The 57,671-nt window shown below is 43.2% G+C and carries 49 protein-coding genes, 1 rRNA gene and 1 pseudogene (1 of these 51 running past the window's edge); 30 read left to right on the top strand and 21 right to left on the bottom strand.

Features of this window, described 5'->3' with window-relative positions; genetic code table 11:
• Positions 1–84 (bottom strand): 16S ribosomal RNA (locus L2748_RS05230); the annotation flags it as partial.
• 1,105 nt (positions 85–1,189) lie between these two features.
• The gene (locus tag L2748_RS05235; RefSeq protein ID WP_220778338.1) at positions 1,190–2,386 is read right to left on the bottom strand and encodes a DUF5666 domain-containing protein; all 1,197 of its coding nucleotides are present in this window, start codon (positions 2,384–2,386) and stop codon (positions 1,190–1,192) included.
• A 93-nt stretch (positions 2,387–2,479) separates the two neighbouring features.
• On the opposite strand from L2748_RS05235, the gene L2748_RS05240 reads away from it, so the two are divergent.
• Positions 2,480–3,148 carry a response regulator transcription factor gene (locus L2748_RS05240; protein ID WP_220778339.1) on the top strand — a complete coding sequence of 223 codons (669 nt, stop codon included), beginning with the start codon at positions 2,480–2,482 and terminating at the stop codon, positions 3,146–3,148.
• Positions 3,120–4,376, top strand: a complete 1,257-nt coding sequence (locus tag L2748_RS05245; protein ID WP_220778341.1) for a sensor histidine kinase — start codon at positions 3,120–3,122, stop codon at positions 4,374–4,376. The genes L2748_RS05240 and L2748_RS05245 overlap by 29 nt, the downstream gene beginning before the upstream one ends.
• A 122-nt stretch (positions 4,377–4,498) precedes the next feature.
• Here the strand turns inward: L2748_RS05245 and L2748_RS05250 are convergent, their stop codons facing one another.
• Positions 4,499–6,052 (bottom strand): methyl-accepting chemotaxis protein, encoded by a 1,554-nt coding sequence (locus tag L2748_RS05250; RefSeq protein ID WP_220778348.1) that lies wholly within the window; start codon positions 6,050–6,052, stop codon positions 4,499–4,501.
• A gap of 501 nt (positions 6,053–6,553) precedes the next feature.
• On the opposite strand from L2748_RS05250, the gene L2748_RS05255 reads away from it, so the two are divergent.
• From L2748_RS05255 to L2748_RS05270, 4 genes are all read left to right on the top strand, one after another.
• On the top strand, positions 6,554–8,071 hold the full coding sequence (locus L2748_RS05255; protein WP_220778350.1) for a YifB family Mg chelatase-like AAA ATPase: 1,518 nt from the start codon (positions 6,554–6,556) through the stop codon (positions 8,069–8,071).
• A 302-nt stretch (positions 8,072–8,373) separates the two neighbouring features.
• On the top strand, positions 8,374–9,897 hold the full coding sequence (locus L2748_RS05260) for an EAL domain-containing protein (RefSeq protein WP_246616044.1): 1,524 nt from the start codon (positions 8,374–8,376) through the stop codon (positions 9,895–9,897).
• A 297-nt stretch (positions 9,898–10,194) separates the two neighbouring features.
• Positions 10,195–11,097, top strand: coding sequence for an acyltransferase (locus L2748_RS05265; RefSeq protein WP_220778352.1), 903 nt, complete (start codon positions 10,195–10,197; stop codon positions 11,095–11,097).
• A 6-nt stretch (positions 11,098–11,103) separates the two neighbouring features.
• The gene (locus tag L2748_RS05270) at positions 11,104–12,054 is read left to right on the top strand and encodes an acyltransferase (protein ID WP_220778354.1); all 951 of its coding nucleotides are present in this window, start codon (positions 11,104–11,106) and stop codon (positions 12,052–12,054) included.
• A gap of 53 nt (positions 12,055–12,107) precedes the next feature.
• Here the strand turns inward: L2748_RS05270 and L2748_RS05275 are convergent, their stop codons facing one another.
• On the bottom strand, positions 12,108–13,199 hold the full coding sequence (locus L2748_RS05275) for a branched-chain amino acid aminotransferase (protein WP_220778355.1): 1,092 nt from the start codon (positions 13,197–13,199) through the stop codon (positions 12,108–12,110).
• Between the two features lie 88 nt (positions 13,200–13,287).
• Entirely contained in the window at positions 13,288–14,079 is a 792-nt protein-coding gene (locus L2748_RS05280) for a TetR/AcrR family transcriptional regulator (RefSeq protein ID WP_220778357.1), read from the bottom strand.
• A 190-nt stretch (positions 14,080–14,269) separates the two neighbouring features.
• On the opposite strand from L2748_RS05280, the gene L2748_RS05285 reads away from it, so the two are divergent.
• Positions 14,270–15,766: a flavocytochrome c gene (locus L2748_RS05285; protein ID WP_220778359.1), complete on the top strand. Its 1,497-nt coding sequence runs from the start codon at positions 14,270–14,272 to the stop codon at positions 15,764–15,766.
• Between the two features lie 10 nt (positions 15,767–15,776).
• Positions 15,777–16,130, top strand: coding sequence for a cytochrome c3 family protein (locus L2748_RS05290; RefSeq protein ID WP_220778361.1), 354 nt, complete (start codon positions 15,777–15,779; stop codon positions 16,128–16,130).
• A gap of 87 nt (positions 16,131–16,217) precedes the next feature.
• Here the strand turns inward: L2748_RS05290 and L2748_RS05295 are convergent, their stop codons facing one another.
• Positions 16,218–17,009, bottom strand: a complete 792-nt coding sequence (locus L2748_RS05295) for a TetR/AcrR family transcriptional regulator (RefSeq protein ID WP_220778363.1) — start codon at positions 17,007–17,009, stop codon at positions 16,218–16,220.
• Between the two features lie 342 nt (positions 17,010–17,351).
• On the opposite strand from L2748_RS05295, the gene L2748_RS05300 reads away from it, so the two are divergent.
• The 5 genes from L2748_RS05300 (at position 17,352) to L2748_RS05320 (ending at position 22,951) form a co-directional block, all read left to right on the top strand.
• Positions 17,352–18,863, top strand: a complete 1,512-nt coding sequence (locus tag L2748_RS05300; protein WP_220778365.1) for a flavocytochrome c — start codon at positions 17,352–17,354, stop codon at positions 18,861–18,863.
• A gap of 11 nt (positions 18,864–18,874) precedes the next feature.
• On the top strand, positions 18,875–19,243 hold the full coding sequence (locus tag L2748_RS05305; RefSeq protein ID WP_220778366.1) for a cytochrome c3 family protein: 369 nt from the start codon (positions 18,875–18,877) through the stop codon (positions 19,241–19,243).
• A 44-nt stretch (positions 19,244–19,287) separates the two neighbouring features.
• Entirely contained in the window at positions 19,288–20,415 is a 1,128-nt protein-coding gene (locus tag L2748_RS05310; protein WP_220778514.1) for an OprO/OprP family phosphate-selective porin, read from the top strand.
• A 268-nt stretch (positions 20,416–20,683) separates the two neighbouring features.
• Entirely contained in the window at positions 20,684–21,757 is a 1,074-nt protein-coding gene (locus L2748_RS05315) for a hypothetical protein (RefSeq protein ID WP_276521530.1), read from the top strand.
• 450 nt (positions 21,758–22,207) lie between these two features.
• Entirely contained in the window at positions 22,208–22,951 is a 744-nt protein-coding gene (locus L2748_RS05320; RefSeq protein ID WP_220778368.1) for a cupin domain-containing protein, read from the top strand.
• Between the two features lie 80 nt (positions 22,952–23,031).
• Here the strand turns inward: L2748_RS05320 and L2748_RS05325 are convergent, their stop codons facing one another.
• The 5 genes from L2748_RS05325 to L2748_RS05345 all read right to left on the bottom strand — a co-directional run bounded on the left by L2748_RS05325 (position 23,032) and on the right by L2748_RS05345 (position 29,012).
• Positions 23,032–24,237: a BamA/TamA family outer membrane protein gene (locus L2748_RS05325; protein ID WP_246616045.1), complete on the bottom strand. Its 1,206-nt coding sequence runs from the start codon at positions 24,235–24,237 to the stop codon at positions 23,032–23,034.
• 3 nt (positions 24,238–24,240) lie between these two features.
• Positions 24,241–25,509 (bottom strand): DUF4056 domain-containing protein, encoded by a 1,269-nt coding sequence (locus tag L2748_RS05330; RefSeq protein WP_246616046.1) that lies wholly within the window; start codon positions 25,507–25,509, stop codon positions 24,241–24,243.
• An 11-nt stretch (positions 25,510–25,520) separates the two neighbouring features.
• Positions 25,521–26,429: an alpha/beta fold hydrolase gene (locus L2748_RS05335; RefSeq protein WP_220778376.1), complete on the bottom strand. Its 909-nt coding sequence runs from the start codon at positions 26,427–26,429 to the stop codon at positions 25,521–25,523.
• A gap of 78 nt (positions 26,430–26,507) precedes the next feature.
• Positions 26,508–27,404, bottom strand: coding sequence for a virulence protein (locus L2748_RS05340; RefSeq protein WP_220778377.1), 897 nt, complete (start codon positions 27,402–27,404; stop codon positions 26,508–26,510).
• 258 nt (positions 27,405–27,662) lie between these two features.
• A complete protein-coding gene (locus L2748_RS05345; protein ID WP_220778379.1) occupies positions 27,663–29,012 on the bottom strand; it encodes a lipase family protein in 1,350 nt (449 codons plus the stop codon).
• Between the two features lie 242 nt (positions 29,013–29,254).
• Between L2748_RS05345 and L2748_RS05350 the strand changes: the two genes are divergently transcribed.
• Complete coding sequence (locus L2748_RS05350; protein WP_220778381.1) at positions 29,255–29,863, top strand: outer membrane beta-barrel protein; 609 nt, start codon at positions 29,255–29,257, stop codon at positions 29,861–29,863.
• 76 nt (positions 29,864–29,939) lie between these two features.
• Here L2748_RS05350 and L2748_RS05355 read toward each other — a convergent pair whose 3' ends face one another.
• Positions 29,940–31,436: a Na+/H+ antiporter NhaC family protein gene (locus L2748_RS05355; RefSeq protein WP_220778383.1), complete on the bottom strand. Its 1,497-nt coding sequence runs from the start codon at positions 31,434–31,436 to the stop codon at positions 29,940–29,942.
• A gap of 180 nt (positions 31,437–31,616) precedes the next feature.
• On the opposite strand from L2748_RS05355, the gene L2748_RS05360 reads away from it, so the two are divergent.
• Positions 31,617–31,820, top strand: a complete 204-nt coding sequence (locus L2748_RS05360; RefSeq protein ID WP_220778386.1) for a cell division protein ZapB — start codon at positions 31,617–31,619, stop codon at positions 31,818–31,820.
• 15 nt (positions 31,821–31,835) lie between these two features.
• On the opposite strand, the gene L2748_RS05365 is transcribed toward L2748_RS05360, so the two are convergent.
• The 9 genes from L2748_RS05365 to L2748_RS05405 all read right to left on the bottom strand — a co-directional run bounded on the left by L2748_RS05365 (position 31,836) and on the right by L2748_RS05405 (position 42,505).
• Positions 31,836–32,048 carry a DUF1107 domain-containing protein gene (locus L2748_RS05365; RefSeq protein WP_220778387.1) on the bottom strand — a complete coding sequence of 71 codons (213 nt, stop codon included), beginning with the start codon at positions 32,046–32,048 and terminating at the stop codon, positions 31,836–31,838.
• A 394-nt stretch (positions 32,049–32,442) separates the two neighbouring features.
• Positions 32,443–33,054, bottom strand: coding sequence for a thiol:disulfide interchange protein DsbA/DsbL (locus tag L2748_RS05370; RefSeq protein ID WP_220778389.1), 612 nt, complete (start codon positions 33,052–33,054; stop codon positions 32,443–32,445).
• Positions 33,055–33,184: 130 nt separating this feature from the next.
• Positions 33,185–34,210, bottom strand: a complete 1,026-nt coding sequence (locus L2748_RS05375) for a serine/threonine protein kinase (RefSeq protein WP_220778391.1) — start codon at positions 34,208–34,210, stop codon at positions 33,185–33,187.
• Positions 34,211–34,279: 69 nt separating this feature from the next.
• Positions 34,280–34,576 (bottom strand): DUF3630 family protein, encoded by a 297-nt coding sequence (locus L2748_RS05380; protein ID WP_220778392.1) that lies wholly within the window; start codon positions 34,574–34,576, stop codon positions 34,280–34,282.
• Between the two features lie 49 nt (positions 34,577–34,625).
• Positions 34,626–36,077: a protein adenylyltransferase SelO gene (locus tag L2748_RS05385; protein WP_220778393.1), complete on the bottom strand. Its 1,452-nt coding sequence runs from the start codon at positions 36,075–36,077 to the stop codon at positions 34,626–34,628.
• A 143-nt stretch (positions 36,078–36,220) separates the two neighbouring features.
• The gene (locus L2748_RS05390; RefSeq protein WP_220778394.1) at positions 36,221–36,514 is read right to left on the bottom strand and encodes a hypothetical protein; all 294 of its coding nucleotides are present in this window, start codon (positions 36,512–36,514) and stop codon (positions 36,221–36,223) included.
• A gap of 131 nt (positions 36,515–36,645) precedes the next feature.
• On the bottom strand, positions 36,646–37,593 hold the full coding sequence (locus tag L2748_RS05395) for a hypothetical protein (protein WP_220778395.1): 948 nt from the start codon (positions 37,591–37,593) through the stop codon (positions 36,646–36,648).
• A gap of 188 nt (positions 37,594–37,781) precedes the next feature.
• On the bottom strand, positions 37,782–39,800 hold the full coding sequence (locus L2748_RS05400; RefSeq protein ID WP_220778396.1) for an EAL domain-containing protein: 2,019 nt from the start codon (positions 39,798–39,800) through the stop codon (positions 37,782–37,784).
• A 116-nt stretch (positions 39,801–39,916) separates the two neighbouring features.
• Positions 39,917–42,505, bottom strand: a complete 2,589-nt coding sequence (locus L2748_RS05405) for a TonB-dependent receptor (RefSeq protein WP_246616047.1) — start codon at positions 42,503–42,505, stop codon at positions 39,917–39,919.
• A 615-nt stretch (positions 42,506–43,120) separates the two neighbouring features.
• Here L2748_RS05405 and L2748_RS05410 point away from each other — a divergent pair.
• From L2748_RS05410 to L2748_RS05480, 15 genes and pseudogenes are all read left to right on the top strand, one after another.
• Positions 43,121–43,516, top strand: a complete 396-nt coding sequence (locus L2748_RS05410; protein ID WP_220778399.1) for a nitrous oxide-stimulated promoter family protein — start codon at positions 43,121–43,123, stop codon at positions 43,514–43,516.
• 178 nt (positions 43,517–43,694) lie between these two features.
• On the top strand, positions 43,695–44,894 hold the full coding sequence (locus tag L2748_RS05415; RefSeq protein ID WP_220778401.1) for a SpoIIE family protein phosphatase: 1,200 nt from the start codon (positions 43,695–43,697) through the stop codon (positions 44,892–44,894).
• Between the two features lie 81 nt (positions 44,895–44,975).
• Positions 44,976–45,239 (top strand): annotated as a pseudogene (locus L2748_RS05420) (STAS domain-containing protein); the annotation flags it as partial.
• 14 nt (positions 45,240–45,253) lie between these two features.
• Positions 45,254–46,450 (top strand): nucleotidyltransferase family protein, encoded by a 1,197-nt coding sequence (locus tag L2748_RS05425; protein ID WP_220778403.1) that lies wholly within the window; start codon positions 45,254–45,256, stop codon positions 46,448–46,450.
• Between the two features lie 10 nt (positions 46,451–46,460).
• Positions 46,461–46,886: an ATP-binding protein gene (locus tag L2748_RS05430; protein ID WP_220778405.1), complete on the top strand. Its 426-nt coding sequence runs from the start codon at positions 46,461–46,463 to the stop codon at positions 46,884–46,886.
• A 49-nt stretch (positions 46,887–46,935) separates the two neighbouring features.
• Positions 46,936–47,430, top strand: coding sequence for a glycosyltransferase family protein (locus tag L2748_RS05435; protein ID WP_246616048.1), 495 nt, complete (start codon positions 46,936–46,938; stop codon positions 47,428–47,430).
• Between the two features lie 18 nt (positions 47,431–47,448).
• Positions 47,449–48,792 carry a glycosyltransferase gene (locus L2748_RS05440; protein ID WP_246616055.1) on the top strand — a complete coding sequence of 448 codons (1,344 nt, stop codon included), beginning with the start codon at positions 47,449–47,451 and terminating at the stop codon, positions 48,790–48,792.
• Positions 48,779–50,104 carry a DUF3131 domain-containing protein gene (locus L2748_RS05445; RefSeq protein ID WP_220778409.1) on the top strand — a complete coding sequence of 442 codons (1,326 nt, stop codon included), beginning with the start codon at positions 48,779–48,781 and terminating at the stop codon, positions 50,102–50,104. The genes L2748_RS05440 and L2748_RS05445 overlap by 14 nt, the downstream gene beginning before the upstream one ends.
• A 10-nt stretch (positions 50,105–50,114) precedes the next feature.
• Entirely contained in the window at positions 50,115–51,509 is a 1,395-nt protein-coding gene (locus tag L2748_RS05450) for a DUF3131 domain-containing protein (RefSeq protein ID WP_220778410.1), read from the top strand.
• An 8-nt stretch (positions 51,510–51,517) separates the two neighbouring features.
• Positions 51,518–52,810, top strand: coding sequence for a DUF3131 domain-containing protein (locus L2748_RS05455; RefSeq protein ID WP_246616049.1), 1,293 nt, complete (start codon positions 51,518–51,520; stop codon positions 52,808–52,810).
• Between the two features lie 86 nt (positions 52,811–52,896).
• Entirely contained in the window at positions 52,897–53,820 is a 924-nt protein-coding gene (locus L2748_RS05460) for a hypothetical protein (RefSeq protein ID WP_220778411.1), read from the top strand.
• Positions 53,821–53,980: 160 nt separating this feature from the next.
• A complete protein-coding gene (locus L2748_RS05465) occupies positions 53,981–55,255 on the top strand; it encodes a glycosyltransferase family protein (RefSeq protein WP_246616050.1) in 1,275 nt (424 codons plus the stop codon).
• Between the two features lie 34 nt (positions 55,256–55,289).
• Entirely contained in the window at positions 55,290–55,616 is a 327-nt protein-coding gene (locus tag L2748_RS05470) for an Hpt domain-containing protein (protein ID WP_220778413.1), read from the top strand.
• Positions 55,617–55,626: 10 nt separating this feature from the next.
• Positions 55,627–57,111 (top strand): DUF3131 domain-containing protein, encoded by a 1,485-nt coding sequence (locus tag L2748_RS05475; protein ID WP_220778414.1) that lies wholly within the window; start codon positions 55,627–55,629, stop codon positions 57,109–57,111.
• A gap of 17 nt (positions 57,112–57,128) precedes the next feature.
• On the top strand, positions 57,129–57,671 hold the 5' portion of the coding sequence (locus L2748_RS05480; RefSeq protein ID WP_246616051.1) for a hypothetical protein. 456 nt of this gene lie beyond the right edge of the window; only the first 543 of its 999 coding nucleotides appear in the window; it begins with the start codon at positions 57,129–57,131; the stop codon falls past the right edge of the window.

Here is a 57,671-nt window from a genome sequence, read left to right on the forward strand (position 1 = left end):
AGCTCCCTTGTGTTACCGCTCGACTTGCATGTGTTAGGCCTGCCGCCAGCGTTCAATCTGAGCCATGATCAAACTCTTCAATTAAAGTTTTGTTTGCTTCTTCCACCTTACAAGTAAGGCTAAATCAGCGGCTCAACGAATTCTGTATTACATATTGCTATGAACACTCATTCATTAAGTAATTTTTTGATTGCCTCGTGAGAGGCAATTTCGAATAACTTAATCTCTGTGAGTGTCCACACAGATTTGCTTGTCATATTGTTAAAGAGCGTGAAGCCGTCTTTCAGACTTCGCCTTAGACGCTTAGGTCGTTTGGCTGAGGAGGCGTATTCTACACTTCCCAGTGTCGGCGTCAAGCGCTTATTTTAAGAAGTTTTTCAAGCGATGATTCTTTATACACTCTCGTGTTAATAACCATCTAATTGAGCTTCTAAAGCGATTGTCACCTGAGGCTAACTTCCGTAGAAGTTAATCTCTCTAACGCTGCTGCAAGTCACGTTCTATCTAGCGTTTACGACTATTTCTAATCTCAAGCGTTAGTCTAGTTGGCCTGCTGTGCCGTGTCAGTGGATGCGCATTATAGGGATATCTCAGAGTAGCGCAAGCGCTTTTTGAAAGAAAAATACATTTAATTTTTATACCTTTACAAGCTACAGCTAACGTACAGGTTATCCACAGACTTATTCATTTCAGTGCTAATATTAGCCAATTCAGAAGCAATTGAGCCCACTATAGAAGCACCATTAATTGCTAAATAGAAATAATGTCGGCTGTAATTCAGTTTTGAGGATAATCAATGCTCACTATGCCTATATAAAGAGTGTATCTAAAAAGCTCCATATAAAGCACAAACTTGCCTGAACCTTACATAGGCATTTATAAAAGCCACTTATATATGTGAAGCTATCGTGCAGTACTCTCTTTATATTAAGCGTAAATTGAATGTTCTAGAGAATATCTTAAGTGAAGATTATAAGGTGTCACTACCACTCTCTATAAAACGCCTGTGATTTCCCCATATTCACTACATCAAAGTAGTCACTATTATAGAGGTATAATGAGTTGTAAACGGCAGATACAAAAATGCCTTCTATATTAGAAGGCATTTTAATTGGTTAACCCGGTATCAACTCTGAGCTAACCTACAGGACTCTTTACACTTCAAACACAAGCCGAAGTAACTAAAAGATTAGTCGTTGTCTGCTTCAATTTCACGTGCGATGTTCTGACCGTTAATCACAACACCTTCAACTTCGATACGTTGTTGGTCAATAGTGTCAAACTGAAGACGGTCTTCAAACTGAGTTTTTGCATCAACATATATAGTGATTGCTTTACCTGCAGTAGTAATGACAAAGCTCTTATCAGTAGCATTCACAGAAGTAGCAAAACCTTCGACTTCAAACTCTTTCCAGCTGCCAACGTTATCATTGTCGTTGTCATCACCAGTTGAGTTGTCATCGTCGAATTCGACTTCTGTAGCAACTTGTTGTGCACCTTGCTTCACAGAAGTCACTTCAACTAAAGCGCCTTGTTTCAGATCTGTCTTAAAACCATCTTCAAACTTAGTTTGAGCATTGACAACAAAGCGGCCTTGGTAGTTAAGTTCGAATGCTGTTTGCTGAGCGTCAACCCAAGTCACGATGCCTTCAACTTCAGTATCGTTAGCTAGATCGCTATAGTCTTCAACTTCTACACTTGTCGCTTCAAGTGTATTTACATTCATACTGCCTTCTACTTCAACCCACTGGCCATTAGCAAGAACGGCATTGTCTTCTACATGCGCTGCTGAATAATCAACAATTAGTGCTGCACCGACTTTAAAGCTCAATGCATTGTTATCTAAGTTAGATAAGCGACCTTCTACTTCGTAGTGGTTGATTAGATCATCGTTTTCAAATTTAACAACAGACAATACTTTATAACCAGCGTCAGCCGTTGGTAATGAAGACACCATTACCCAGTCACCCAACTCAATTTCGTTAGATAGCTTGTAAGTTAGCGAAATGCCGTTAACCTCAAATGTACCTGCTACACGATCAATAGCCGTTACAGTACCAGTAATCGTTGGCTCAAGTTGAACTTGAACGCCAGCTGCTTTTTGCGCGCCGCCGATCTGTACCATCATATTCGATTGCAGATCGCTGATATTTAGTTGTGTGTTACCGTAAACAACGCCAGCAACATCATAGCTATAGCCATTTACAACGATTTTGCTTTTAACTGTGTCAACAGAATCAATGGTGCCTTTCACTGCTGCAGGTGCCGTAACTGCGCCACCGTTACCATTGTCGCCACCACTACCGTTGTCAGAAGAACTATCGCTTCCACCGCCACAAGCAGTTAAAATCAGAGCAAGTGTTGAAACTAAAGCTATTTTTTTCATCTAAATACCCTTACTTTGTAAGATGATTATCAAATTTGGGCGTATGTTAAATCTACGACCGTGAAGCGATCGTGAAGAAAGATAAAATAATCTATGAAAGTTTTAATTGTTGATGACAGCCACAACCTAGCGGAAACAATTGCTGACTATTTAGAACTTGAAGGTATGGTCATTGACTGCGCCTATCACGGTGAAGCGGCAATCAATCTTTTATCTGAAAATAGTTACGATGTAATTATTATGGATATCATGATGCCTAAGCTGGATGGCATCAGTGCGGTACGTAAACTGCGACAAGATCTATACTGCAATACACCTATACTGTTCTTAACAGCTAAAGATAGCCTTGAAGACAAGGTCGCTGCTTTTAAGGCCGGTGGAGATGACTACTTACTCAAGCCATTCGCAATGGAGGAGCTAAGCCTCAGATTACATGCATTAAGTAATCGCGGCCCAAGACAGGATGTTGGCGTGCTCACTTTTGCCGACATTAATATAAATACTCAAACCGATATCGTGACTCGTGCAGAACAACCTATCAAACTTAGTCGCATTCAACTCAAGATTTTAAAAGTCTTAATCAAGCGGGCTCCTAGCATAGTTAGCAGGCAAGATGTCACCGATGCAGTTTGGGGAGATGAGTCACCACCGAGTGATGCATTACGTAGCCATATATATGGATTACGCACTGCGCTTAATAAAGGCTTCGAGCAATCACGATTAGAGACAATTCATGGACAAGGTTACCGACTCAAAGCATAAGCACTTTCCAAGCATCTACCGCAAAATCCGTTGGAGTTTCGGGTTGATGACGTTTGCTATGTTCAGCCTATTCTGGTCTTTGATTTACATAGCAGAAAACCAAATTGAAAAAATCAGCCTTAAACATTGGCTCGATACAGAAGTATATCGTTATAACCAAGACTATAAAGTTTATGGCGATACAACAGTATTGCCTAATACCAATGAGTTTAAAACTTATTGGAGTGAACAAAACATTCCACCTTGGCTCAACGCTTATACCTCTCCAGGCGTATATGAAGAGCTAAGAGGTGAAGAAGACAAACACTTTATTGTAAGCGCTCACCCCTCAGGCAAAGGCTTAATGTATGTTTTGTTCCAAGACGATGCCGATGACTACCTTGATGAATATGAAGAGCATTTACACGACTACATTTTGATTTTAGGACTGTTAATTGGTCTACTGATGACTATATACAGCCTGTATTTTATTCGTGCGCTCTCTAAACCCTTAACGATTATTGAACAAAAAATTGCTCAGATGTCGCCAGATGATCCGCCCTTTGATGTCGAGACTCAGTTTGTCGAAACCCGAAATATTGAGCAGACTTTGCTTGATAGTAAAAATGACATTAATGGTTTTTTTCAACGTGAAAAGGAGTTTAGTCACTTTGCCTCCCATGAACTAAGAACCCCGATCACTGTGATAAGGGGGTCTGCCGAGTTATTGGCAAAAATCCCTAACCAGCATCCACTGGCAGTCAATGCGGTTAAGCGTTTGCAACGGGCCAGTGATGAAATGCAAGTTCTTACGGAAACCTTTTTATTATTGGGGAAAGAGTCCATTAGCTCACGCTATATTGCCGAGGTTGATTTAGCCGAAGCCTTACAAAGTCAGTTAACAGAAATGGCGGTACTCTTCGCCCATCAAGGTAGCACCTACCACCTAAGCGTTGACGATTCAGTTACTGTACATGCTCCATCAAGCTTTATCGCAATCGTACTGAACAACGTTATCAAAAATGCCTTTAGCTACAGTATTGGCGATATTGCGATTAAGGTTGAGCGTCATACGCTAACCATCACTAATCGTCATAACGGCAATGAAACTTACAATGCCGGTTATGGTGTTGGTTTAGTCATCGTTGAACGCATCTGCGAACGCATGGGCTGGGGTTATTATCCACATGATAACGGTATTGAGTTTCGTACTATGTTGATATTTGAAACTAAAGAGGGTTTGCTTTAGCCTCAAATACTATTAATAGATAATTCGTTCTATCGTTCTATTTATTTAGCCCGCCTAAATTTTTACGGCAAAACTATAGCAGCTCAGCGATAAGTTAAACACATTGCCAGCAATCTTATATCCTATATACTGAAGTTCCTGATGGTATTCGATAAATCACCGGTGCTGCTCTCAACTTCTTGATTAAGCGTATTAGTCACGATAATCAGATCATACGATTCAGACACCTTACAATTCACCATCTGCACATTGGTGTTGACCTCATTACAGACATACACTTGTTCTTCAATCGCAACCGCTATTTGCTGGTTACGCTCTACAATCCCTTCGATTAGCTCTTCAAGCTCACTAATTTTATTGAGTGAGGTATTGATTATATTAACTGTCTTGCTAGATTTATCGTTACCCACCTCAAGCGACTTAACCGCAACTTGACTATTATTCTGAATTTCTTCGATTGCTGACTGGATTTCTGTGGTCGCCACCTGAGTACGCTGCGCTAAAGTGCGTACTTCATCAGATACCACAGCAAAACCACGCCCGGAATCCCCCGCACGAGCAGCTTCAATAGCAGCATTCAACGCTAACAGATTGGTCTGCTCAGCAATACCATTAATCACATCGATCACCGAACTAATTTGCTGGGTCTGCTTATCAAGAGATACAACAGTACAGGAGATGGAAGCGAGCTCATCAACTAGCTCCAGCATCGACTTATTTACTTGATTAATGCATTCCAAGTTATCAGACATGGTGCTTTGAGTCTGCATCGTTGCTTCAGCCGTTCCTTGAGCATTTTGGGAGATCTCCGTAGAGGCTGCCTGCATTTGATTAACAGCAGTAGCGACCATTTCAATCTCGGTTTTTTGAGTATTAAGATGTTCGGTGACTTTATGGTTATTTTCTGTGGCAAGCTTGGCGTTATCTAAGGTCTTATCACACGCCTCCATCACTGAAATATTCACGCGGCCAATTAAGGCTTTAACATGCTGTTTACGCATTTTCATCGCCAATTCAATCTCAGAGAGATCGTTGATCTTTCCGGTATAAATCAACTCCATCAGCGGATTATTAAAGTCTCTACGTGCCTCTTTTGCCATTTTTTCCAAAGGACGGGTGAGTAGGTAACTCGCCAAGGTTGCCAGTACAAAAAAACATGTCATCGCAATGGCTGTATTTTGGCTAAACATTGCAACTGCATAGGAGATAATAGCCGTAATCGCATAACAAAAAGCACTACGCTGCCACAGTCGGGTTCTCAGGCCGATGCTTAATTGAAAAGGTTTTTTATCGATTGAAAGCTGTTTATAAACAGCCTCAGCACGCTTTACATGAATTCGTTCAGGTTTAAAGCGTACCGATTGCAATTCAACAATTTCACCATCACTTTTGATCGGTGATGCGAAAGCATCGACCCAATAATAACCGCCACCTTTGCGGCTATTTTTCACCATTCCCATCCAATGATGACCACTTTGTAAGTGACCCCAAAGATCCTTAAAAGCGGCTTTCGGCATATCCGGATGCCTGACAACATTATGAGGAAGACCAACAAGCTCGCCATCTTCAAACCCTGCAACTTCAGAAAAGTGAGGACTGGCATATTTAATATGACTAGCAGGAGAAGTAATAGAAATTAAATTGTAATTGGCGGGATACTGGTACTCTTCGTCCATAATATAATCCTTTATGTAATGGCGTAAAATCTTCCAGTTCAGTGTAGTACCAATATTGGGTTTCCATCAAAATAATAACCATATTTTCTTTAAGCCTACTAAAATCTACCACCTAACAGACTGAAATATATAGACTTGACATATAAAACCATTCATTCCCTAAGAATTAGATTCTACCAGGGGTTATATCTAAATGTGATTAACCTGTCGTCTGGAGTGGTTGCTATGCCTCGCAAACAGTGCTTGCCGAAACAGTTTGCTTCGCTTTATAAGAGCTATCTACGATTAGTCCCCAGCCGATCTTAGAACCTTATAGCTTGCTGTGGTGAGATGGAATTTAGCGATACCTATTAAGCAAAGCTTAACTCCCCAAAACCCAACTTTGCTAACTCATGAGCAAACCCAAATACTTTAGCTAAACTTAACTTAAATCTTACGGGAAACAGGACTTCCCGAGTCAAAGCTGTTATTGATAAAAACACCATACAAAAGGATTTGTTTATGGCCATCGCCTGCGTTACCACTCGTGCCAGTTTTGGGGTCGATGCTCCTACAGTTACGGTTGAAGTCCATTTAAGTAATGGGCTACCTGCTTTCAATTTAGTTGGACTTCCTGAAGCTTCAGTTAAAGAGGCAAAAGAGCGAGTACGCAGCGCACTCATCAACGCTGGGTTTGAGTTCCCTATGCGCCGCATAACAGTAAACCTAGCCCCCGCGGATTTACCTAAACAAGGCGGACGCTATGACCTGCCTATTGCCATTGGTATTTTAGCTGCTTCAAAGCAAGTGCCGCTGGAGTCGATAAAGCATCATGAGTTTGTGGGTGAACTTGCTCTGTCTGGTCATGTACGCTATTGCCAAGGGGTACTGCCGGTTATCGTGGAGTCCAGCAAGCTAAATAGTATATTAGTGCTACCCATTGATAACCGTGAAGACGCCGAGTTAGTCGGTTTTGAAAACGTTCGCTTTGCCACTCACCTACAGTCACTTGCAGCTTATCTTCATGGGCAATCACAACTCCCGAGCATCGATGTGGATCTAGAGTGGCTATCTCCCGACAAGCCAATTGCCGAATTATGTATGAGCGAAGTCATCGGTCAATATCAGGCTAAGCAAGCGTTAGAAATTGCCGCTGCAGGTAATCACAATTTACTTATGCTTGGCCCACCTGGTACAGGCAAAACTATGCTTGCAAGTCGAATAATGCAGCTTTTACCTCAACTCGATTATCATGAGGCCTTAGAAGTCGCAGCTATTCACTCCGTTGCAGGTCAAAATATTAAGCCTGCTAGCTTTTATCGTCGTCCATTTCGCAGCCCACATCATACCTGCTCTGCCATTTCATTAGTGGGTGGAGGTGCCCAACCAAAGCCTGGTGAAATATCACTGGCTCACAGGGGAGTGCTCTTTCTAGATGAAGTCGCAGAATTTCCACGAAAAGTACTCGATTGCCTGCGAGAACCGATGGAAACCGGGGAGATAAGTATCTCGCGTGCAGCGGCAAAACTGACGTTTGCTAGCCGTTTTCAATTAATTGCTGCCATGAACCCCAGCCCCTGTGGCGATACAAATAATGCTCGATCAAGTAATGAGCAAATACAACGATACCTCTCTAAACTATCCGGCCCATTTCTTGACAGATTCGACCTCACAATTGATGTGCCAAAGCTGCCTCTTGGTGCGCTCAATAGCAACAATAATCAAGCTGAAACCAGTGCTGAAATTGCACAGAGAGTTAACAAAGCAAGAGAGTTACAGTTAGCCCGAACCGGTGTACTTAATAGTGAGCTATCTGGTAAGCAACTGATACAAGATGGTCAATTCGCAGAAAAAGATTTAGCCTTTTTAGAACAAAGCGTTACTCAGTTAGGTTTGTCCGTTCGCAGCTACCATCGCTTACAGCGAGTCGCCCGCACTATTGCAGATTTAAAACAAGACGCATGCGTTGACCGCAGCCATATTGCACAAGCATTAGGCTATCGCGCAATGGATAGACTATTAGCCTCGCTATCACGATAAAAGTTTACACGTTAAACAAATACTGTGATATGTGACGACTCACTTTAAGCAAAACCTGCGCTAGATTAAATAAACGTTAATTTATTCATAAATAAGTTGTACATAAGCACTTATTCCAGTAAATTCCGCCAGTTTCGTTAACCAAGTGACGAGCAAGTAGCAAGTGTAAATCCACCCGTCACATTCAACATTAATTTGTTAGCTACAATGTAAAGTGTGGAAATAGCAATGGCTTTTCAAGAGCGTCATAAAAGTAACCCTTTTCCATTATCACTATTTAATTACTAACACTCACCATAAACATGCCAAGTAAACATAAATATAGCAGCACCCATGCCATTACATCTCTTATTGTTGGCATCGCCTTTCTTGCATTACTGGCATCTTCTTTAGTTCTAAGCCAACTTGTATTATCGCGCCAGCTAACCAGCGTTGCAGTGCAATTAGACAATGATTATGACCAAAGGCTCCTTGCAGCAAAAGAGCAAATGAACCAAGTTCAAACAATGTTGCAGCAACAGCAAAGTGATCATTGCTCGGAAGATACAATTGCACTGCTAAAAGGTAAATTCTTTAAACAAAATGATCAGCCTGTGCCCTGGGTCAGATTTAATAATGAAGATTATATCTGCTCTGCAATTGGCCGTTGGCCAGTCCCCATGGGTGGCAAACTGCTTAGTCAAGATATTGATGGCTATGGACTCGTAATAGGTGAGGACGAGCGTACTTTTAACAAACAGCGTGCCATTTATGCCAGTACAACAGGCAGTACTGCCAAAGTATTTGTCCCCGTACAATCCGCAGATACTATCAATACAGTACTCGCTAACTGCCAAGTTTGTGGTGGGATCAATATCAAGATCAATGGCCATTCGTGGATGAAACAACACACACAAGTCAACGACCTTTCAAGTATTGAATATAAAGCTAAGGATTCTGATTTCAGTTACCGTTTGTTCGCCAATAAACACGCTACAAACCAACTATGGCTGACGCTGTTCTTATTACTTCTAATACCAACAGCACTGTTAACGGGGATTATTTATTTATTCCGTGGATATTTAATGAAGCTTTACTGGCATAAAAAGTTTGTTTCAGCATTAAAAAAAGAAGCCTTTTATCTTGAATATCAACCTATCGTCGATACTGATAACAACCAAGTTTATGGAGTAGAAACCCTATTAAGATGGCGTAAAAAAAATGGCGAATACAGAGAAACAAATAGCTATATTCGCATGTTGGAACAAGACTCTGTTATGCCAAAGTTAACCCAATGGATGATTAATACCTCCCTTAGTGAGTTAAAATCTTTACTAAGAAGTAATCAGATTTCTCGATGCAGCATCAATATTAGTGCCAAACAAATTGAACACAGCCGCTTACTGCCTTACCTTCAACTACTCGCAGATAAAGGCTATCCAGTCGATCAACTCTGCTTTGAATTAACCGAACGCCAACCTATTGAGTCTGTTCAATCCGTCCGCGAGTTCATTGCAGGTTGCAAGCAACTTGGCTGCCGTATAAAACTCGATGATGTCGGCGTTGGTCATGGTGGCGGCTTACTGATTCAACAATTGAATTTCGACGGTTTGAAAATCAATAAGGCCTTTACTAAGATAATATTGGAACCACAAACCCAGCCTTTCCTTATTCGCTCCTATATCTCAATAGCAAAAGATCTGGATATTGCGCTAATCGCAGAAGGGGTAGAAACCCAAGAACAAGCGATGTATCTGAAACAACTTGGGGTCTATTTACACCAAGGTTGGTTCTATTCCAAGGCATTACCTGCCACTGATCTTCGTGCTTATTTACTTAATCATTAATGCCATTCAGCCAAGAGGTGGTCGCAGCTCTTGGCTCCAATAAATCCCAGTTCTTTTGCTCCCATAGGTATTAAAAGCAATTAATACCTATCAAGTGACTTTACGCAAAATGGTCGCACACCAAGCATGGTAAATTCATGCAGTTTGATTAACGCAACGACTTATACCTGTAGAAATAACAAAGTCACCAACAACCGCGAAGGGAAACTCAGTTTACAGGCAAAATTTAACATCTAGATTGAGACAAGGGCTGACAACGAGTACTATAGGTTTCCAATTTTTTTCTTGAGGTTATGGATGGGTGCGATAGTGTCACGCATTAGGGGAAGCTTCGCTTTTTTCTGTTATTTTATTAATACCCTATTTTGGGTTACCCCCATATTAATGGTGAGTTTTTTCAAACTAATTCCTTTGGCGCTCACTCGTAAAGCCTGTACTTATTTTCTCGATTTTTGTGCTAGCGCTTGGATAAGTGTTAATGGCGTAATCGAAAACCTACTCCACCCAATAAAACTAACGATTGAAGGTGACTGTCAACTATCTACCAAAGAATGGTACATGGTAATTGCTAATCACCAGTCTTGGGTTGATATTCTTATCTTACAGCGAGTGCTAAATCGCAAAATTCCTTTTTTGAAGTTCTTCCTCAAACAAGAACTCATCTTTGTGCCTGTTCTCGGCCTCGCTTGGTGGGCATTAGACTTTCCTTTTATGCGCCGCTATAGCACAGCCCAGCTGAAAAAAGACCCTAAGCTGCGTGGTAAAGATATTGAAATTACACGTAAGGCCTGCGCTAAATTTAAAAGTAAACCTGTTAGCGTAATGAATTTTGTAGAAGGTACACGCTTTCACCCAAACAAACACAGTAAACAGAACTCTCCTTTTGAGCACCTTCTGAAACCTAAGGCCGGCGGCATGGCATTTGCTCTATCTACAATGGGACATCGAATCAATAAATTAGTTGACGTTTCTATCTATTACCCAGATAAGGTACCTAGTTATTGGGAATATATTAGTGGTCAAGTTAAAGAGGTAAGAGTCCATATCAAGGTAAATGATATCGGTAGTGAACTTCGCGGTGATTACATTAAAGATCGTCAGTTTAAAATCCAATTTCAAGAACAGCTCAACCTTATGTGGCAACAAAAAGATCAAGTGCTAACTGAATTAGCACAAACAGAAATTCGAGAAGAGGCGTAAAACACGATGTTAAACTTTTTACCAGGGTCCCTGCTGTACTTTTTAAGCACCCTATTATTAATTATCAATACCGTCGTGTGGGCATCGTTAATCAGTATTGGCGGTATCATTAAGCTGTTAATACCCTTTACAATTGCCCGCAATGGGTTAACCCACTTAATGAATCGTTTTATGTGGGCTTGGGCTAGCTGTAATGGTGGGATTTTATACCTATTGGCTGACATCGAATGGGATATAGAAGGTCTCGACAACCTAGATAAAAACAGCTGGTATTTGCTAATAAGCAACCATCTAAGTGGTTTTGATATTGCAGCGCAAACCTACGTCCTGCGTAACCATATTCCAATGCTTAAGTTTTTCCTCAAAAAAGAGCTGATGTATGTGCCTTTTCTAGGTCTGGGTTGCTGGGCATTAGATATGCCATTTATGACGCGTACTAGCCCGGCTAAATTAAAGAAAAATCCTAAGTTAAAAGGTAAAGATCTGGAAACAACTCGACGAGCCTGCGAGAAGTTTCGTGGCATGCCAACTTCTATAATTAATTATGTTGAAGGCAGCCGCTTCACCGCAGAAAAACATGCCCGTCAAGATTCACCGTACCGCTACCTGCTTCGTCCTAAAGCCGGTGGTATTGCTTTTGCACTCTCGGCAATGGGTGAGCAGTTTACCAATCTACTGGACGTCACCGTTCTATACCCAGAAGTGTTTAAGAAGGATGCTTTATACGAAGTTATGCACGGTCGCATGAAAAAGATTGTAGTACGTGTAAAAGTTCTCCCTGTGCCAGAAGTCGATAATAAACGTTACTTCTCTGAAGCTACCTATCGCGTTGATTTTCAGCGCTGGCTAAATGATCTTTGGGAAGAAAAAGATGAAGAGATCCATCAACTCATGCTTAAGCACAATGCTACAAGTGAGCATATCGTAAATAAGCCTAGTGCTGCGAAACCACACTAGAACTACTACAAAAAAGGCTTCAATTTAGAAGCCTTTTTTAATTTAAGTTAGCGCTACACATTCAATCGCTTTACGTGCTGAATCCAACCTTCAGGCCCTTGAATATGGCCTTTCTGAATTTCAGTCAAGACTTTATAAATGCGTTTTGTGTGCTCTCCCACTCCGCCATCCCCAACGGTGACAACTCGATTATCTTCAAAGATATATGAGCCTACTGGCGATACCACAGCCGCAGTGCCAAAACCACCGGCCTCAATAATTTCACCGGATTCAATATCACTAATAAACTGTTCAAGCATCACGGTTTCTTGGCGCACTTCACAGCCAAGCAGCTCACCTAAATCAAGAATCGATTGCGAGGTAATCGACTTTAAAATGGTGTCGGTAAACTTAGGAATAATAATAGTGCCGTCTTTCAGCACATGGAAGTGGTTCATTGCGCCCACTTCTTCAATCTGCTTATTATTCGCGTCCAAATATAATACCTGCGCAGCGCCATACTCAGCTGCCGCCTTCCCCGCTTTTAACGAGGCTGCATAATTACCCGCCGCCTTCGATGCACCAGTGCCACCAGATACAGCTCGATGAAAACGCTCGCTGATCAGCAAGCGAATCGCTTTATCAAAACCATCACTGTAATAAGGACCACTTGGGCTTAGTATCACGCAAAAGGTGTATTGCTCACTCGGGCTCACAGATAAACGGTCTTCAGTGGCAAAAATAAACGGGCGGATATAAAGACAAGCCCCCTCTTGCATTGGAAACCACAGACGATCGACATCAATTAATGCGTTAATCGCATCAAGCTGTATCTGCTCTGGTACTCCTGGGATACAAAGGATATCTGCTGAGAGATTGAGGCGTTCAGCATTTTTATCAATACGGAAAGTATAGATTTCACCGTCTTCATGTTGAAAGGCTTTAGCGCCTTCAAAAACTGACTGACCGTAATGCAGTGCAATGGCACCTGGTGCGACTTGAAAAGGTCCATATGGAACAACACGTGGATCACACCATTCGCCATCGCGATAATCCATTAAAAACATGTGGTCTGTTCTGAGGTTACCGAAACCAACATTCTTTGTAGGCTGAAACGGTTCGGTACGGCGCTCTAACGCAGGTTTTAAGTTATAAGTTATTTGCATTGTTTACCACCTTGATTACTGACTGAGCAGCCTATCAGTGGTCATAAAAAAGTCAAGTAAAACGGGGGGAGCCTTAGTTTGTTCAAGTTTATGAATTGATGATATTTTTATTTTCAATCAGTTCGCTATTACAATCGGATTGCCGACCAGCACTTAAACAGGTACGACAATTACGACAGTTAGCTTGCGCCTTATCTAAATGAGCACTGATCCGCAAAGACAATGCTTGCATCATTTCACGAGTAATAGGTTCACGCCATTGATAATGGTTCATTAGGCGGCTGATATGGCGATAGCCCACATCATCATTGGCGGTAAAATATTGCTCATCCATCAACTTACTTTCAAAAGACGAAGTCGCGCCAGCGAGGAAAAAATATAATGCCTGGCTTAAGTCATCAATCTCTAGTTGAGTCGCGGCCAACTCACCTCTGGCAACAGCATTTTCTAGTGGTCTCTTAATTCGACTCCAAAACAAATTGACTCGATTTTTTAGGATTTCTACTTTGTCAGAGCTCGCCAATTGCCAAAACATACTATTAATGGCAACCACTCGTAGAATATTAAAAATAGGACTGCGCTTTACCGCTTCAAAAGTGAATAAAATAGACAGAACAGCATGCTCATGAATACTTAAATCAGGGTTCTCTTTAATGAATAATGGTATTTGACTCGAAATCGTATTCCGAAGAAATAGGCAAACCAATACATCTTCTTTAGATTCAAAATATTTATATAATGTATTAGTAGAACACCCCGCACCTTTGGCTATTTGTGCAAACCTAAAAGAAACAACACCCTGATTATCAATTAGTTCTTCTGCAACATCTAACAACTGATTACAACGAATAGCATCCATATTATTACCGGGGCATCGCATATTATTCTTCTATTTCATTATCAATTTAAACTCGATACTACGAAGAAATATCGATTTAGATACTGAAAAGAAACATTTTCTTGAAGGCATCCACAAAAAACTTTCTCACCGAATATAAAGTGTGATTTGACGCAGATTTGCTCTCCTCATCGCAGCATATTGTGTTGTCAGGATAAATGGAGACTCAATCATGCAAACAAGACGTTCATTTTTAAAATTCGGAGCTGGAGCGGCAGCAATTGGTGCTTTTGCTCCGCTTGCTGTCAATGCACAATCATCAGATATCAAATGGGATGAAACCCATGAAGTGGTTATTGTAGGCTCTGGTTTTGCTGGTTTAGCAGCAGCGGTTGAAGCGGGAAAACTAGGCGCTAAAGATATTGTAGTTTTTGAAAAGCTTGGGGTTTACGGCGGTAACTCTACGCTTAATGCGGGTCAAGCTTGCTTTGCCGATACCGATTTGCAACGCAAGCTAGGCATCAAAGACAGCGCCGAATTAATGGTAAAAGACCAACTTGCTTCAGGCCGTGGCTATGCCAATGAAGCCTTACTGCGTCACAGCGCTAAATTAGGTCCTTACATCTACCAATTAACCAAAGATTGCGGTTGCGTTTATCGCGACCATATCATTAACACGGGTGGTACAAGTGCGACTCGTAGCCACCAAGTGGTTGAACGCTCAGGCGCTGGCTTTATCCGCCCGATGCTAAAAACAGCCCGTAGCTATGGTGTAAAAACCAAGATTAGGCATAAATTTGAAGGCCTGATCACAGCCGCAGACGGCAGTGTATTAGGGATTAAAGTACGCAAAGGCTATCACACTGACCATGAAAACTCCGGCAAGCTGATTAATGTAAAAGCTGAAAAAGGTGTACTTATTGCAACAGGTGGTTTCGCGGCTAACGTAGCATTCCGTCAAGCCCTAGACCCAACATTGGGCGATGAAGTTGGCCATACCAATGCCCGTGGTGCAACAGGTGACGGCTTGATTGCCATGCTTGCCGAAGGTGCTATGCCGATCCACCTCAGTTTTATTCAGTCTGGTCCTTGGGCGTCACCAGATGAAGGTGGCTATGGCGCAGGCTTCTCACTGTATAACTTCCCGCATTCAATCGCAATCGACCGCAATACCGGTGAACGTTTCATGAATGAAACTGCTGACCGTAAGCACCGTGCAGATCTTGAGATCCAACGACGTGATAAAGACGGTAAGCCTAACCCTGCTCTACTCATTGCACCAAAGCATGAAGCACAAAAAGATCCATCAATGGAAAACGTGCTCAGGTATAACGTGGCGTGGGAATTCGACAGCGTAGAAGCCATTGCTAAACACTTTGAATTGCCGCTACAGCCGCTTAAAAAGCAAATTGATGACTGGAATAAATACGTCAAAGCCGGTGATGACCCGCAGTTTGGCAAACGCATGAATATGAGCACAGGTATCTATCTGACTGCACCATTTATCGTGCAGCGTTTATGGCCAAAGGTGCACTACTGCCAAGGCGGTATTCAAATTAATACCAAAGCAGAAGTGATTGCAGCTAAAAACGGTAAGCCTATCCCTAACTTATATGCCGCAGGCGAGGTATCTGGTGGCGTACATGGAGTGAGTCGACTAGGCGGTTGCTCCACCCCCGATTGTTTGGCATTTGGCGTTACCGCTGCACGCTCAATGATGAAAGCATAAGGAAACTAACATGAAACCAATGATGACTTTACTTGTGCTGGTGTTTAGCAGCGTTATCGCCCTTTCGGCGCAAGCCAGAGATAAACGTGACTACCATGAAGCGCTATATGAAGAAGGTTGTAAATCTTGCCATGACCAAGGCTTAAAAGCCTTCCCGTCTGACGAGTCTTGCTTGCAATGCCATGACATGGGTGAGCTGGCTGAACAAACTAAACGTGAAGGTCATGAGGCAAAACAAAACCCACATGACAGCATGCACTATGGCCAAGAGGCTCCATGTATGGAATGCCATGGTGAGCATACTAAAAAGCAAGCCATCTGCATGGATTGCCATAACTTCGATTACCCGAAGTTTAAGCAATAGCCTTAAAAACGAATAACAAACACTCAACCCAAAGCCAATAAGCTTTGGGTTGTTTTTATTCGAAGAATATTTCGCCAGAAAAAGCCACTAAGCCACGCAGCCTTTTTTACGCAAACAACTAGATTCACTATCTAAACTTGAACACGCCAATGCACTACAAGCACTGCAACTCATATGGTCACGATAGTGTTTATCAAAAAAGCGAGAGCTTCGATTTTCAAGGCTATCAAATAATTCAGGGGTAAGCGGTTTAGCCCACTTATATTGCGCCATTAAACGTGCGAGATGACGGTAATAGGTGTCACGGCGGTTTGATAAATACTCTGGTGCAATTAACTGACTTTCAAACTGGGTTAGCGCTCCCGTCAGGAAAAACGTAATTCCTTGAACAAGTTCTTTCACTTGCAATGGCGTAGCGTCTAACTCCCCTTTAGCCACAGCTTCATTGAGTGAGTCAGTAAACCAGCCCCAAAATGCATTGATACGCTTTTTAAAACGGTCAACTTTCTCGTCACTCGCTAATTGCCATACCATGGTATTGACCGAAACAGAGCGCAAAGTAAAAAAGCTTTTACTGCGTTTTACCGTCTCAAATGTAAACAAAATAGGCAACAGTACTTTTTCTTGGGCACTCAAATCTGGATATTTATTAACAAATATAGGCAAATGATTTGACGTTGCACTACGTAAGAAAAGGCACACCAGCACATCTTCTTTTCGTTCAAAAAACTTATACAGTGTACCGGTGGAGCAACCCACTTCTTTTGCGAGTTGCGAGAACTTAAACGACACAATACCTTGTGACTCAATCAGCTGTTCAGCCGCGTCGAGTATCTGATTGCAGCGCATCATCGGCAACGCTTCAGTGGGACATTTCATCTATTAAACCTGTAAATCGAATTAAGCTAATTATGCGCTTGTAACAATTACGGATTATAGATATCTCTTCTCTAATCGGGATTCACTTCACGCTAATACCACTTTATCGGTAGGCTTTGTGAATTACGTCATATAAACATTGCAGCAATAACTTTTAACTCCAGATTGATTCCATTCACATTTCATCTTTACGATAAAACAAGGATATTTGCAGAGAAAATTTATTCGAGAGCTGACTCACGAATAAATTTGTCACTGAAAAAATGCCGTGACTTACTTCACCTTTAGCAGTTGAACTTGGGTTTATCTTTACCTCATTCCCTGATTGAGGATTACAAGAAAATGCAAGGTAGACGAAATTTTTTAAAACTAAGTGCTGGTGCAGCTGTAGGTAGTTTAGCAGCGACCTTACCAGGTACCGTACAAGCTAAAACCTGTGGCAACATTAACTGGGACGAAAGCGTCGATGTAATTGTTGTTGGCTCTGGCTTTGCAGGTCTTTCTGCGGCACTAAATGCTAAACGCCAAGGTCTAGGTTCAGTACTTGTTTTAGAAAAGATGCAAGTGATTGGTGGCAACTCTGCAATCAACGGCGGATGGTTAGCTATTCCTAAAAACCCAATCCAGTTGGCTCAAGGCGTAAACGACGACTCACCAGAAGAGTTAGTTAAAGACCAGATCATCTCTGGCCGTGGCATGCAAAATGAAGCCGCCCTTCGTGCCATCGCTAACCGCTCTTTAGATGCTTACGATCTTTGTATCGATACCGGCGTTAAATTCCGTGATGGTTTTAATATTCAAGTGGGCGGTCACAACAAGGCCCGCGCTATCCGTACTCAACACGGTACTGGCGGTGATATAACCACTAAATTGTATGAAGTGGGTGTAAAAGAAGGCGTTGATTACCGTCTACAACACTATATCGAAGACTTCATCATGGATGGTCAAAAGATCATTGGTGTTAAGGTTCGTAAGAACTACCGCTTCCCAGATCTAAAAACCGGTAGCACTATTTTTGTTAAAGCCAACAAAGCAGTCGTACTGGCTAACGGTGGTTTCGCTCGTAACATGAAGCTACGTGAAGCAGTTGATCCATCTCTAGACCCAACACTAGATTGCACTAACGCTATGGGCGCTACCGGTGAAGTCACACTGACAGCAATGGCGCACGGCGCACTACCTGTACACATGAACCTAATCCAAACTGGTCACTGGGGCTCTCCTGATGAAGGTGGATTTGGTTGGTCAAACGCACTGTTATCTATCGGCTGGCACCAAGGTGTGGCGATTAGCGTACTTAATGGTAAGCGTTTTATGGACGAGCGTGCTGACCGCAAGACCTGCTCTGAAGCCATTATGAAAAACCGCAATGCCGATGGTAGCCCAGCTTACCCAGTGGTGTTCTTCAACTACAACAACTATGCCAAAGATGACCGTGTAGTGCGTGCAATCCGTGATGAGATGGCTTGGAAAGTTGACTCACTAGACGAGATCGCCGCGAAGTTTGATATTCCAGCAGCAGAGCTTAAACGCAGCGTTAAAGAATACAACAAGCACGTTAGCGAGCGTAAAGACCCACTATTCAACCGCAAAATGGATACCGCAGAAGAGCTAACAGGCCCATTCGTTGTATCACGTATTTGGCCAAAAGTGCATTACTGCATGGGGGGCTTAAAAACGGATTTAGATGCACGTGTTATTGATGGCCGCTCTATGGAACCGATCAAAAACCTATACGCTATTGGCGAGGTAACAGGCGGTATTCACGGTGAAGCGCGCCTGAGCTCAACATCATGTCTAGAGTGTCTCGTTATGGGCATCATCGTGTCTGAAACCATTAAAGCTGACCTGTAAGGAGCCGTTGAATGAACAAATTACTACTAAGCGCACTAATCGGCCTAGCTCTATCAGGCAACGTAATGGCCGGTGAACTAGTCAAGATGAAAGGCAAAACTGAAGGTCGCGTAAACCACGAGTTTATCTACCAAGATGGTTGCCAAACATGTCACCAAGGCTCGGGTAAGAAAAACACCACTGACGCAGCTTGTGTTGAGTGTCATGGCGATATCAACAGCATCCCTGTCGATGAAAGCAAACTGGCTATTCCAGAAGCACATCCACACAAGTCACTGCACTATAACCAAGGTGCAAGTTGTCTAGCGTGTCACGCAGAGCACGAGAAAAAAGCACCTATCTGTACAGAGTGCCACCGTACTTGGTTTGAAGAGATGTAACGTGACTGATTAATTTATAAAACCTAAAAAAGTAATAGGGAATGATGATGAAAAAAACCACTAAGTTTATGTTGTCGATGGTGGCTACAGCAATCGCACTTTCAGGTACTGCTCATGCAGCAGAACAGACGGAAGATGGTATCAAGCTAGGCGGCGCAGTGCGTGTTAACTACGCTTACCGTGACTATGATGAAACCAATAAAGATAAAGGCGGTGACTTTAACTTTGATATGGCTGCTATCAAATTTGATGGTAAGCATGGTGATTGGGGTTTAGCGGCTGAATACCGTTTTACTTCTGGTACACACTACATCAAGTATGGCTATGGCTTTTACGATGTAAACCCTGACTGGCAGTTACAAGTGGGTATCAACAAGGTGCCTTTTGGTAACCGCGATTTCATCTCAAACAGCTACTGGTTTGGCATTCCTTATTACTTAGGTTTTGAAGATGATCATGATACAGGTATTAAGGCCGTTTACGAAAAGAACGGCTGGCATACCGACCTAGCCTTCTATAAGAGCGCAGAATACGGCCCGTCTGAGAACAAACGTTATTCGACTGACATCTACACAGGCACCATTAATGGTACTGATTATGCCAACGAAGAGACTAATCAGTTCAACATTCGCCAAACATACACAGCCGAGCACGAGGGTGGTCAAACGACTCTCGGAGCATCAGCTCAGTATGGCCAGATCTATAACAGCAATCTTAAAGAAAATGGCGATCGCTATGCAGTCGCGCTGCACTTAGACAGCAGCTACAACGGCTGGAACTTGCAGTTACAAGCAATGCAATACGAGTACGACGACAAAGAACATGAAAACACTATCGGTGTTTCAGTGGTGAGTTGGCAGTACGAGATCGCATCAAAAGGTCAAGCATATAACCTAAACCTTGCTAAAACGATCCCAACAGATTGGGGCAGTGTTAAGTGTTATAACGATTTCGGCATCATGACACCTGATGTTAGCGATGATGAATTTGATAACAGCCTACAAAACGTAACCGGTTGTGCAATTTCAGCAGGTCCAACTTATACCATGGTCGATTTCGTAATGGGTAAGAACATGACTTTCTCTACTGCTGATAACGATCACGTCGGTCTTCCTGAAATGGGTGATAGCTGGGATAAACGCGTTAACATTAACTTCGGTTACTACTTTTAATAACTGCTGAACTTTCAGTTATCTTGTTAGTACTTACTAACTTACTAAGCTAGGGAATAGCAGAGGTTGTTAATAAGCCTAACAGGGTTAACTCACGTTACCAACAAAAGCGAAGCTGCTCTCACTTCGCTTTTGTTATTCCTTCAATGTTATTGGCTGTGGCCACGATTTAACAGGGACAACCACCTACTTATTGTCACTTAATCGAGCCTGCCTTTTAAATCTAAATATCAGAATTTTCTCATCTCCTCGCCTACAAGAAATAACTATGAAATCGATAATCAGCGCCTCTATTTTTATTTGTATGACAGCTAGCTTTTCACAGCCATTAATCGCCAGTGAATACCATTTTGGTGGATTTTTAAAGGCTAACGCTCGTTTTGTTGACGGTAATATTGCTTATCAAGATAGCTGGACCGGTGGTGGCAGTATTGCAGAACCAGCTAAGCGCACACAATTTAGTGCTGCTGAAAGCCGCTTTAATGTTGGTGTAACCCATGGAGGTGTAAAGGGCTTTGCTGAAATCGATTTTTCCGGCTCAGCTCAAGGCAATGCGGCGTTTTCTAATTCTTATAGCCCACGCTTAAGACATGCCTACATTTCATATGAAGGTCTTACAGCGGGTCAAACTTGGTCAACCATGGTCAATACCAGCACCTTTGCAGAAACAGCCGACCTCGGTGTGCCTCTGGCAGGGCAAACCATGGTGCGTCAAGCGCTTGTTCGTTACAGCACTGACAACTGGCAGTTTGCGTTAGAAAACCCTTATACCTATGGTACGCAAGCAGGCAGTACTGAAGCAGTCATAAAGTGGGTTGATACCAGCAACGATTATATTCCCGATGCCGTTATCCGCTACAACCAACAGGGTGATTGGGGGAACGTGTCAGTTTCTAGCCTATTTCGCTATTTAGATCCAGAAGATAGCGCTCAATTCGGGGCGGGAGTTTCTGTCGCAGCAAAACTGAAAACCTTTGGCAAAGACGATATCCGCCTACAATTGCACTATGGTAATTTAGGCCGCTATGTTGGCACCGATGCAGCAAGAGATATGATCAATGGCGTAATAGAACAAACCACTTCCGCCATGTTTGCTTACCGCCATTTTTGGACTGAGCGCACTCGCTCCAGTGTATTCTATGGTCATACTATTACTAAAGAAGAACAAACTGATCGCTTCCATGCAGGAGTGAATGTGTTTACTAATCTAACACCGGTATTAGCACTCGGTTTCGAAGTTGGACGCTATCAGATTGATGATGAGCATAACCCTTACACCCATGCCCCCTCTCCACAAGGTGGTTCTAACTATGCTCAGTTAAGCTTACAGTTCCATATTTAACCAGTTAATTCTTCACTGGCCATTTCACAATAGCAAAGGCTTATTAATTAACCCTTTGCTATCTTGACCATCTTTATACTGCGACATCGATATTCATCACACATAAACTGCTCAATTAAAATTAAGCCTATCAACTCGCTAACTTAATCCCTTTTAGCCTACCAGCAAGTGAGCCTTGCTCACGGCGGCAATGTTTTAGTCACCGCTAATGTTTCTATTTTTACAGCACTCGACTGTTATATAAGCATTTCTTGATTAATTAGGTGTGCGCTGCATCACCCTCGAAGAAAAGATTATTCGCGACCCAGTTCACGAATAAGTTTGCTGCTAAAAATGCTGCGTGATCCAATTCAACTTTACGCAGCAATTATCACTTTATTGTTAGTTCAAGCCCGTTAAAACGAGCACAATATCGCAGCTTTAGCTGCACCAGCTAAAAATAGGATTAGAATGATGAAATTAAAAATGATGTTCGGCATTGCTGCGTTAACTTCTACAGCTGCATTTGCTCAAGGCCCACAGTGCGATCACGCACAACTTCCATACCAGCAAATGACGCCAGTCCCATATGACAGCACACCATATGCACCGCAAGACACTATGCCAGCGCAGTGTGCGAACCCTGAAGTAGAAGCATATATTGCTGCATGGGAAGCGGGTGAAATCGACTTTACAACCATTAAGTCAAACAGCAGTATTCCTGCGGATCAGCAGTTCTGTAAGTCACTAGATGACGATGGCAATGTATTAGAAATTGCTGACTGTGATAAGTCTAAGTCACCAGTAGGTTACATCTGGAAAGAGCTTTCAGATAGTCCTGTAGTAATTGGTATTACAGACGGCGGTAAATCAGACCATGCTCCACACTTCCATGGTCAGCCTGAATGTTATTACGTAGTAACAGGTGAAAGCCAAACATTGGCACAAAACAAATTCCAGAAGCTATCTCTAGGACAATACTTCTATATTCCTGGCGCAGCGATCCACAACACGCCAATCCTAAGCGATAAAGGCCTAGGTGTAATGTACTGGTACCCGAACAACGCTAACTTCAACGGCTTTAAGTACTACTGGCGTAAAGACGTACAAAACCTGCGCGTAGCTGAAGAAGCTTTTGACCGCGTAGATGAGATCCGTAAGCGTGACCTTAACTTAGGCGCATACGGCACTAACGAAGCTATCTTCAAAAAATAAGCCCAAAGCTTAAAAAGTCAGTAAATTAGTTAAATACAAAGGGCTCTTAAGAGCCCTTTTTTGTGCATCAAAATAGCAGATTAAAACGCTTCATTTACATTAAAATAAAAGCCGCTATCGCCATCACCCCATGCCATGTCTAACCTTAGATTGACTCTTGGCTTGACCTCAAAACGATAACCTATACCAGCGTTAGGGAGAATTTTATTAGCGTCGAAATCACTAATATCATCGGCAATAACGCCAGCGCCACCCCAAAACACCATGCCATGACGCCCCGACAAATTTAGCCGATATTCAACTTGGGTCATCAACATCTGTTTATCACGGTAACGCCCCGAGGTATAACCACGAAGTAAATCTCCGCCACCGGCTTTTGACAACTGGTCCCAAGGGACATCACCGCTGGTAAAACGTCCTCGCACTTGCCAGGCTAGAATGTCCTTACCACGCCCGGTCTGCATATATTCGCTATAAAGCGCATTGTAGACATCAAAGTCAGTTTTACTGCCTAGATACTGGCGATAAAAGCTGGCATCTATCTCTAAAATCCGCCCAGATTGCGGGTTAAGCACATTGTCTCGACTGTCATGATTGAGCAGCAAATTTAAGCCTACACTGCGAGAACTGTCATTGAGTAAACTGGTATCAACATCCGACTCTAACAAGTTAATTTTACTGGCGTCGGCATAGCTAAAATCAAAACCAATACCAACAAAGCTCGTCGGACTCATACGCTGCAATAACATCGGGTTAATAGAGATAATTCGCTGATTAAACTCAACTCGGCTCGTAGACGCATGATTAGCATCGTAACCCACTCCGTAAAACACATCGGGCGCATCAAATACTTCAGCGTTTAAATAAAAGCGTTGCTGATCTTGATTGATAAAAGTCTTGTTGGCTAGCGCGACGCCCAATGCGCCGTTAGTTGAAGCGAGCCCATTAATCACTAGCGATGATAGTTGGCTCACCTCATCGTCAGGATCATATTGGTATAAACCCACAGCCGAAATGCCAACACCAAGATCCATCTCAGGGTTATAAAATGGCCCCGGTAGATAACTGAAATCAATTAATTTATCGGGATCAAACTCACCATCAGCTCCCAAGGTCTGCAAAAAATCTTCTAACCAACCTTGTGACGAAGCTTGCGGTGGCTGCTCTCCTCTCGCTGGATTGACATCACTAGCAGCAACTTTATTTTCAGCATAAGTTGGCAGCGACCAAACGGCAGCGCAAAACAAAGCAGCCAATGAACCAATTACGGATAAATTGATTGTCATAGCTTATTCCTGCGCTACATTGTTAACAGCATCAAGATGTTGTTTTAGCTCAATATCATCTTGAATTTGATTATATAAGCTCATTTGATGAAAATCGGCTTGAGTAAAACCATTTTGCCAAAGCTCGCTCGGTATATGCTTAAAACTAGGTTTAAATTTATCGCCAACAAAAAGCTTTTGCTGCGCGACAGAGTCAATATTAATCCCATGGACTCTATTGCTTAGCCCGAGCGCGTGCGCCTGATGTGGCTGCTGATAAAGTGGTGCAATTTGCTGCCACTTAGCATTGGTTTGAGCCACCGCTTTAGGCACCAAATAAGGCGACTGTTTATCACCTAATTCATAGTGACGTTTAAGCAACATAAACTTACTCGGCAGAGGTTGCTGAGAGTCCCACCAATGACCATCTATGGCATCAAATAAGATATTAGTTTGCTCAATGGCAACCGGCTGTAACCACTGTAACGTCGCTGAAAACCACTGAGTCATATGTTGGTTATATAGCTCAGTATTCATGGCTAAGTTATTGTTGAGCAGTGCTAGCGCTATTTTGGCACCAAGCATATTGGAATACAGATCTTCTGGCGAGTATGCCGAGACGGTTTCAGACCACGGCGCCCAGCTGCGGTAGCCATGCCACTGCGCCACTTCATGGGCTTCAGCCATAAAATAAGCCAATCTATCCGACATAGCAGCAGCCACTTCCCAGCGCTGGCGGCCTGTTAAGTGGCTAACAGCAAACTCACTCAGTTCTATGGTTCTTGGGCCTATCTCTTCTGGTAATGGAATGCTCTGTTGTTGGCCGATTTTTGGGTAGATATGATAGAACAAGGCAATGGCGTTATCAGCGGTGTCACGCACATGAGCCAAGTCAATAAAGCCCCCTTTTAAGGTATATATCTGGCCATTATTTTCAGTGCCTCTGCTACCATTCGGCGCATCTTTTTGAAAGCTAAATGTACCTGCCTCAAAAGCATGCGGACCAACTTTATCTACCGCTATGGTATTGGCGTAACGAAAAAAGGGCACAGGTACTGGCCCCACTTTTACCTTTTGCGCATTACCAAAGGCACAGCAAGGCCGCACAGCTTGGGGAATACGCGCTAAAGGCAAGTCGAGTAGCTCAACCTCTTGCAGTAAGTCTAAATCAGGTTCATTGTCTAGCGCGGTACTAATGGCGGTGTCACTTGGTAAAGCACGTACTTGCCAATCGCTACTGCTACATGCGCCAAGCAATAGCAGTGCGGCAGCGCCTATTACGCCGCGGCTCATTAAGCGCGCCATCATTGTACAAATGCCTTAATGCTTTGGCTGACAATCTCAGGATAGTCATTACTGATCCCGTGAGCTCCATCAGGGATCACCACAATAGGCGCCTTTAAATAATCCGCTAAGCCGACACCTGAATAGAGTGGAAATACTTTATCATTCTCCCCCCAAATCAACATACTACTCGGCAGTGTTTCAGGTAAAAGATCCGCTGCAATCCTATCCCTATCCGCGGGTAAACTATCTATAAGCAGGCGTTTTTCAGCCAAATGGCCTGCAAAATATTTGTCATAGATATCCGCATCGATAAAGCCTGGATACCAAGGGAAACTGACAAACGTTGCATCCAATAAACGGCGCATCTGTTTAGGGGTTTCAGGCACAAAAATCTGCGTCGGCGTATCAACGCCAAAGCGTTGATTCATCAGTACTAACTCATTATCTGAAAATAACACCCCTGGGCTGGCAAGCAGCACGGCTTTATCGACCTTTGGCTCATTAATCATTAAGTCAAACGTCACAAAACCACCGTAAGAGATACCAACTACATTCACGCTATCGAGTTGTAATTGTTCAATAAGCTGCATTATCGTTTGCGTTTGGGTTGCTAAGCTTGGCGTGCCAGCACTAACTGACTCGCCAAACCAAGCTAGATCGGGAGCAATGACTTGGTAGTCTTGGCTTAATGCCAGCATCACTTGCTGCCAGCTAGACACCGCAGAACCGCCAAAGCCATGGATCAGTAATAGCGGTTTTCCCTCGCCCCCTTGCCAATAACTTAGCTGACCGCCCTCGGCAAGCAACATGCTACTTTGCTCAAACCCAGCCTTCTGCAGTGCTGCAGTTTCCCGTGAGTCAACAATATCAACAGCTGAGCAGCCACCAAGCAATAACGTCAACAGCAAGATAAAGACAGTGCGCATACTCTTTCTCCAAACCCTTTTACAAATTAAAACCGCCAAAGCTCATGACTTGAGCTCTCGCTTAGCGATGGCTAAATTTTAAAAACGGTAACCTAATCCGACCATAAAACTGCTACGAGTACCCACACCAAACTCCATCAACACATCGATATCATTTGTTAGGCCAACTTGTGCGCCAATTAACCCATTCCATTTATCTTCTAGGTGCTGGTTAACTTCAAATTTTGCATCGCCAAGCGGGAAACCAATATCGCGCATATAACCACTAAAGGTTTGCTCCACGTTTTGATACATGGCCCCTACCCAAAGCTGTACATCACGATTGTTATATTCAGTGCGATAACCGACTCGTGGTGACACCACTATGCTGCTGATCTCACCGTCTAGAATATTTAGGCGAGTGTTGGTGTAGTTAACATCAAGCAAGGCAAACCAATTATCGATCCCGCCAACTAAGGTACCGCCCACGCCATAGGTAGTGCCCTTGAAATCCAATACAAAATCAAATGGAGGAGTTGTTGCATTGCAAGTGTCTGGCTTGCACATCCAAGGTGGCAACAATGAAGACCAATCTGCCTCAAGCTGCACATTTGCCACGCTGCTGCCTTTCGTGTGGCCAATCACGCCGTAAAGATTTAAAAAGGGCAAAACCCACATATCACCTCTAAGACTTAACGTTTCAGATTCTTGCTTGGCTTTACTCCCCTTTATGCTAAGCATATCGTCAAGTCCACCTGGCAAACCAGAGAACCCTACAGAGTCAACGACTAGCGGCTGGTCCATAGTCATATAGTTCAGGGTAAATCCGTAAGGCTTAGGTAACTCATGACCTAAATCGATTGCCTCTTGAGCCCAGATTGGAAACGTTCTGTCATAACGTGCTTGCAGTGGCTCTCGCTCAATTGACTGAGAAAACGCCGGAGATACAAAAAACAGCACTGAAAGTGCTGCCAAAATAGTCTTAATATTAAGCATGTATAGATTGAACCTTTACTAAAGATAAATATTGAATATTGCCCACTCAGATAGGGGCTTGTGCTGAACATCATGGCTGGAAACAAATTATTCAGCTTAATTATTGCTCATCAAGCTGAATTAAATCTGAAGTATTTTTCTGATGACGAATATTTTAGAGTATTAGCTCTAACCTTTGACAGATCATAACCTGTTAATCAACGAAAAACTAATCTGAAAAAATGCCAATAAAATAGACTTATTTATTGACCATTTAATCTATTGTTCATCGACTAAGTGAGAAAAGTCGCCCCCCGCCTTAGGATCAACCAAAGTAAAAGTTCTGCGGCTAATGTGCCGCTGCAATACAACATCAACCATGGTAGTTTGATCTGCTTGTAGCAATGCCTGCACCTGCTTTGCATCAGAGTGATATTCTGCTTCGCGGTAATAACACACGCCTTTATCTGGCCGAGGTATAACTCTAAAGCCTATTTTACCTTGTTGTACCTTAAACAATTTATCGGCATCGAAATAGAAAGTCATCACATGGTTATTTGTTTGATTCTTTTGCTTGTCGACCAAAAAACCCTTTGCAAATTGGTCAGGCGTAAACTCATCTCCAGATAGCCAAATAATATCAAAATCTTTTACAGCTAAACCGGCATCATCAACCACCCTAATCACCAGCATGCAACCGCGAAACCTGCGTTTACCGAGTAGAGAGTTTTGCATCAGGGTTGCAAGCAGCTGATACTGACTTTCATTAGCAACGGCCAAGCATTGAATAATACGTTGCGCCACCTGCTTTTTACTGGCATTACGCTTGCTAACCGACCCCATGATGCCTTTGCTTGAACCGCTATGGCTCGTATTGCTTAACACTTCAAAAGCCGTCTTGTAATTGGGTTGAACATGCTTCACTAAAGCGAGTTGGGCGATATTTACGGCATCAAACCCTGTAATGGTTTGTAGCGATTGCTCAAATAGCAAATAACTAAAGTTTAAGTTCGCTGCAGCCACTCGCACCACACCATCGGAGCCCGACTCCGCGGTATAGCTGTTGAGATAATCATAAAATTGCTTATCAATGCTCTCTCCAGTGAGCACAAAAGGCAGAGGCATGCCTGTCCCCCCAGCATACTCAAGCCACTGCCGATTTAGCTGATGTTGACCATCGCTCCCAAGCTCTAGCCAATCTAAAATACCTTGCCCAGGCTCTACCCCGGCAAAAAAGCTTTTAATACGACTAACTCGGGACTTTCCTAGTTGAGCTAGCGCCGAGCCATGGTTTGCAGGAGCAAGCATAATTAGATGTGTTAAAGGGCAAATGTTATTGCCAATTTCTGCAAAATACATCTGCAACCACTGCCTCATAACAGGTGCCCCTGTTGAGTGGGTAACAACCGCAAACGGTTTTTCCCCTAATAAATCTAACCTTGCTCGATTAAACGCGATTGCGAGATCTTCCAGCCTTACCTCATCATCAAAACTAATGTAGCGCCCAAGATGAATATGGTTAACAGTAAATTGGTTTTCGGGCGTCATTAGCTTAATTAACGCTTGCGGAAGCTGACCATAAGTATCTGTATTAGTCACTCCCCATCCATGAATAAAGACTAATTCCATTATCACCTCAACTGTAATTGGTTTGCCATTAAGCGACAAAAAGTATCAAAAAACCCTTGCTCGCAAAATATACACAGTATTATTTATTAAGCACTTACATCGCAAAACCAAATACCTATATAGCAAAATACTCAACATCAGTAATCGTTAATATCATTCAGTTATTATTCAGCAAGCCTGCCCTATGATGTGTCCAACAAAACGCAACACCCGAATTAATTTATCCTACATTGGAGCACAACATGAAAACTAAATCACTTATCTTAGCCTCAGTAATGGCAACAGCAATTTCAGCACCTACGATGGCAGCAGACTGGTTTGTTGGTGGCGGTGTTGGCGCCCAGCAAAACTCTTACAAAGGTTCTAGCCAAGCAAACGTAGACCCAGGCTTTAACGCTGAATACTTTAAAGAAACTGAAAATAATGTCATTTATGAAGCAAGAGCCGGTGTTTACCTAAACGATTCGAACCGTATCTACGGTACTTACTCTTACAATTCAGATGACTTCAGTCGTCAACAAAGCTTCTTAATGTCTTACGACTACTTAGTCGGTCTAGGCGATAGCAACAAACTTAACTGGTTTATTGGTGCAACCGCTGGTGTTAACCACATCAGCCCTGATACGAGTGCTGTGAGCTCGGACAACCGCTTTGTATGGGGTGGTCAAACAGGTTTAATGTATAAAATCAATGACCAGCTAAGCGCAGAAGTAGGCTACCGCTACCTGAAGCAAGATTACGATGTCAGCGTAACAAACCCAGTACCAACACCAATGAACATTGGTTCTACTGAATCAGCATCTCTAAATGATAGCCAGCAGCTATACATGGCTGTCGATTACCGCTTCTAAGCCCAATTGAACTAAAAAGCCCGCCACTAACAGTGTTAGTGGCGGGCTTTTTAGTTAAAACGTAACCAAGCAGTGATTAATGTATTTTCTCTACTCTTTCTACGACGGATTCGACTTGCGCCCACTTCTGGTAGGCTATCAACATCAATACTGCAGTTAACACCACAGCCCCCCACGCCCAGCTTGTTGCTACACCAACATTAAGCAATTGAAAACCGACTAACGCACTCATCGCAGCAATAATGGCAAACGGCAATTGAGTAATCACATGATCATGGGGCGCACAGCCAGAACTAGTCGCACTAATCACGCTAGTATCTGAAATAGGTGAACAATGGTCACCAAATACTGAACCCGCCATTACCGCACTTAAACAAGGCAATAACAGCGATGGTTCCACCGCGATAGCGACTTCTGCACCAATAGGGATCATGATGGCAAATGTGCCCCAGCTAGACCCAGTAGTAAACGCCATGATCGCACAAAATAAAAAGGTGCCAGCAACCAACACCTGTTGCGATAGGAATGCTTGAGCCCAGCCCGCAAGTAGCTTAGCCACACCAAGATCGGCAATAACAGCCCCTATCATCCAGGTAAATAACAAAATAAAAATCGCAAAACTAATGGTCCGCACACCTGATATAAGATCGCCCAAAAGCGCCTTTAAACTACGACCAGCCTGTTTCAGCATAAGCACTGCCAGCAGCGTGGCCAATAGGCAAGCATTGCGCATCGCAGTGCCAATATCGGCTGCCGTAATCCACTCGGTTAAACTATTACCTTGGGCATTGCTCGCACCTGAATACAAGGTTAAGCCAACAGATGCCAGTAATAACGTCACCATAGGCGACCCTAGCAACCAAGGGCTACCAACATCGACTTCATCGGCTGCAACAGGCTGTGTATCCGTAGCTGTATTAAACCCAATACCAAACCAGGCAATCAACAAAGACAACAAGATGACCGTAATCGCATAAAAGTTCATTTTAGCGATTTCAATAAATGACTCGAGCGGAGTTAATGGCAATAGCGTGATCCCAGCTAGAATCGCCATCACATATGGTCCCCAACTCGAAAAGGGCAACAAAGCACATAAAGGGGAAGCGTTTGAATCCACCAGATAAGCAATTTGCTCACGCGACATATTGTAGCGCTGACTTAAAGGCTGACAGACATGACCTACTGCTAAGCAGCTAAAAATGCCATCAATAAATACCACCCAACCTAGAAGCACGACACCTATTCTTGCCTGACGACCACTTTTAATACGGTGATATAACCAATCTGCAAATTGTTTTACTGCGCCGCCACGCGCAAGCAGTTGGGTCATCATTCCCAATAGCAACATTGCTGCTAACACGTTCAAGTGCCATGCTTGCCATTGCCCATCACGATAAAACTGCGACCAAGTTTTGTCTGCCATATACACGGCGGTATCAGGCAAACTGAACCCGGTCAGGATAAGGGAACCTGAAACAATACCTACGCCTAAAGCAACTAAAGTTTTACGGATTATCAGCGCTAAACTCAGTGTTAACAGCAGGGGAATCAAGATCAGCAAGCAGTCGTTCATCACTCAGATCCAACAAGAAATAAATAGAAGAATACTAACGACTTAGTAATAAGCGCAAAAAAAAACCTTTTGCGCTCACTTTGTCGCCTCTTTTTTGTTCATTTAGCATAATTAACTATTCAGCAATAGCACGTCACTGCTAGAATCGGAGCTATCATCTCGCTATTAAAGGGACTCCCCATGAGCCTAGAACTATTATCGAAATTGGAAACAAAAATCCAAGCTGCGCTAGAAACAATCGAGCTACTAAAAATGGAGCTTGAAGAAGAGAAGCAGGCAAGCAGCAGCTTGTCAGAGCAGAACCAACAGCTAAAGCAAGAACTTGCCTCTTGGAATGAGAAAGTTACTGGTCTAGTGGGTCTACTCAACGACGAAGTAAACTAATAAATTTCAAAAACGTTATGCCATTTGCATCTCGTTATTCTGAGACTCAATTAACTCATTGAGCTCTAAAATAGCCTGCTTAACTTTAGGCAGGCTTTTTCTTGGCAGTAAAAACCTTCCCTTATCGAATTCGAGTCGACCTAGATCCTTTACCCAGATCACCCCAGTTAGAAATATGCGCGCGTGTTTTACAATTAGCTTTGGTGCATAGACAGGAAAAACTCTCACAAGACCTCCCGACAACTTTGATTGTTGTTATTAATTTTTAGTTGGACACGCTTTTTACCATGAGAGTTTCATTTATTTGAGCATTTAATTGTAAATTTTTGAATCAGAATGTTATCGAAAATAAATTACGCTTGCCAATCAAATGCATAACTCTAGTTTACAATTTGCAGTGATTATTTATTGACACTCTAGTGTTTTCTGACAACGAGTAATTTTAACAAATTGGTGCAACAACCTAGTTAAACCACCGCCATCATCCTTTGAGTATAAAATGCTCACCTGCGACGAAAGTTTCACTGCAATACTTATCTCTTCAGCTTTCCACATATTACAGGCACAAAAAAGGAGCCCTTAGGCTCCCTCTTCGATTCAATCAATTATTACTTTGTGTTGCTTACTTCTGCGTCGCTAAGTAATAAGCGATATCTAGCAGCTCTTGATATGACTTAATCGCACCGGTTTCAACGCGGTACTTACCATTTACAACAAGCGCTGGAACACCTGCAATCTTTGCGTTTTCAGTGTCACGCTTCATCTTTGACATCTGTGCATTCACCATAAAAGACTTCGCAGCAGCATCGAACGCTTTAGGGTCAACACCATTTACAACGAATAATGCCTTAATGTCATCAAGATTAGTGAAGCGTTGCTTCTTATCCTGAATAGCTGAAAACAGCGCGTGCTCCATTTTCTCTTCAATTTTTAGCTGATGCGCAATAGCAAATGCACGTGACATTTCTACGCCCATTTCACGGCCAATAAATTCAACATGATTCTGCTTAAAAGTGACGCCTTCTGGAATTGTTGCCTTGATCTTTGGCACTTGCTCTTTAGCGAACGTATAACAATGTGGGCAATAGAATGAGAAGAACTCAGCAATTTCTGGCTTAGCAGTGCCTGGGCCTTCATTAATAACCGTATAGTGCACACCTTCTTCATACTGAGCAGCCATTGCTGCCATCGGTGCCATCAATAGTGCAAATGCAACCAATAACGCTTTTTTCATTTAACTTCCCCTCGATGCGAATTTTGCATCTCGCTAATAATTTGGACATAACATAATGTGCTTTGGAGTTGACCTCAAGCGCAAAAGTTCATTTTTCTGTTACAAAATAAATGGCTGACGGTGTTTAAAATCAATATTGTGGCGTCAAACTCAACGGCGTTTCATCTAATGCAGCCAACTGCTCTTTAAAGGCCAATATTTGCTGCTCCCAGTACTTATCTTCTGCAAACCAAGGGAAGTTCATTGGAAAAGCCGGGTCGCCCCAGCGGCGGCTTAACCAAGCATTATAATGCAGCATTCGCATGGCTCGGAGCGGCTCAACCAGTTTAAGCTCACGACTATCAAACTCGCAGAACTCTTCATAGCCTTCAAGTAACACTTCCAGCTGCAAGAGTTGTTGCGGTCTATCACCAGCTAGCATCATCCAAATATCTTGTACCGCGGGTCCCATTTTAGCGTCATCTAAGTCAACAAAGCCCGGACCGTCTGGCGTCCATAAAATATTACTTGGATGTAAATCACCGTGCAGGCGGATTGATTGATACTGATCCGGTAACCAAAGCGCTGTCGCTTTTTCTAAGATTTGCTCCACCACAGTAAAATAAGGTAATTCAAGGCTAGCAGGAATGTGCCCAGAGCCCTTAAGCCATGTTAACGACTCCTCGCCGAGTAACTTTGGTGACATCACATCACGATAAACAAACTCAGCTTGCTTTGAGTATTGGTGGATACGACCAATAAAACGCCCCACTTGCTCTAGTTGATCAAGGTTGTCGACTTCAAAGGCTCTGCCACCAATTGAAGGAAACAGCGCAAATCGAAAGCCTTGAAACTCATGCAATGACTTACCATCGATAATCACAGGAGTCGCAATCGGCACCTCCTGCTCAGCCAGCGCCGCAGAGAAGTCATGTTCCTCTTGAATTTGAGCATCACTCCAACGTTCTGGGCGGTAAAACTTCACCACATAACGTTGTCCTCTGTCGCAACGGAACTGATACACACGGTTCTCGTAACTGTTTAACGCCAGCAAACCGGTTTCAGGGTAAATCCCCAATGTTTCAATCGCCGTCAAGATTAAATCGGGGGTTAAAGCCTGATAATGAAACGCTGAACTCGACTGCTCTTGTGGTACTTGGGGAGGGGTTATATTCATATCGTTTTACTCAGTTACCCATGGCCTAGCAAAAGCGAGGTCATTAAAAATACGAAAGTAGCGCTAGGGCTAAATCTGGTAAGGCTTCATTAATTCAGCCAAATAAACCAGCACATCAAACTCATCTTCTCTGTCGGTCGATAACCAACAGATGTCACCATAAAACTCATAATTCAATTGCAGATGTGTTCCCTCAAACTCGAGCAACCACTGGTGACGATCTGCGCCCCATTGCCTTTCAACGACTCGGCAATCAATCGCTTTAGCAAAAGGTTCTGCGAACAACTCAAACTGCTCAAAATCAATATCAGCCTGCACCGCTAACGTTAAGGTCTCGCGATCTAATTTAATTGAGATTAATTGCATTAGTTTACTCTTATTATTGTATTTGTATCGACAAACATTACCTTGCGATTTAACTACTACAAGACATAATTAAGCCTTGGCCCCAGTCAGGTGGACGTTTGGCTAAATGCGCAAACTCAGCCTGTTCATTAAAAGGATTTTTCAGCACTTGCTGCAGCTCATGTAGCGGAGTGAGGTTGCCTTCTTCAACCGCAACGATTGCCTCTTGAGCTAAATAATTACGCAAAATATATTTAGGGTTAACTTGGTTACGTTCTGCTTGCCATTGCGCCACATCCACGACTTTTCCCAGCCGTTGCTGATATGCCTGATACCAAGTATCAAAACCATTAACATCGATAAAATCATCCCGTAAAGCAGAGGTGTTTGCGTTAGGGTCGACACTGCCGAATCGGCGCCATGTATTGGTATAATCTAACTGGTTTCGTTCCATCAAGCGGGTAAAACCGCCCATTAACTCTAAATCTAGGTTGTCTTGCGCTTCAGTCGAGTCACCGACGACTAAGCCAAATTTGGCGCGCATTAATGTTAAATACTCTTGTACTAGCACCACTTGATACTGGTTCAGCGCCGCGACTAAATCATCCGATGGGATGATAGGTGACAATGCCTGAGCCAAGCGCTGCAAGTTCCACAGCCCTATACCAGGTTGCTGACCAAAGGCGTAGCGTCCTTCTGGATCAGAGTGATTACAAATAAAGTCTTCTTTAAAAGTATCGAGAAAAGCGAAAGGACCGAAATCAAAGCTATCACCAAGTATCGACATATTGTCGGTATTCATTACACCATGAGCAAAGCCCTTTGCTTGCCAATGAGCAATCATCTTAGCGGTATTAGCGACAACACGGGTAAACCAGGCCTTATATCCTGCCGCATCACAACTAAGCTCTGGATAGTGCTGCTTAATCGTAAAATTAAGTAGCTGTGTTAGCTTGTCTGGCGCACCACGTTCACTGTGACAAAAATATTCAAAATGGCCAAAGCGTATATGACTTTTAGCCAAGCGCACAGTAATCGCCGCCGTCTCTTGGGTTTCACGCCATACCGGTAAGTCCGATCCAATAACGGCCAGTGCACGAGTTGTAGGAACGTGTAGATGATGTAAGGCTTCAGAGACTAAAAACTCTCTCACAGCAGAGCGCATAACAGCTCGACCATCGCCGTGACGCGAATAAGGGGTTGGACCGCCGCCTTTTAACGCCACGTCCCAAGCCCCTTGCGGACCAAGTGCCTCACCTAAAATAATAGAACGACCATCACCTAGCTGCGGTGAATACCCCCCAAATTGGTGACCACTGTATACTTGGGCGTAATAGCTTGCCCCATCGACTGCAGCATTAGCTGATAAGCCTTGCAACAAAGCTTCTGAAGGCGCATCAATATTAATTAAATCGGCCGCATCTTGGCTCCAGGCGAGCCAATGTGGATTACTGATCCCAAGCGGAAAGACCTGCGAATAAAACTCTGGAAGTTGCTCAAAAAAGTCCTGTTTTAACTGCATGTTATTCCAATCCTATAAGTAATGGTTCAGTTCTGCGCCGCTTAGCAGCACAACTCATATTGCCATATTTTTACACAGCTAAGCGAATTAAGATTTAATATTGCAATAGATATTACCGATATATAATGCCCAGCATTAAGCTATTATTCTTCAGAGTTAACCACTTGCTGACACGTCAATGACTTGTCATCAGCCTCACACATATAACCACAAACATAACTGCCGTTATCGTTGCCACTCAGACGTATCAAGCCTTTCCCTTTAGCATGGCATTGTTCAATGCTCTCGTAATAGCCATTAATAAATGACGCCGACTCAGCCACACTTGGTTTACTTTGCTGATCAGGGTAATAAAGTAGTGTCCACTCAGGCGATTCAATACAAGCGGTTAAACCAAAACCGGCTACCACAAGTAAACATAGAGATTTAAAATTCATAAAACCAAGCCTATTTAAGATAAAAGAAAAGGCGAAGTCCGTCTGGAGTTCGCCTTCTTGCTAACCATTGCGCTAATTCTACACCGCTTAGCTAATGATTGATTGTGCTTCGCAGATTAATTTTTAGCTGATTAACCCGCTTTGTTAGCCTTTGCTTTAGCCTTTTCAATTCGTACAATTCGCCCCGCAAAACCGGTAACAGTGCCATCAGTAAGGCCATACTCTATCGCCGTTTTACAAATTGAAACCGCACTATCGAATTGACCATTGTCATTAAGCAGCGTTGATAAGTGCATCATGCCTGTCCCCTTAACTTCTGCATCAGGATTATCGGTTTTAACCGCTTGAATATAGCCGGCAAAAATTTCGAGATAACGTTGACAAAGCTCTGCGCCGTACTCCACATATTCGGCATTTTTACGCTGTTTATAACACTCTGCTATTGCTGCAGTTAACGCAAGGTGCTGCGCTGTATTGCCCTGTGCGGCATCCAGTTCTGCTAGCGCAGTAGCTAACTTAGGATTTGCCCAAGCCAGCTGCTCAGGTTCAACAGCCTGTATAGGTGCAGCTTCAATCACTGGCTCAGGCGTTACAGCCGGCTCAGCTATCACTTCTTCGACTTTTGTTTCTACCTTGGTTTCTACCTTAGTTTCGACCGCTTTGTTAACCTCTGCAACAGCTTCATGCTCTTCAGCTTGCTTATCTAGCTTGATAGCCTCAGCAGGCATTTCAGATTCAACCTCAACCTCAACCTGAGGGGTTGCAAGCTCTGCTTTTACTTCGGTCTCGGCTGCTTTTTCTTCTGCTGGCTCAGTAATAGGCTCAATGGTTACAGCCTCTGCGGCTTGCTGTACGTCAGGTTCGGTATCCTTAGATTCAAAACTAACACCTTCAACCGTAGGCGTAGCGACTGGCTCCGATTGCTCAGGGGTGATATCTTTCATCTCTGATTCTGCTACAACAGCTTTAGGTTTTTCCTGCTCTGTTGCTTGCTTTCTTTCAGACTTTGCCGCCTTTTGAGTTCGCACATACAGATAAACACCGATTACAATCAATACTATAATGACTATCTCTTCCATTATCTTCCACCTGGTTTGGCTATAAAACACACCCTGCAAGCAAGGTTAAGCTGCAAAAAATGCGCAAAAAACAAACATTATTAATAATGCATTGTCTTGTCTAATATCAAGTATTTATATCTCTTTTTTAATCGGGTATCAAAAATATTCGCTTTTTGGCGGCCTCAAAACATAAATACACGCCTATTTTAGCTTTGCTGACAAGCCAAGCTTTCAACAGGCATAGGCCTAGCTAAATAATACCCTTGTACCAAGTCCACACCACTATTAGCTACAAATTCATACTCTTGCTGAGTTTCCACTCCTTCAGCAACAATTCTGCAATTGGCGATATGACCCAGTTTTGCAACCAACTGGTAAACCTCACGCCCTTTTGTCGATGATGCATCAAGCAATAACGATCTATCAATTTTCACTTTATTGAATGGGTATTGCAGTAGATGCGGAAATGACGCATAACCAGAACCAAAATCATCCATAGAAATGGCAATATTTTTTGCTTGTAACTCCGTCATAACTCGAGTTAAGTAAACCTTGTCGCTTAACATCGCCTCTTCAGTGATTTCAATTTCGATCTTAGAAGGACTCACTCCGTGATGTTCTAATCTAGCCAGCAGATGGTTAACAAAATCAGCTTGCTCAATGGAGGCCACTGAGACGTTAATCGCCACACGTCCACCAAGGGGCAAATGGATTTTCTGTATATCACTCAGCACCAGTTCAATCACTAACTTATCTAGCAAGGGCATCGCCTTGAGCAACTGAAAGTCTGCGATAAATGTTGGCGGACACAGCTTACCACTGTCATCAATATAGCGGATCAAGGCTTCGTAGTTAAATTGCTGTTGATTCTGCAGCGACTGGATCTTTTGATAAAACATCACCAACTGACCTTGCCTTAAAATCTGCGCCACCTGTTTCTGCGCCGTAGACTGGGTAATATTGTCGTTGGCTGAATCTCTAACACTACGCAGCACATTACTAAAAATAGCCCCCTCTGCAGCCGAAAAACGGGTGCTTGGATCAACCGAAACAAAGTCTCTACCTGAGTAAGCAAGATAAAAAGGCCGGTATATAAAGATGCCTACAATGATCACCACCACTTGCAAAATTGCGCCATCAAACTGCTCCCCCATGGCAAAGTAACCACTAAAAATCGGCGGGGTGAGCCAATTTACGATACTGACAATAGGCGACACTATCCCTAGTGAAATACAAGCATAAACAATCACAAAGCTGACTAAGGGCACCAAAATAAATGGCACAATCAAGATTGGGTTAAACAGAATGGGTAAACCAAACAGCAGCACTTCGTTAATATTAAACATGACCATAGGAATCGCGACCACGGCAAGCATCCTATGGTTATATTTTTGACTAAATATCAATACACACAACAGCAAACTAATACAGTTACCCGATCCCCCCATAGACAAGAACGCATCGTAGAAACCTTGGCTAATCACATTGAGCGATGCCTCACCCGCGGTCCAGGCGTCTATATTACTCATGGTGTCGGCATAGATTTGCTGCTTAACGGCGAACAGCATATTGTGGCCATTAATGCCTACTGCCCCCAAAACTCCTAGCAAAGTTTGGTATAACAGCCCCCCTGTAAAAGTCAGCGGATCTAAACCAACAGATAAGATCCCTGCTTTCACATACGCCCCGAGGTAAATCACCAATTGTGAGAGCACGATGGCTATTAATAAAAAACAAAAAATATGACCAATGTATTTTATTAATCGAGACGCAAAATCGAATGAATTAGGATCAAGTAGACGGATCGGGAAAAACTTATAATATGAGTAAGTCACAATGGCACTTAATAGCGCCAGCAATGGATTGTTTGGCAAAGTAAAGCTAGCTGAAAAGCCTAGATTACCGAAGGATAAAATGTAAAACAGCACTAAGGCGTAAATAATAAAAATCGCACTCGAGGCATTAGTTTTTTGGGCTAAGTAATAGCTTGCAACAATACAGAATGTAGTTGGATAAAGATTGATCAGTATGTTCGCAACATAAAACATGAGTTTTGAAACATAATCTAGCTCTAACAAATTAAATGCATGCCCTAGCAACATAGCTAACGAGTTAGCTAATGTGATTGGTAGCAGCAATAATGCTATTGCTGCTAAATCGGACAGGTAAAGTTTAGAACCCTGGCTCCAATTTGACACTCTCGCAGAGATGTTGCTTAAAATCATGCGTAAAAACCTTGGATTAAATCCCAGAAAAAGCATACGGTAAGCGCGTTCATATTATGAACATTCTCATCATGACGGTTTTGTCGGAGTAAATATACATTTTCCATAACCCAACCTTAAAAGCGTACCGCTAGGCCTAATTTATAACGCGCTTCACCTTCAGCACTAAATACCGGGTAGTTATTTTTAAATTCTGGCTTCACATCAGCAGACTCCGGCGCTACACCTAATTGAACACTGTCTGCAGCCAATAAGTTAACCACTTCAAACGTCAAGGCGAGATAGTCGGTAACATGGTAAGCACTACTAAAATCCACCGTCCCGTATGCCTGATGCTCTCGATTGCCGTAGTAACCAGGAAGCTCACGGATCATATATTCACTGCGCCAGTTGTAAGCCAGACGAGTAGAAAAATCATCAGTCTCATAGTAAGTCACCAAATTAACAGTATGCTTAGACGAATCAGAAAACACACCAAGCTGATCGGGATAATAACTCGCTGGAGCATCTGAATCGGCAAAAGTATAATTCACCGCATAGCCAAGACCATTGTCAAAACTACTCTGTAACTGCAGTTCAATACCTTGTATATGCCCCCCGGAGCCATTCTTTTTGGTCGACACAGTCCAGTTGTCGTCACCGGTATCAGGATCAACAATACCAATGCTTTGATCTAGCAGTTGCTCAGATGTCACGAAAGAATCGATACGCTTAATAAAATAGGTCGCAGCTAGCAAACTTTGGGAGTTAAAGTACCATTCTGCGCCCAATTCAGCCTGTGTCGCTTGAAAAGGATCAAGTGCGACATTACCTTTATCAACGACTTCATTATTTGGAATTCCATCAGCAAAGCCCGCAAGCGCCGAGGAAGCAAACATATCGTCATAATTAGGGCGAGAAATCACTTTAGCCGCTGCAGCACGAATAATCACACTATCACTTATGTGATAAGCAAGATTAATGCTCGGCAGTATGTCACGATAATGCCCCTGCAAAGTACTGAGCTCATCCGCATATTGCCCATCAGCGTTAAGCTGGTAAAAGTCAGACGCGACATGTGTTTCAACATAGCGTAACCCCATGTTTCCTCGCCAACGCTCAGACTCAAAGTTCGCCATAACATACACAGCTAAGTTCTCTTCCTTAATGGTGCCATAACCCGATTTATAAACCTGACCTTCACTATCGAAGTGACTGATTGCCGCTTTAGCATCATTGAGCATTGCATCGAAAATGGGCTTTGGCAGCACAAACCCACCACCGGATGACACAGTGCCAGAGTAATAGGCGGATGCATGCTTTGCCATCACATTAGGGTTAACTATCCCTTCAAAAGACTCTTGCTTCACATCGTGGTCAGCCCAGCTTACTCCCATTTTAAATGCACTGATTAACCCCAATTCGACTGGCAGCGTAAAGTCCAACTTAGCATAGGTCTCTTGATCCGAGTTGGGCTGCTTGCGCAGCGACCAGCTTTCAGGGGCTAACGGGCCATTAAAGTCATCCGCATCAAATGTTTTGTCTGCGATATCAATATTGATCACATCCCCGGTAGCATCATAAGTACCGGCAAAATCACTGGCTTGACCTAACCAAAAGCCATAGTTTGCAGTGGTATTGGTGCCACCTTCAGATTGCGTGTTACCCAGCAGGCCTTCCAAGGTAAAATGATCATTTTCATAGGTAAAGTCTAAATCGTAAGTGTTTGAATCCATGCTGGCTTCTCGCACCCAAGTTTGTGCCCAGCCGGGATTAACATCATCAGCATCGCGACGATAGAAAATACAAGTTCCCGCTTCATTTCGTTGCTCACAAGCGGCATCTTTATCATCGGGAAACATCAGAAAAAGCGAGGTATTAGCGTTGTTTGCCTGCATATCAAGCCGCATCACATCTAAACCAAACAACAGGTTATCGCTTGCCTGATATTGTATTGCGGCATTGAATGCTGTGCGCTCACGCTGCTGCTCAAATGTGGTTGGCACAATATCACCCCAACCTATTTGCGACTCGATACCATTACGTTGATAACGTGTCTGTGCATCTGCGACAGCCAACAATACCCCAAAACTTTCATCCCTGCTCTTCCAGCTGTATAAGCCTGAGAACTCCGGATCGACTTGCTCCGACACGCTGCCATAATCTTGATGGGTGCTAAAGAAAATAGAGTTGGCTTCTAAGTCCAGTGGTTTGCGGCTATTAATGATGACCGTACCACCAACCCCACCTTCGGCAATATCAGCCTGTGATGACTTATATACCTCAATCTCGCCGACCATTTCGGGCGGTAAAAGTGAGTAATTAAAACTACGATCGGTTGCCTGTTGATCAAACCAACCCGTTGAAGCAATAGTGTGCCCGTTTAACAAAGTGCTGGTTAGCTGATTCGACGCGCCACGAATTGATACCTGCTGCCCTTGACCAAATTGACGGTTAACCGCAACACCGGGCACTCTAGCTAACGCCTCAGCCACATCACTATCAGGAAATTTACCGATATCTTCGGCCTTCACCGTATCAATGACGGCGTCAGCAAATCTTTTGCTATTAATTGATGCTTTCATCGAAGCCAGGATCCCACGCACCTCAATGATTTCAATTGAATCTTCTGCAGTAGGATGATGAAGTTGAGCTTGCACCCAAAAAGTCGGTAATAGGCTACTTAAAAGGGCTATAGCCAGTCGTTTATAACCTTTGGCGATCAATGGAGCTATCCCCCAAAGCTGTAATGCGGGATGTTTATGAGTATTAATTATCATTTTTAAGGTGGTGTCACATGTATTAACTACGGCGCTTTATCTAGCACAACGCAAACATCAGAAGTCACCAAGATAACTTCTGCGTATAAAACGAATTATTTTGATGCCTGTAGACTTACAAGCGACTTAAGGAAGGTGCATTGGAAGTTAACTATCATCTTTGCTAGCCATCAGCCTTATGTTTAGCCCTACTATAAAAGGCAATAGCTCAAAATATGTCTTACTAAAGTAAGCTCCAGTTTCTAGTTTTTTATGCAGCAAGAATATCCAAGCAGTCACCGGTAACTGCTTGCTTATATTACTTAATGATTTATCCAGAAACGTTACAGCATAGAAATGCCGCGGCGGATTTTAAGCCAGCCTGAATCACTCTGACAAGCGTAATTTATCCTTCTGCAGCATAATCTCGATTTAAAGCAACGACAGGCTATCAATTGCCGTTAATCGCGCGAGCTAAAACCACTATTTTGTGCACATCTTCAAAGTTTCACGCTTATATTTTGTCAGTCCATACTAAGCCTCTTATTATACTAATAACCCAGTAACCTAGTAAGGTATCTCATGGCTTTTGAACAACTTCTCAGTGGCAAACTTCTCCGTGAATTTGAAACTATTTCGGCTATGGTGAAAATCTACTGTAAAGCACATCATAAAGATGCTGCTTGTCACCCTTGCTCTGCATGCCATGAATTTATTGAATACGCTCATATTCGTTTAGATCGTTGCCCTTACGGCCAAGAAAAACCAACTTGTAATAAGTGCCCTGTTCATTGCTATAAACCTCATATGAAAGAAAAAGCCCGTGAAATTATGATTTTTGCAGGCCCTAGAATGCTAATCCCTCATCCTATTATGGCGATTAAACACTTAATGTCTGAGCGTAAAGATGCACCGGGTAAACCACCAAAATCCCATTCAAACCGCCACCAGCGCCTTAATTTAAACGATAAAGAATAATCTTTAACGTCTCCCTATAAGTTACTCAATAACTAAATCTTATTGGCATTTACCTCTGTATTTGCCATCGGCTTGCTGTATCGAAAATTCACTACTAGACTTTTGAAAAGTAAAAGGACTTATTTGGACCTGAGGCTAATTTAGCTTAGCAAAACGATGCAGCACGGAGGCTGAAAGTTTGAGCAAAGAAATACTACTCGTTGAAGATAACAAGGTCATGCAATTGCTGATGACTAATAAGCTGTCTTCGAGAGGCTATCAGGTCGTCACAGCCATCAATGGCATTGATGCACTTAACCAGCTTAAACAACACCCCTCTATTCAGCTGGTATTAAGTGATTGGATGATGCCCGAGCTCAACGGCATCGAATTATGCTTTCACGTAAAATCTCCCGATTACGATCGTTATATTTTCTTCGTCCTCCTCTCTGGCCGCGATGATGAGTCCATTGTTGAGGGCATCAATGCCGGTGCTGATGATTTTGTTGCCAAAGAAACCAACATTAACGAACTCGATGCGCGACTCAAAGCCGGTTTTAGGACCTTAGAACTTCACAATCAATTAGTGGCTAAAAACATCGAACTCGATCGTGCCTATGCCACGATTCACCAAGATCTAGATTCAGCCAATACGCTTATTCAACGCATGCTACCTCGACAAACGACTTTTCCTGGCATGGAGCTGTATTACACCCACGTTCCGAGTGCCCAAATTGGTGGTGATATGCTCGGGTGTATGCAACTAGACGAAGAACATGTCGCCATTTATCTGTTTGATGTAGCAGGGCACGGGGTTGCCTCAGCGCTGATGTCTTTTGCTATTCAACAAAGTATCAGCGCCAATACCGGCACCCATTCAAATGTAAAAAGTAAAAAAGATACCGATCCATTTTATATGCTAAGGGATCCGAGTGAAGTCCTATCAAGGCTTAATCAAAGCTATCTCAGCCAAGATAATAACAACCTCTACTTCACTATGGTTTATGCCGTACTCAATATCCGCAATGGCACACTCAGCTATGCTAGCGCAGGTCATCCCCCGATGATCTGGCTGCAAACCGAGCGACAATCTTCCAGCTTTATTGAGCAAGACAGTTTTGTCGCCGGCATGTTTGATTTTGCCTCCTATAAAACAGAACAAGTACAACTAAGCCCAGGTGACCGTATCTTTTTATACTCAGACGGCATCACTGAAGCAGAGTCCGCAGATAACCAACAATACTCTGAGGCTGGGCTAAAAAACTTAGTAGAGCAACTCGCCCCAATACCTGCGAAAGAACAAACCGAATCCATAGCCAATATCGTTAAAAACTGGTGTGACATTGAACAGTTTGATGACGACATCAGCCTATTAGCCTTTGAGTGGAAAGGGAATTAAAGAGGAAATACCATGCAATTTGAAATTATAGAAAAAGGTCAATATACGGTTATTCAAGTTAATTAAGCGAGATTCGACGCTAAACTTGCTCCCTCTTTTCGTGAACAACTTGAGTCAAACAAAGTCAGTATTCGCGAACACTTGGTTTTAGATCTAGGCAATGTTCGCTTTATGGATAGCAGTGGACTCGGCGCAGTAATGGGGGCATACAAGATGCTTCGAAATACCAAAATAAGCATCGTAAACCCACAAAAACCCATATTAGATCTGTTAAAGCTCACTCGTATGGACAAGCTTATTTTAAGTCATCCAACTATCGAAGCCGCCGTAGCAGCAACAGCATAAAAGAGGGACGCGTAATGAAAGGAATGATACTCGCCGCAGGGAAAGGCACTCGCATAAAACCTATCTCTTCCGCTATTCCTAAGCCAATGGTGCCAATCTTAGGCAAACCTGTAATGGAGTCTATGATTCAACTCTTTGCTAAACATGGCATCGATAAAATTGTGGTCAATACTAGCCATTTAGCAGAAATCATCGAAAACTACTTTGGCGACGGTCACCACTTCAATGTGCAACTTTCATACTCCTATGAAGCCAAAGAAGTTGAAGGTGAGTTTATTACGCAAGCGCTAGGCAGCGCTGGCGGGATGCGCAAGATCCAAGACTTCTCTGGCTTTTTTGATGAAACTTTTGTGGTGGTTTGTGGCGATGCCTGGATCGATCTCGACCTAAAAGAAGCCATAGAACATCATAAAAAACATGGTGGGCTCGCCACCATTATTACTCGCGAAGTTGAAAGCTCTGAAGTGAGTAAGTACGGCGTTGTCGTTACCGACAAGTATAATCAGGTCACCAGCTTTCAAGAAAAACCCGCCGAAGAAGAAGCGCTCTCAAATAAGATTAATACTGGTATTTATATCTTTGAACCCGCCATCTTTGACTTCATCCCTAAAGATATCGAATTTGATATCGGTAGTGATTTATTTCCTCTTCTGGTGGAAAGGCAAGCTAATTTCTATGCCGTCAACATGGACTTTCAATGGCTTGATGTCGGTAAGGTCAAAGATGTTTGGGAAGTCACCAGCGACATACTTAATGGCAAGGTAAAGGGATACCCGATCCCCGGCACTCAGGTTACTCCTGGCGTTTGGGTCGGTATCAATACTCGAGTCGATATCAGTCAATGCAAAATCACTCCACCAGTCATTATTAGCAGTGGTTGTGAAATTCAAGATGGTGCCACCATCATAGGGCCTGCCGTGATTGGCGCTAACTGTAAAGTTGAAAGTAAGAGCTTGGTGAGTAACACCCTCATTTGTGATTATATTCACTTAGCTGACGACGCCTATATTGTGAATAAAACCATGTTTGGTGATTACTTGCTAGGCCATGATGGTTACACCCAAGTGCTAGAAGATTGCCAATATGTGCACATCCTAAAAAATCGCAATGTGTCTCGACCTTTACTCGGCAGAACCGGATTAGGTTCAATATACAAAGAAGAGCCTCTGCGACTTACACCAAGCACCACTCCGCTACAACAAGTTAAATAGGGAGCCTCAAGTGCAGACAAGGACGTTTCACAAGCAGTATTCATGTAGCTTAGATGCTTCACGTATGGTCGCTGCTGATATTGTGCCTTTTTGGCAACAGCTCAACATTGACGTATGCATTGCAGGCCAAATGGAGCTGTGCTTAGTCGAGTTAGTGAATAATGTATTTGAACATGCCTACGGCAATACTGAAGGTGCGGCGTTCGATATTACTTCCCAGCTCAGCATTGAAGTATCGGATTATGGCAGCCCAATGCCACCTGACATTCTAAAAAACCTTCCAACGGCAGATTTTATTGAACCCCTAACAGATGACCCATCAACGTGGTTGCAAAGCAAAAGAGGACTCAAAATCATCCTGCAACTGACAGATTCAATGGAATACATATCAGATAAAAGCAAAAACACATTCAAACTCTTGAAGAAAACCAGCTAAACCTACAGTGAGTTATAGAGCTATCAGTATCAATATGGAGAGCAGCTAGATGGATTTTTACTTCAGCGAGTTTGAAAAGCGTAAACCGCCACAAGCGACGCCTTATAGTCTGCCAAGAGAGCTGCTCTATCAATACCTAGCAACCTGCAATATTTGCCTCGGTTTATGGTACTTAATTTGGCGCTGGGGCTTTGCTTTAAACTATGACGCCATGTGGTTTTCGCTACCATTGGCTTTTGCCGAGTCATGCGCATTTATCGGCACAATTTTATTTACTTTTAATCTTTGGAAAACCAAAGACGAACCGCAAAAAAGCCCACCTAGCTCTATCAATCAATGTATCAAAGAGCCAATGGATGACAGGCCTATAAGTGTCGATATTCTATTTCCCACTTATGATGAAGAGCCAGAGCTAGTCGCTTTGAGCATTAAAGATGCGCTCAAAGTAGCCTACCCACACAACATTGAAATGCGGATCTTCATTCTCGATGACGGAAAAAGACCCGAAATGGCGCAACTAGCTGCAGCTCTCAACGTTGAATAAATTACTCGAGACAACAATATTGGCTACAAAGCGGGTAACTTAAGGAATGCCTTAGAGCAAACCTACGGCGATTTTATTGTTATCTGCGATGCTGATACTCGCCCCTTCCCGACCATGCTAGCTAACACCTTAGGTTATTTTAGAGATCCCGATGTTGCATGGGTGCAAACTCCACAATGGTTCTTTGATCTCCCCGCTGGTGAGCGTTTACCTTTGTGGCTAAAGCGTCGCTTAGGCACGCCATTTGGCTGGCTCGGCAGTGCTTTCGAAAAACTATACGGCCCTGTCACGTTAGGTAAAGACCCATTCGCCAATGACCCACAAATGTTTTACGACGTCATTCAGCGTCGACGTAATTGGGCTAACGCTTCATTTTGCTGTGGCGCAGGCTCAATTCACCGCCGAGAAGCTGTTATGGAAGCGGCTCTACGTAGCTATAGCCAGCAAATTAGCCAAGAACATGACGCGGTAGAAAAACAAATCCGTAAGCTGACTAAAGAGAAACAAATCGATAGCAGTATCTCCAGTAACCTGCGGCAAGAGATCATCTTCGATACTGAATTTACTCCCTATAAGTTCCATGTGTCAGAAGATATCTATACCTCACTCATTCTGCATAGTGATACTGAACGTCAATGGCGCTCTATTCAGCACCCGCAGATAGAAAGTAAAATGCTCTCTCCACAAGATTTACAAAGCTGGACCGTTCAGCGTTTTAAATACTCCGGCGGCTCGATTGATATCTTTATGAACGATAACCCTTTGTTTAAAAAAGGCATGAGTCTCAAACAGAAGTTTATGTATGGAGCGAGCTTCTGGTCCAATTTATCGGCCATCTGGAATATCATTTTCCTCGCCTGCCCCATTGTTTACTTTCTCACTAGCATCGCGCCGGTGAGTGCCTACGACACCACTTTTTATATGCACTTTCTCCCCTTTGTGATCACAGCTGAACTGGCCATGATGGTTGGGACTTGGGGTATTGCTGGGTATCAGGGAAAAACCAATTTCTTATCGTTTTTCCCTGTCAATTTAAAGGCTTTGTGGACGGTATTAAGGGGCAAAAAAATCAGCTTCCCCACCACGCCGAAAAGCCGACAGCAAGGACGATTTTTACACTTAGTGCTCCCACAAATTGCAGTTCTAGCATTAAGTGCTGGCAGCATGGGGTTTGCGTGGTACGCCTATAGCGCACAGCTATTTGGCGACTATTCACTCGGCGGCTTAATTCTAAATAGTTTTTGGGCCTTAAATAACATGATGGCGATGTGGGGGATGATTGCCGCAGCTTGCTGGTCACCACCAGCATCTAATGAACCCAGCCAAGTAAACGTAGAGGAGTTAAATTATGGAATCGACTAGCTCATGGGTTAAAGCGCGCCACCACATTGTATTTTTAGCCGGTCTTTTTACCGCTTTAGTCATTGCCTTTAGCATTGAAACTCGTGAATACAATCAAGTATTAGGTAATCTGTCGTTTACCCCTAGCGAGCCAATTCCTTTCCGAGAAAGTCGGGTATTAACCGACGAGGAATATCAATGGGCCAATATTGCATGGCAGTACTTTGAAAATAACTATCAAGACAACACCGGCTTAGTCAATTCTGTAGACGGTTACCCATCTACAACCATGTGGGATACGGCTTCATATTTAATGGCCTTGATTTCAGCCCATAGGCTCAATGTTATAGGCTTTGAAGAATTTAGCCTTAAAACCGAAAAAGCCCTTAATTCACTAGCACGCCTGCCACTAGTAAGAGACGAACTCCCCAACAAAGCCTACAACACTCAAACCTTAGATATGGTTGATTACGACAATACCCCTGTAGAAGGCGGCATCGGCTGGTCGGCTATTGATATTGGCCGAATATTGGTACCGATGAATATCTTGATCTGGCAATACCCGCAATTTAACCGTCAAGTGAATGCAGTATTAGAACATTGGCAAATTACCGCGATGACCATAGATGGATACATGTATGGCTCGAGGCTCTCAGCCAGCAATACAATAGAGCTAGTACAAGAGGGGCGAATTGGCTATGAAGAATATGCTTCTAAAGCACTAAGCTTAATGGGACGCGATGTATTTAATGCCCTTAAATATGCTGACTACTTAAAGCTTATCAACATTAACGGCGTAGATATTCCTACTGATAGTCGTGATCCTGCCAAATATCATGCGCATAACTATGTTGTGAGTGAATCTTATATTCTCGACAGTATAGAATTCGGCGGCGACAGTATCTCTAAGGTATTTGCGTATCGCGTTTATAAAGCACAAGAAGCACGCTTTCAGCAAAAAGGCATTCTCACAGCCGTAAGCGAAGACCACATAGACCAAGCCCCATACTTTGTTTACAACACAGTGTTTTCAGATGGCAAAAAGTGGAATTCAATTACAGATACCGGTGCCGATGCTTCTGCTTATAAAACCCTTTCAACCAAAGCCGCCTTTGGTTGGTACTCGCTATATGACACCCCTTATGCCACCAAGTTAATCAACGGCGTCAATCAACTTAATTCAGACTCTGAAGGCTGGTATTCAGGCCTATATGAAAGCAATGGTGAAATTAATAAAACACTTACCGCAAACACCAATGGCATCGTTCTAGAATCGCTTGCTTATATACAGAGCGGTTCTTTACTCAATATTGGTGTTGATGCTCAACAATAAAGGGGACTATATGCGCTTAGTACCACTATTATGCTTAACATGTGTCCTGACGGCGTGCGGCAATAGCTATCAAGGTTTTTCAAATGACATAGTCAAACGACACAACCACTGGGATACACCCGAACCACGCTCTGGTGATCTCACCGAAAAAGAACTAGAAATGGCAACCATTGCTTGGAAGTACTTTGAAAATAACTATCAAGAGTCCACAGGGCTAGTCAATGCAGTAAACAATTACCCCTCAGTCACCTGGTGGGATGCATCATCTTACTTAGCGGGTATGGTTAGCGCACTAGAGTTCGGTATCGTTAAGCGCGAAGAGTTTGATCGTCGCTTTACTAAATTTATCACCACCCTCAACACCATAGACCTGTTTATGGGCGAGCTACCTAATAAAGCCTACAACACGCAAAATGCTGCGAAAGTAGATTATGCCAATCAGCCTGGTGAAATTGGTTATTCAGCTTTAGATCTTGGTCGACTGCTTATTTGGCTACACATCATTAAACATCGTTTTCCCCAATATGCCAGTGCTATCGACTCAGCAGTTTTGCGCTGGAACTTTTGCAATGTTGTTGATGAAAACGGCACCATGTTTGGCGCACTTCTAGAACCAGGTAAACCAGTTCAGTACTTACAAGAAGGCCGCTTAGGCTATGAAGAATATGCAGCCAAAGGATTTGAGCTGTGGGGTTTTAATGCTGAACAAGCATTGATGCCTGAGCCTTACGCAACAATCAACATGTACGGCTATGATATCCCTTACGACACACGAGACCCTCGTAAACTCAAAGCTCATAGTTATGTGGTAACAGAGAGTTATGTTTTAGATGGTATTGAACTTGGCTGGGACGTCACCAGTGATAGTTCTCCCCACGACGATGATTACAGTCACGATTGGGTTGCTGACTTTGCGCTGCAAATCTATCGAGTACAAGAGAAGCGTTATCACGAGACAGGTATTATCACCGCACGAACTGAACATCAATTAGCGGGCGCGCCCTACTTCGTTTACGACACGATCTACACCGATGGCTTTGCTTGGAATACCATTTCAGAAGCTGGAGAGTTCTTACCTCAATATGCTGCGGTAGCGATTAAAGGCGCCATGGGTATGTGGGTATTATGGGACACTGAGTATACCGATTTGCTGTTTGAGCATGTGAGTAATGTTTACGACCGAGAGAAAGGCTTTTACGAAGGTATTTACGAAAATGGCACAGGCTTAATCAATACCTTCACTTCAAACAACAACGGCATTCTATTAGAGATCTTGCTATACAAAAAACAAGGCAAACTACTGCAATATCAAGATAAAACTGCGCCAAGCCTTTGGAACAAAGCGCTCAATAATCCTTTTGAATATCAAAGCCAATGCTTACCTAAACAGTTAGCATCGCAATAAGGCCTTTTATGCAGAGATATGGTGCGCTAGCGCTAATCGTTGTTTGCCTACAAGGCTGTGGTCTTATCTATCAAGGAGTACAGTCTGGCGTTTCTGGGGTGAATCAGTCACAACTGCTTCGCCAAGGCCGCCATGGCGAGCTCAACGAGCAAGAGCTTGTGTGGGCCAATACTGCATGGCGTTATTTCAGTAATAACACCCAACTCGCCACCGGACTCGTTAATTCTATTGATAATTATCCCACTATGGATATGACCTCACTTGCTGACTATTTGATTGCATTACAAGCCGCTAAACAGTTCGAGCTGATTTCATCACGAGAGCACGATGAGCGGCTCACAATGGTGATCGATTTTTTGGCAGACATGCCGCTCACTCGCCAAGGAGTCCCCAATAAAGTTTATTCCACCAGCAATAGAGGCATGGTCGATTATGCCAATCAAAGTGCAGAACTTGGCTGGTCAGCGATAGATATTGGCCGCTTACTTATTTCACTGGCGATAACCAAACAAAACAACCCACAATTTGCTGAATATATAGATAAAGGCGTACTGAGGTGGAATTTTTGTAGTCTTGTTTCTGAACAAGGTGAGCTATACGGCGGTAATATTTCCCAAGGCCAAGTTCACCCATACAAAGAGGGACGACTGGGTATAGAAGAGTATGCATCTTATGGCTACTTAGATTGGGGGATTATTCCCCATAGAAATATAAGCCTCGAACCCTATGAAGTAATTACTATCAATGGCATCGATTTATTATTCGATGGCAGAGATCCACGCTTTACCGATGTGCTGAGACCTGTTTTTAGTACCCCCTATCTGTGGCTAGGATTGGAGTTTAATTGGGACGATATTGACGATCTAAGTTCATCCGATGCTTCCCATAGCAATGATGACTTAGCCGCAATGGCCGACTCTATTTATTTAGTGCAGCAAAGCCGCTGGCAACAAGAACGTATTTATACCGCCAGAGGTGAGCACGTTGTCTCCGGTGAGCCTTACTTTGTTTACGATGCCATTTACGCACTTGGCACTCCTTGGATAACGGTAGCTGAAGATGGCAGTAGCCATGATCAGTTGGCATTAGTTTCAACCCGAGTCGCGTTTCAAATGTGGGCACTTTGGAAAACCGACTATACCGAAAAGCTACTTACCTTAGTGCAAGAGACGTATCACCCTCAACGCGGCTGGTATGAGGGGCGTTATGAACGCTCAAGCGCCTATGAGAAAAGCATTACCTTAAAGACTAATGCTGGGGTATTGGAAGCCTTGCTCTATAAAAAAGTCGGTAAGTTGTAACAGCCAAATAGCGACAAACAATATCGTGACGTTCGCTTTAATTCCCGTTTTGACCATCCAGGAAAATGCTTAATGGAGACTTTCAGATGAGTAAACGCTATCGCTGGATAATCACTTTTGCCAGCCTAAGCTTGCTGTTCAGCCTAGTGGTATATGCTGTACCGCAACACCTATCTTTAAAGCCATTCAGTAAAGGCAATTACCTATTAAAAAAAGGCGCTTATGATCAAGCTGCAGCGCATTGGCATCAACTCAGTATTCTGTTTATGAGTAATTCACAACAGCTATCGCCGCAACAAATGTGGCAATCAGCAGGCTTAGCGGCTTCATTAGCCGCTATTGCCGCTGATAAAGCTCAAGACCCTATTGCTTACCAATATTGGGCTGACAGTACTCGATACCTACTCACAGGCGGCACTAACTGGTCTGAGTTAAAACAGCAATTACATCAGCGTTTTGAAACCGCAAACACGCAACTTTCCGTCGCCATGCAAGTTAACGATATTAACGCAGGCATCGATGCTTCTCTTGATCTTGAGCTGAACGTATTACAAGAGTGGGACGATAAGTTGCAACTCTTTGCATTTAGCTCACCGCGCATTGGGCTGAATCGACTTGAACAAAGTCATCCTGTTATGCCAGTGAATAACCCCTACTCGGCAGAGCAAGCCGAAAAAGGCGCGGGATCTGGCAATCGAAAACTATCTGGCATGCAAACTACTGTATCGCAGCAGCCGTCGTTTACACTAGCCCCAAAAGCAATAGAGCAACCTGATGATAGCCAACCTGCCACAACGATAGAGCCCCCCTCTGAACAAGTAGCGACTAAAGTTGATGCCTCTGCAGCAGGCATATCAGCAGCTTCGCAGCAAAGCCCAATGGCGAAAGGTAATTTATCACCAAGCCAAAATCCGACTGTTAGCACTATTCAAAAACGCCAAATTGAACCGATTGTAAATACCCCGCCGCCCTCGCCTGTTGAGCAAGAGTTACAACTCAAGGAACAATGAATCAACCACTAGCTATTGTTGAAAATATCTATTGAAATCAACTGCAAACTTGCTGTTTTTCACATTTATTACTAGCCTTAAAGTATCGGTTTTAGCAGTCAACCTATAGCTAGCACACCGTAGCTCAGGAAGAGAAACAGTTATGAAAGGATGCCCCATAATGACTCCTAGAGAAGATCTTGAACAACTATACCGCGCAGCCAGTAATCAATTCGACTTAACTGAGGCCTCTCATCAAGATGCGCTACTGGAGTTAGCAGAGTCACTACTTGCTCTTCAACGTACCTCACCTGAGCAACTCATTTTATTATCACAAAAAGAAGACTGCCCGCTGCTGTTCAAGCTTGCGGTTAAATTAGTGCTATCACGACAAGCGATTAATCAAATCAAACAACCTATTACCGTTGGCGTCGTATTTGCCATGTGGGGAGAGCATCACCGTTTACTCAACAAATCAACGACCAACCCTAATGGAGAGAACTCTCTACTCAATAAAGTGCAACAATTACAATGGATTTGCCAGCAAAGCCAAGTCGATTGGCGGCTATATCCAGTTGATGACGGTTGCCCTCATGCCAGCTATGTCATTGCTAAACGTATTGCTGAACAATCAGAGCACAGTGCCAAAATACAGGTATTAAAACTCAGTGACGGAATTACTTACGACTCAGGACCGCTGGCAAAACTACAACATGTAGATGACTCTAAAAAAGGTGGCGCCATTATTTATGGTTGCATGCAAGCTCTAGAAGATAATGTCGATGCAGTATTATATACAGACGCTGACAATTCAGTGCATATGGGGCAGCTCGGGCTCATCTTACAGCCCTTTACTGAACAATACGTGCAAGTGGTACTCGGCAATCGCAAACACCCTATGTCTGTATTGGTCAAACAAGAGCAACGCTGGGGGGTGGGTATTAAAACCCTGCGTCATATGCAGAGAATGGTAGGTTCCAGCATTTTTTCAAAAGGCATTCATGACACTCAAGCTGCCTATAAGCTCTTTAGCCGAGAAGCACTATTTTGCATTTTAGCTAATCCAAGCGTATTTGATTTTTCATTCGATACCGATTGGATCTTAGCGGCGATGCAGCATAATCTTAAAATTGCCACCATACCATTTGCCTTTATCGATTCTGCTGCCGAGTCTGCATCTATCACCCAAGGCCCTATGAGCACTTGGTTAACCTTACTTCAGGGTCTAGTCACAGCACTAAGAGCGAGAAATATCCATTACAGCAAAGAAATGGCGCACCTGATTGATGAACACGTGCGTAGCGCTGCCGATCTGGAACTCATTATTGATAAACTCCCTGATGAACTGATTCACGCTAAAGATTGTGAGTTGGGTAGCGAAGCATTAATGACACCTAAAGCATTATCTGCTTGGTTAACCAGTGTAAAACTAGCTCCTATTGAATCGAGCCTATAGCCCCGTAAGTCGCTGTAAGGTAAAGGATTAACCTATGATAAAAATGGATGAGTTGAAGGCAATTTGCGGTGATGATGATTCTACAGTAGAGATGCTACTAAGCATTTATCTTGAAGAATATGGTCAAAGCGACTGCATTATTCAACAAAGGTATGAAACCGAAGACTTAGATGGCCTATTTAAGATCTCTCACGAACTCAAGGGCATGTTCAGTAACTTGTGTGCCCAGGAAGCAATGAGCTTGGCACAGATTGTTGAGTCAAGTTCACAGGCTGGCACCACACCAGATCAAGCGGCAGTTACGAATCTTTGTGGTGAAATCCAACGCATAAATCAGCAAATCAAGACCATGTTGCAATAAATACGACTCAATGGGAACATGGCCTAAACAAGTTAAGTATTACCCTGCGGTATTACTGCTGCTTGCTGTTTTCCAGAGTTTCGCCCAAGAGACATCTCTAGCAGCCCCCTCTCAAGCTATTTCACGAAATATCAAACAATCAGCGAGTCTTCCGCCGCCCAATAAAATACATTTTCAACGACGCGCAGTTATTCCCACACCAGCATTAAAAGCACAGCAAGCTAAGGTCGCTCCCTCTCGCGAGATAACATTACCGCAAGCCAACCAAACCACAACAATCCCTTTAAATCGTCATGAAAAGCTATTGATAAGCAAAGAAAAACGATACTTTGATAAAAGCTGGAATGAAACCACAGGACTGATTGACTCGGTACAAGGATACAGCCACACAACCATGTGGGATGTCGCTAGCGGCGTGGGAGGGTTACTCGCACTCGAAGCCCTCGGGGTTAATACCCAGCAGCAGACTGACTTTCGTCTAGAAAAGATGCTTAAGACCTTAATCAAGCTGCCTCTATATAATCAAATATTGCCTAACCGCCAATATGATACCCGCACGGCACTTCCTTCTGGGCGCATGAGCAACACACCTTCTAATGGAAATGGTTGGTCGGCATTAGACCTTGGTCGCCTCTATATTTGGCTGGAAATACTAAAACGCCACAAACCAAACTTAGCGGATAACGTTGAACAGTTACAAAGTAAGTGGCAATTAACTCGTGCAACCAAAGGCGGCAACTTATATGGCACCAAATTAACCTCAACAAGAGAGTATTTTCGCCAAGAAGGTCGATTAGGTTATTTGCAATACGCCGCAACCGGCTTTAAGTTAGCGGGGCTCAATGTTGATAATGCCTTTAAATGTAATAAACTTGAAAATGTTAAACTCGATGATGTTTCACTGCTTATCGATAAGGGCAACCTGCCGTTTTTTACACTCGATCCCTATCTACTATTTGCTATCGAAATCGGCTACCAAGAGTCATGCTGGGATCAATTACAACAACTTTATAAACTGCATAAACAGCAGGCACAAAAAACCAATAAACTCACCACTTATGCCGAAGACTCATTAAGTAAATCACCTTGGTTTCTTTACAATAATATCATTTTCCAAGGGCAAGCTTGGCTGAGTGTTTCCCACTCGGGCAAGCCCATTAGCTACAGCCAGACCTTTAGCAATAAAGCCGCTTTTGCCATGAGTGTGCTATTTAATGAACCCTACAGTGAACAGCTTGCACAACTCGTCATTAACAATAGTGCTAGGCATAGCGTAATCCCTACCGGACTTTATGCCGATGGCAAAACAAATACCGCCTATAATATAAATACTAACTCACTGATCTTAGTTAGCCTCTGGTTTAAATCTCGTAATCGACAAGCAATTTTATTACCCATTACGCCAATTGAATTGCAAACAGAAACCAAGACCGGAACCAACACTGAGATCCCCAAAACAAGCTCTAGGGATACGATTAAAAGGGAGCGTCATTGATAACGTGCTTTTCAGGGATGAGTAGCCACAAGCAATACACCACAAGATTACTCATAGTGACATCGATAACAGCCACTTTTCCGTGTTGGGCCGCTGAGCATCAGACCCAAATGGCTAAGCACGCCCCACAAAGCCACTCTCCTGCAGTACTCAATAGCGACGACCAATTACCAAGCGAACCAAAAACCACTGAAGCGGACCTTATTTGGAATGGGATTAGTAGCTCATTTATGTTTCCAGCGGAGCTGTGGGCTGATGATATACCTTGGTATAAACGTTGGAGTTCGAGTATCAATTTAGGCTATCCACTGGTAGACACTCCAGCCGTGATCCCTGCAAACGCGACAACCGGACCTAGCAATCAAAACTTCACCGCTAGCCTATCATTAAAATACTCCATTATTGGTAACTGGTTTATCTCTGCAACCGCATATCACTACTTTGATAAAGATCTGCAGCAAGCGTGGAACCCCGACTTCACTTATGTTTTTGGTTACAGCGACTGGCGTCCATACACTTTTAGCTTACTGTACTCCAACTATGGCGGTAACCGATTTAAT

This window comes from Shewanella sairae (assembly GCF_023283535.1).
Classification (GTDB): domain Bacteria; phylum Pseudomonadota; class Gammaproteobacteria; order Enterobacterales; family Shewanellaceae; genus Shewanella; species Shewanella sairae.

What these genes read in the sequence shown, in the direction of transcription:
- L2748_RS05370 (WP_220778389.1), bottom strand. Translation starts at nt 33,054, where the DNA reads ATGAAAAAAGCGTTATTGGTTGCATTTGCACTATTGATGGCACCGATG.
- L2748_RS05290 (WP_220778361.1), top strand. Translation starts at nt 15,777, where the DNA reads ATGAAACCAATGATGACTTTACTTGTGCTGGTGTTTAGCAGCGTTATC.
- L2748_RS05255 (WP_220778350.1), top strand. Translation starts at nt 6,554, where the DNA reads ATGGCCATCGCCTGCGTTACCACTCGTGCCAGTTTTGGGGTCGATGCT.
- L2748_RS05245 (WP_220778341.1), top strand. Translation starts at nt 3,120, where the DNA reads ATGGACAAGGTTACCGACTCAAAGCATAAGCACTTTCCAAGCATCTAC.
- L2748_RS05445 (WP_220778409.1), top strand. Translation starts at nt 48,779, where the DNA reads ATGGAATCGACTAGCTCATGGGTTAAAGCGCGCCACCACATTGTATTT.
- L2748_RS05465 (WP_246616050.1), top strand. Translation starts at nt 53,981, where the DNA reads ATGACTCCTAGAGAAGATCTTGAACAACTATACCGCGCAGCCAGTAAT.
- L2748_RS05345 (WP_220778379.1), bottom strand. Translation starts at nt 29,012, where the DNA reads ATGGAATTAGTCTTTATTCATGGATGGGGAGTGACTAATACAGATACT.
- L2748_RS05325 (WP_246616045.1), bottom strand. Translation starts at nt 24,237, where the DNA reads ATGACAATCAATTTATCCGTAATTGGTTCATTGGCTGCTTTGTTTTGC.
- L2748_RS05475 (WP_220778414.1), top strand. Translation starts at nt 55,627, where the DNA reads ATGGGAACATGGCCTAAACAAGTTAAGTATTACCCTGCGGTATTACTG.
- L2748_RS05435 (WP_246616048.1), top strand. Translation starts at nt 46,936, where the DNA reads ATGGATTTTTACTTCAGCGAGTTTGAAAAGCGTAAACCGCCACAAGCG.
- L2748_RS05425 (WP_220778403.1), top strand. Translation starts at nt 45,254, where the DNA reads ATGAAAGGAATGATACTCGCCGCAGGGAAAGGCACTCGCATAAAACCT.
- L2748_RS05260 (WP_246616044.1), top strand. Translation starts at nt 8,374, where the DNA reads ATGCCAAGTAAACATAAATATAGCAGCACCCATGCCATTACATCTCTT.
- L2748_RS05275 (WP_220778355.1), bottom strand. Translation starts at nt 13,199, where the DNA reads ATGCAAATAACTTATAACTTAAAACCTGCGTTAGAGCGCCGTACCGAA.
- L2748_RS05295 (WP_220778363.1), bottom strand. Translation starts at nt 17,009, where the DNA reads ATGAAATGTCCCACTGAAGCGTTGCCGATGATGCGCTGCAATCAGATA.
- L2748_RS05375 (WP_220778391.1), bottom strand. Translation starts at nt 34,210, where the DNA reads ATGAATATAACCCCTCCCCAAGTACCACAAGAGCAGTCGAGTTCAGCG.
- L2748_RS05240 (WP_220778339.1), top strand. Translation starts at nt 2,480, where the DNA reads ATGAAAGTTTTAATTGTTGATGACAGCCACAACCTAGCGGAAACAATT.
- L2748_RS05235 (WP_220778338.1), bottom strand. Translation starts at nt 2,386, where the DNA reads ATGAAAAAAATAGCTTTAGTTTCAACACTTGCTCTGATTTTAACTGCT.
- L2748_RS05335 (WP_220778376.1), bottom strand. Translation starts at nt 26,429, where the DNA reads ATGCGCACTGTCTTTATCTTGCTGTTGACGTTATTGCTTGGTGGCTGC.
- L2748_RS05410 (WP_220778399.1), top strand. Translation starts at nt 43,121, where the DNA reads ATGGCTTTTGAACAACTTCTCAGTGGCAAACTTCTCCGTGAATTTGAA.
- L2748_RS05265 (WP_220778352.1), top strand. Translation starts at nt 10,195, where the DNA reads ATGGGTGCGATAGTGTCACGCATTAGGGGAAGCTTCGCTTTTTTCTGT.
- L2748_RS05330 (WP_246616046.1), bottom strand. Translation starts at nt 25,509, where the DNA reads ATGAGCCGCGGCGTAATAGGCGCTGCCGCACTGCTATTGCTTGGCGCA.
- L2748_RS05385 (WP_220778393.1), bottom strand. Translation starts at nt 36,077, where the DNA reads ATGCAGTTAAAACAGGACTTTTTTGAGCAACTTCCAGAGTTTTATTCG.
- L2748_RS05250 (WP_220778348.1), bottom strand. Translation starts at nt 6,052, where the DNA reads ATGGACGAAGAGTACCAGTATCCCGCCAATTACAATTTAATTTCTATT.
- L2748_RS05395 (WP_220778395.1), bottom strand. Translation starts at nt 37,593, where the DNA reads ATGGAAGAGATAGTCATTATAGTATTGATTGTAATCGGTGTTTATCTG.
- L2748_RS05285 (WP_220778359.1), top strand. Translation starts at nt 14,270, where the DNA reads ATGCAAACAAGACGTTCATTTTTAAAATTCGGAGCTGGAGCGGCAGCA.
- L2748_RS05455 (WP_246616049.1), top strand. Translation starts at nt 51,518, where the DNA reads ATGCAGAGATATGGTGCGCTAGCGCTAATCGTTGTTTGCCTACAAGGC.
- L2748_RS05450 (WP_220778410.1), top strand. Translation starts at nt 50,115, where the DNA reads ATGCGCTTAGTACCACTATTATGCTTAACATGTGTCCTGACGGCGTGC.
- L2748_RS05390 (WP_220778394.1), bottom strand. Translation starts at nt 36,514, where the DNA reads ATGAATTTTAAATCTCTATGTTTACTTGTGGTAGCCGGTTTTGGTTTA.
- L2748_RS05270 (WP_220778354.1), top strand. Translation starts at nt 11,104, where the DNA reads ATGTTAAACTTTTTACCAGGGTCCCTGCTGTACTTTTTAAGCACCCTA.
- L2748_RS05300 (WP_220778365.1), top strand. Translation starts at nt 17,352, where the DNA reads ATGCAAGGTAGACGAAATTTTTTAAAACTAAGTGCTGGTGCAGCTGTA.
- L2748_RS05350 (WP_220778381.1), top strand. Translation starts at nt 29,255, where the DNA reads ATGAAAACTAAATCACTTATCTTAGCCTCAGTAATGGCAACAGCAATT.
- L2748_RS05355 (WP_220778383.1), bottom strand. Translation starts at nt 31,436, where the DNA reads ATGAACGACTGCTTGCTGATCTTGATTCCCCTGCTGTTAACACTGAGT.
- L2748_RS05360 (WP_220778386.1), top strand. Translation starts at nt 31,617, where the DNA reads ATGAGCCTAGAACTATTATCGAAATTGGAAACAAAAATCCAAGCTGCG.
- L2748_RS05460 (WP_220778411.1), top strand. Translation starts at nt 52,897, where the DNA reads ATGAGTAAACGCTATCGCTGGATAATCACTTTTGCCAGCCTAAGCTTG.
- L2748_RS05320 (WP_220778368.1), top strand. Translation starts at nt 22,208, where the DNA reads ATGATGAAATTAAAAATGATGTTCGGCATTGCTGCGTTAACTTCTACA.
- L2748_RS05315 (WP_276521530.1), top strand. Translation starts at nt 20,684, where the DNA reads ATGAAATCGATAATCAGCGCCTCTATTTTTATTTGTATGACAGCTAGC.
- L2748_RS05380 (WP_220778392.1), bottom strand. Translation starts at nt 34,576, where the DNA reads ATGCAATTAATCTCAATTAAATTAGATCGCGAGACCTTAACGTTAGCG.
- L2748_RS05310 (WP_220778514.1), top strand. Translation starts at nt 19,288, where the DNA reads ATGATGAAAAAAACCACTAAGTTTATGTTGTCGATGGTGGCTACAGCA.
- L2748_RS05305 (WP_220778366.1), top strand. Translation starts at nt 18,875, where the DNA reads ATGAACAAATTACTACTAAGCGCACTAATCGGCCTAGCTCTATCAGGC.
- L2748_RS05400 (WP_220778396.1), bottom strand. Translation starts at nt 39,800, where the DNA reads ATGATTTTAAGCAACATCTCTGCGAGAGTGTCAAATTGGAGCCAGGGT.
- L2748_RS05280 (WP_220778357.1), bottom strand. Translation starts at nt 14,079, where the DNA reads ATGCGATGCCCCGGTAATAATATGGATGCTATTCGTTGTAATCAGTTG.
- L2748_RS05470 (WP_220778413.1), top strand. Translation starts at nt 55,290, where the DNA reads ATGATAAAAATGGATGAGTTGAAGGCAATTTGCGGTGATGATGATTCT.
- L2748_RS05340 (WP_220778377.1), bottom strand. Translation starts at nt 27,404, where the DNA reads ATGCTTAATATTAAGACTATTTTGGCAGCACTTTCAGTGCTGTTTTTT.